Annotated in this window: 42 protein-coding genes and 2 riboswitches (1 of these 44 cut by a window edge); of the genes, 15 read left to right on the plus strand and 27 right to left on the minus strand. The window is 46.9% G+C overall.

Going from position 1 to position 57,671, the window contains the following annotated elements; all coding sequences use genetic code 11:
* Window positions 1–336: 336 nt before the first annotated feature.
* Complete coding sequence (gene speE, locus A8708_RS24830) at window positions 337–1,164, minus strand: polyamine aminopropyltransferase (RefSeq protein ID WP_057311106.1); 828 nt, start codon at window positions 1,162–1,164, stop codon at window positions 337–339.
* A gap of 285 nt (window positions 1,165–1,449) precedes the next feature.
* Between speE and A8708_RS24835 the strand changes: the two genes are divergently transcribed.
* Entirely contained in the window at window positions 1,450–3,570 is a 2,121-nt protein-coding gene (locus A8708_RS24835; protein WP_068668095.1) for a transglycosylase domain-containing protein, read from the plus strand.
* 172 nt (window positions 3,571–3,742) lie between these two features.
* Here the strand turns inward: A8708_RS24835 and A8708_RS24840 are convergent, their stop codons facing one another.
* Window positions 3,743–4,234, minus strand: a complete 492-nt coding sequence (locus A8708_RS24840; RefSeq protein WP_068668006.1) for a YwhD family protein — start codon at window positions 4,232–4,234, stop codon at window positions 3,743–3,745.
* Between the two features lie 194 nt (window positions 4,235–4,428).
* On the opposite strand from A8708_RS24840, the gene A8708_RS24845 reads away from it, so the two are divergent.
* The 5 genes from A8708_RS24845 to sugE all read left to right on the plus strand — a co-directional run bounded on the left by A8708_RS24845 (window position 4,429) and on the right by sugE (window position 9,492).
* A complete protein-coding gene (locus tag A8708_RS24845) occupies window positions 4,429–6,423 on the plus strand; it encodes a M1 family metallopeptidase (protein ID WP_068668096.1) in 1,995 nt (664 codons plus the stop codon).
* A gap of 45 nt (window positions 6,424–6,468) precedes the next feature.
* Window positions 6,469–7,287, plus strand: coding sequence for a hypothetical protein (locus A8708_RS24850; RefSeq protein ID WP_082927780.1), 819 nt, complete (start codon window positions 6,469–6,471; stop codon window positions 7,285–7,287).
* Between the two features lie 167 nt (window positions 7,288–7,454).
* Window positions 7,455–7,593, plus strand: a riboswitch (cyclic di-AMP (ydaO/yuaA leader).
* A 3-nt stretch (window positions 7,594–7,596) separates the two neighbouring features.
* On the plus strand, window positions 7,597–8,067 hold the full coding sequence (locus A8708_RS24855; RefSeq protein ID WP_068668007.1) for a C40 family peptidase: 471 nt from the start codon (window positions 7,597–7,599) through the stop codon (window positions 8,065–8,067).
* Window positions 8,068–8,299: 232 nt separating this feature from the next.
* Window positions 8,300–8,911, plus strand: a complete 612-nt coding sequence (locus A8708_RS24860; protein WP_068668008.1) for an MSMEG_1061 family FMN-dependent PPOX-type flavoprotein — start codon at window positions 8,300–8,302, stop codon at window positions 8,909–8,911.
* Between the two features lie 70 nt (window positions 8,912–8,981).
* Window positions 8,982–9,084: riboswitch (guanidine-I (ykkC/yxkD leader) on the plus strand.
* Between the two features lie 87 nt (window positions 9,085–9,171).
* Window positions 9,172–9,492 carry a quaternary ammonium compound efflux SMR transporter SugE gene (gene sugE / locus A8708_RS24865; protein WP_068668009.1) on the plus strand — a complete coding sequence of 107 codons (321 nt, stop codon included), beginning with the start codon at window positions 9,172–9,174 and terminating at the stop codon, window positions 9,490–9,492.
* Window positions 9,493–9,514: 22 nt separating this feature from the next.
* On the opposite strand, the gene A8708_RS24870 is transcribed toward sugE, so the two are convergent.
* The 5 genes from A8708_RS24870 to A8708_RS24890 form a co-directional block, all read right to left on the minus strand.
* The gene (locus A8708_RS24870; protein WP_068668010.1) at window positions 9,515–9,964 is read right to left on the minus strand and encodes a YdeI/OmpD-associated family protein; all 450 of its coding nucleotides are present in this window, start codon (window positions 9,962–9,964) and stop codon (window positions 9,515–9,517) included.
* Window positions 9,965–10,010: 46 nt separating this feature from the next.
* Window positions 10,011–10,904: a methyltransferase domain-containing protein gene (locus tag A8708_RS24875; RefSeq protein ID WP_167355928.1), complete on the minus strand. Its 894-nt coding sequence runs from the start codon at window positions 10,902–10,904 to the stop codon at window positions 10,011–10,013.
* Window positions 10,905–11,720: 816 nt separating this feature from the next.
* Window positions 11,721–12,677, minus strand: a complete 957-nt coding sequence (locus tag A8708_RS24880) for an ABC transporter permease subunit (protein ID WP_068668011.1) — start codon at window positions 12,675–12,677, stop codon at window positions 11,721–11,723.
* A complete protein-coding gene (locus A8708_RS24885) occupies window positions 12,674–13,750 on the minus strand; it encodes an ABC transporter permease subunit (RefSeq protein WP_068668012.1) in 1,077 nt (358 codons plus the stop codon). Before A8708_RS24885 ends, A8708_RS24880 begins: the two co-directional genes overlap by 4 nt.
* Window positions 13,751–14,379: 629 nt before the next feature.
* A complete protein-coding gene (locus A8708_RS24890; RefSeq protein WP_068668013.1) occupies window positions 14,380–16,095 on the minus strand; it encodes an ABC transporter ATP-binding protein in 1,716 nt (571 codons plus the stop codon).
* A gap of 174 nt (window positions 16,096–16,269) precedes the next feature.
* On the opposite strand from A8708_RS24890, the gene A8708_RS24895 reads away from it, so the two are divergent.
* Entirely contained in the window at window positions 16,270–17,073 is an 804-nt protein-coding gene (locus A8708_RS24895) for a lipase family protein (protein ID WP_068668014.1), read from the plus strand.
* Window positions 17,074–17,472: 399 nt separating this feature from the next.
* Here A8708_RS24895 and cysK read toward each other — a convergent pair whose 3' ends face one another.
* Complete coding sequence (gene cysK / locus A8708_RS24905; protein WP_068668016.1) at window positions 17,473–18,411, minus strand: cysteine synthase A; 939 nt, start codon at window positions 18,409–18,411, stop codon at window positions 17,473–17,475.
* Between the two features lie 438 nt (window positions 18,412–18,849).
* Here cysK and A8708_RS24910 point away from each other — a divergent pair, with 438 nt between their 5' ends.
* The 3 genes from A8708_RS24910 to A8708_RS24920 all read left to right on the plus strand — a co-directional run bounded on the left by A8708_RS24910 (window position 18,850) and on the right by A8708_RS24920 (window position 20,932).
* Window positions 18,850–19,608, plus strand: a complete 759-nt coding sequence (locus A8708_RS24910) for an exodeoxyribonuclease III (protein ID WP_068668017.1) — start codon at window positions 18,850–18,852, stop codon at window positions 19,606–19,608.
* A 138-nt stretch (window positions 19,609–19,746) separates the two neighbouring features.
* Window positions 19,747–20,412, plus strand: a complete 666-nt coding sequence (locus A8708_RS24915; protein ID WP_157265027.1) for a DUF2306 domain-containing protein — start codon at window positions 19,747–19,749, stop codon at window positions 20,410–20,412.
* Window positions 20,413–20,419: 7 nt separating this feature from the next.
* Complete coding sequence (locus tag A8708_RS24920) at window positions 20,420–20,932, plus strand: hypothetical protein (protein WP_068668018.1); 513 nt, start codon at window positions 20,420–20,422, stop codon at window positions 20,930–20,932.
* Here the strand turns inward: A8708_RS24920 and A8708_RS24925 are convergent.
* The 5 genes from A8708_RS24925 to A8708_RS24945 form a co-directional block, all read right to left on the minus strand.
* A complete protein-coding gene (locus A8708_RS24925) occupies window positions 20,924–21,328 on the minus strand; it encodes a VOC family protein (RefSeq protein ID WP_068668020.1) in 405 nt (134 codons plus the stop codon). The two genes, A8708_RS24920 and A8708_RS24925, sit on opposite strands and share 9 nt — an antisense overlap.
* An 85-nt stretch (window positions 21,329–21,413) precedes the next feature.
* Complete coding sequence (locus tag A8708_RS24930; RefSeq protein WP_068668022.1) at window positions 21,414–22,640, minus strand: redoxin domain-containing protein; 1,227 nt, start codon at window positions 22,638–22,640, stop codon at window positions 21,414–21,416.
* Between the two features lie 74 nt (window positions 22,641–22,714).
* Window positions 22,715–25,153 carry an S-layer homology domain-containing protein gene (locus A8708_RS24935; RefSeq protein ID WP_068668024.1) on the minus strand — a complete coding sequence of 813 codons (2,439 nt, stop codon included), beginning with the start codon at window positions 25,151–25,153 and terminating at the stop codon, window positions 22,715–22,717.
* Between the two features lie 80 nt (window positions 25,154–25,233).
* On the minus strand, window positions 25,234–25,803 hold the full coding sequence (locus A8708_RS24940) for a hypothetical protein (RefSeq protein ID WP_068668026.1): 570 nt from the start codon (window positions 25,801–25,803) through the stop codon (window positions 25,234–25,236).
* Between the two features lie 464 nt (window positions 25,804–26,267).
* Window positions 26,268–27,839 carry an ABC-F family ATP-binding cassette domain-containing protein gene (locus A8708_RS24945; protein ID WP_068668028.1) on the minus strand — a complete coding sequence of 524 codons (1,572 nt, stop codon included), beginning with the start codon at window positions 27,837–27,839 and terminating at the stop codon, window positions 26,268–26,270.
* A gap of 177 nt (window positions 27,840–28,016) precedes the next feature.
* Here A8708_RS24945 and A8708_RS24950 point away from each other — a divergent pair, with 177 nt between their 5' ends.
* Genes A8708_RS24950 through A8708_RS24960 form a run of 3 tightly spaced genes read left to right on the plus strand, consistent with a single transcriptional unit; the run spans window position 28,017 to window position 29,691 of the window.
* On the plus strand, window positions 28,017–28,463 hold the full coding sequence (locus A8708_RS24950; RefSeq protein ID WP_068668030.1) for a hypothetical protein: 447 nt from the start codon (window positions 28,017–28,019) through the stop codon (window positions 28,461–28,463).
* Window position 28,464: 1 nt separating this feature from the next.
* On the plus strand, window positions 28,465–28,686 hold the full coding sequence (locus tag A8708_RS24955; protein WP_068668032.1) for a helix-turn-helix transcriptional regulator: 222 nt from the start codon (window positions 28,465–28,467) through the stop codon (window positions 28,684–28,686).
* A gap of 36 nt (window positions 28,687–28,722) precedes the next feature.
* Window positions 28,723–29,691 carry an NAD(P)-dependent alcohol dehydrogenase gene (locus A8708_RS24960; RefSeq protein WP_068668034.1) on the plus strand — a complete coding sequence of 323 codons (969 nt, stop codon included), beginning with the start codon at window positions 28,723–28,725 and terminating at the stop codon, window positions 29,689–29,691.
* A 241-nt stretch (window positions 29,692–29,932) separates the two neighbouring features.
* On the opposite strand, the gene A8708_RS24965 is transcribed toward A8708_RS24960, so the two are convergent.
* Complete coding sequence (locus tag A8708_RS24965; protein WP_068668036.1) at window positions 29,933–30,823, minus strand: LysR family transcriptional regulator; 891 nt, start codon at window positions 30,821–30,823, stop codon at window positions 29,933–29,935.
* Between the two features lie 195 nt (window positions 30,824–31,018).
* On the opposite strand from A8708_RS24965, the gene A8708_RS24970 reads away from it, so the two are divergent.
* Together A8708_RS24970 and A8708_RS24975 are read left to right on the plus strand one after the other, a co-directional pair.
* On the plus strand, window positions 31,019–33,220 hold the full coding sequence (locus A8708_RS24970; RefSeq protein ID WP_082927783.1) for a YhgE/Pip family protein: 2,202 nt from the start codon (window positions 31,019–31,021) through the stop codon (window positions 33,218–33,220).
* A 213-nt stretch (window positions 33,221–33,433) separates the two neighbouring features.
* Entirely contained in the window at window positions 33,434–38,638 is a 5,205-nt protein-coding gene (locus tag A8708_RS24975) for a carboxypeptidase regulatory-like domain-containing protein (protein ID WP_068668038.1), read from the plus strand.
* A 49-nt stretch (window positions 38,639–38,687) separates the two neighbouring features.
* On the opposite strand, the gene A8708_RS24980 is transcribed toward A8708_RS24975, so the two are convergent.
* The 13 genes from A8708_RS24980 to A8708_RS25040 form a co-directional block, all read right to left on the minus strand.
* On the minus strand, window positions 38,688–38,915 hold the full coding sequence (locus A8708_RS24980) for a helix-turn-helix domain-containing protein (RefSeq protein WP_068668040.1): 228 nt from the start codon (window positions 38,913–38,915) through the stop codon (window positions 38,688–38,690).
* Between the two features lie 426 nt (window positions 38,916–39,341).
* Window positions 39,342–41,507, minus strand: coding sequence for a hypothetical protein (locus tag A8708_RS24985; RefSeq protein ID WP_068668042.1), 2,166 nt, complete (start codon window positions 41,505–41,507; stop codon window positions 39,342–39,344).
* A gap of 30 nt (window positions 41,508–41,537) precedes the next feature.
* Window positions 41,538–43,013, minus strand: coding sequence for an ABC transporter substrate-binding protein (locus A8708_RS24990; RefSeq protein ID WP_068668044.1), 1,476 nt, complete (start codon window positions 43,011–43,013; stop codon window positions 41,538–41,540).
* A complete protein-coding gene (locus tag A8708_RS24995; protein WP_068668045.1) occupies window positions 43,010–43,936 on the minus strand; it encodes an ABC transporter ATP-binding protein in 927 nt (308 codons plus the stop codon). Before A8708_RS24995 ends, A8708_RS24990 begins: the two co-directional genes overlap by 4 nt.
* Window position 43,937: 1 nt before the next feature.
* Entirely contained in the window at window positions 43,938–46,844 is a 2,907-nt protein-coding gene (locus A8708_RS25000) for an ABC transporter permease (RefSeq protein WP_068668107.1), read from the minus strand.
* 5 nt (window positions 46,845–46,849) lie between these two features.
* Complete coding sequence (locus tag A8708_RS25005; RefSeq protein ID WP_068668047.1) at window positions 46,850–47,950, minus strand: efflux RND transporter periplasmic adaptor subunit; 1,101 nt, start codon at window positions 47,948–47,950, stop codon at window positions 46,850–46,852.
* On the minus strand, window positions 47,913–48,719 hold the full coding sequence (locus A8708_RS25010) for an ABC transporter ATP-binding protein (protein ID WP_420848607.1): 807 nt from the start codon (window positions 48,717–48,719) through the stop codon (window positions 47,913–47,915). Before A8708_RS25010 ends, A8708_RS25005 begins: the two co-directional genes overlap by 38 nt.
* Window positions 48,720–48,962: 243 nt before the next feature.
* Window positions 48,963–50,237 (minus strand): MFS transporter, encoded by a 1,275-nt coding sequence (locus tag A8708_RS25015; protein ID WP_068668048.1) that lies wholly within the window; start codon window positions 50,235–50,237, stop codon window positions 48,963–48,965.
* Between the two features lie 230 nt (window positions 50,238–50,467).
* On the minus strand, window positions 50,468–50,905 hold the full coding sequence (locus tag A8708_RS25020; protein ID WP_068668050.1) for a rhodanese-like domain-containing protein: 438 nt from the start codon (window positions 50,903–50,905) through the stop codon (window positions 50,468–50,470).
* Between the two features lie 92 nt (window positions 50,906–50,997).
* A complete protein-coding gene (locus A8708_RS25025) occupies window positions 50,998–51,885 on the minus strand; it encodes a LysR family transcriptional regulator (protein WP_068668052.1) in 888 nt (295 codons plus the stop codon).
* A 90-nt stretch (window positions 51,886–51,975) separates the two neighbouring features.
* Window positions 51,976–53,103, minus strand: coding sequence for a hypothetical protein (locus tag A8708_RS25030; RefSeq protein ID WP_068668053.1), 1,128 nt, complete (start codon window positions 53,101–53,103; stop codon window positions 51,976–51,978).
* 2 nt (window positions 53,104–53,105) lie between these two features.
* Complete coding sequence (locus A8708_RS25035) at window positions 53,106–53,660, minus strand: hypothetical protein (protein WP_068668055.1); 555 nt, start codon at window positions 53,658–53,660, stop codon at window positions 53,106–53,108.
* 225 nt (window positions 53,661–53,885) lie between these two features.
* On the minus strand, window positions 53,886–57,671 hold the 3' portion of the coding sequence (locus A8708_RS25040; protein WP_068668057.1) for an S-layer homology domain-containing protein. The gene runs 870 nt beyond the window's last position; 3,786 of the gene's 4,656 nt are visible here — the last part of the coding sequence; its start codon lies off the right edge, out of view — the gene reads right to left on this strand; its stop codon occupies window positions 53,886–53,888.

A 57,671-nucleotide genomic window follows, 5' to 3' on the forward strand; every position in this document is an offset into this window, starting at 1 on the left:
GGGTTGGGTTGGGTTGGGTTGGGTTGGGTTGGGTTGGGTTGGGTTGGGTTGGGTTGGGCTTTTGCGTTCGCCGTTTGAGTTTGCTCTTTTGCGTTTACCTTTTGCGTTCACCTTTGGGGTTACCACTTGTGTTCCTTTGGGGCTTGCTGTTTGCGTTTGCTGTTGGGGTTACCACTCGGGGTTGCCTTTTGCGTTCACCTTTAGGAGTTACCACTTGGGTTTACCTTTTGGGTTTGCCTTTTGGGTTCGGTTTAGATATGAGCAGCTTCGCTTGCCAAAAATAAAAAAGGGAGCCGACAAAGCGACTCCCTCCGTTCAAATACTGCGATAAACAGCTTATTTAATCAAATCTTCGACAAATTTAGGCAATACGAACGCTGCTTTGTGCAAGCGTGGTGTGTAGTATTTCGTTGGGAATTCAGGGATTGCTGATTCTTCTACTTGAAGCGGATCGTGCTTTTTGCTGCCCATGGTGAATGTCCACAGACCGCTTGGGTATGTAGGGATATTCGCACTGTATACACGAACGATCGGGAAAATTTCTTTCACGTCGCGATTTACCGTTTGGATCAAATCGGCTTTGAACCATGGGTTGTCCGTTTGAGCAACGAAGATTCCGTCTTCTTTTAATGCATCGAAGATCCCTTGGTAGAAACCTTTGGAGAACAGCTCAACAGCTGGGCCTACAGGCTCAGTGGAATCAACCATGATGACATCGTACGTATTTTTGTGATCATGAATGTGCATGTAGCCATCGTTAACGATAACTTCAACGCGTGGGTTATCCAATTCGCCAGCGATTGTTGGCAGGTATTTCTTGGAGTACTCGATAACTTTGCCATCGATATCAACAAGAACGGCTTTTTTCACTTTCGGGTGCTTCATGATTTCACGAATAACGCCGCCGTCTCCGCCGCCCACAACAAGTACGTACTCTGGGTTCGGGTGCGTAACAAGCGCTGGATGAGCAACCATTTCGTGATAGACGAACTCGTCTTTCACCGTTGTCATTACCATGCCGTCAAGTGTTAGCATCGTGCCCCACTCTTCGGTTTCGATCATGGAAAGATCTTGGAAATCCGTTTGTTCTCTTACATAAGTTTCAGTCACTTTTGCTGTGATACCGAAGCTATCCGTTTGTTTCTCTGTGTACCATAATTCCATAAGTAACCCTTCTTTCGCTTCTCTATTTGGATGAATAATTCCTGACATTGGTTATCTCTAACAGTGTTCCACCAGCTGGAAAAGTCATACGAGTTAGGGTGCTAATTTCCAGTCCCTTGACACGCCCAAATTGTATTATAGTTCATTACCCCCAAAATGCAATATTTTCCTCGATCTTTTAACCAATTAACAAAAAATATTTACAATTCATTGAATACGGACTGCCATGCTTTTCCATACTGGTTAATAGCGCCTTTGGGCAAGGAGAAGGGAGGCATGGGAAGCATGTCCGAGAATGAGAATGAGAATACGAATGAGAAGACTCGCCAACAAACGCCAGAAACACAATCTGCCAGACGAAAAGATGATATTCCTGCTTCTATGCGGTGGATGAGACGGATCAAGAAGACCTTCTCTTTCTTCTTCACCTGCAGCTTGCTATTGCTCATCGGGACCACCGTCTTTCTCGTTTATTTGCGTGCTCAAACCCTGCCTGTCACCAAAACGATGCAAACCTCTCAGATGTATGATGTACATGGCGAGGTAATTGATACCTTTTATTCAGGGCAAAATCGGCAGGTCGTTTCATTAAAGGACATCTCACCTTACTTAATACATGCAACGCTTGCTGTGGAGGACCAGAATTTCTACGATCATTTCGGTGTGGATGTTAAAGCGGTAGCACGCGCAGCCATTGTGAATGTTCAAGCGATGGCGAAGGTGCAAGGAGCAGGTACCATCACGCAACAGTTAGCACGTAATTTATATTTAACCCATGATCGTACATGGACGCGCAAATTCAAGGAAACCGTGTATGCCATTCAAATGGAAATGCAGCTTAGCAAGGATGATATTCTCGCCGATTACCTAAATCAAATCTATTATGGGCATTCGACCTATGGCATTGAGACTGCGTCTGAACTTTTTTTCGGCAAACATGCCAGTGAATTGACATTGGCCGAAAGCGCTATGATCGCCGGGGTGCCGAAAGGACCGCGTTACTATTCCCCTTATTATGATTTGCAGAATGCGATGGATCGGCAAAAAGTCGTTCTCCAGACGATGGTGAACAGTGGCTTTATTACCCAAAGTGCCGCTGACGCAGCAGGCAAGGAAAAGCTGACGATTCTGCCTTTAACGAAAAAGAAGCCTTCCGCTGCCCCTTATTTCAGGGATTATGTCCGTAATCTAGCGACGGAAAAGCTCGGTATTACGGAAGAACAGTTCGATGAAGGCGGCATACGCATCTATACGACGCTGGATAAGAATGCCCAACATATTGCGGAGAATGTCATTACTAAGCAGCTCGAAGGTAAGCCCGATCTGCAGGCCGCACTTGTTGCGGTAGATCCGCGCACGGGTGAGATTAAAGCCATGGTTGGCGGTCGCGACTATGCGGAAAATCAGTTCAACCGCGTCCTGTCGAATACACGACAGCCAGGGTCATCCTTTAAACCTTTCGTGTACATGGTTGCACTTATGAATGGCTTCACCCCAGTCTCTATGGTGAAGAGTGAACCGACGGTATTTACCTACGATGAAGGTCGTCAGCAATATACGCCAAGAAATTTCAACGATCAGTATACAAATGCGAATATGGATATGCGTCAAGCAATTTCGAAATCAGATAACATTTATGCGGTGCATACGATTCTTGAAGTGGGGCCACAGAAGGTTATAGACTTCGCGCGTAAACTCGGTGTTGCTTCACCAATGAAGCCACTGCCTTCGTTAGCGCTAGGCTCTTTCCCTGTGAGTCCACTGGAGATGGCTTCGGCCTTTGCCTCTATTGCGAATCAGGGGGTGCACCATGAAACGACCGCTATTCTGCGAATCGAGGATGCGAATGGGCGTCTCTTATATGAAGCAACTCCCGTAGAGGAGCAAGTGATACCACCTGCAGTTGCGTATGTGATGACCAATTTAATGGAGAGTGTATTCGAAGAGGGTGGAACAGGTAACCGTGTAGCTGGTACGATTAAACGACCAATTGCTGGCAAAACAGGTACCACTGATACAGATGCGTGGCTCGTCGGATTTACGCCTGAGCTCTCCACTGCAGTCTGGGTCGGCTATGACAAAAGCCGTAATATCACTACGGTAGAATCACATCTCGCTTCACCGATCTTTGCGGATTTTACCGAACAGACCTTGGATGCGATTCCGCCCAAGCTGTTCCCGATCCCTGAAGGGGTATCGACGGTTTATATTGACCCTGTGAGCGGCAAATTGTCGAATGAGGACTGTCCGAATGCTAAAATGGAGGCTTTCCTTGTTGGAACTGAACCTACAACCTATTGTACGGGGAAACCTGCTAATCCAGATACGGCAGGCGGCCAAAAAGCCGGCCCTAAAGGCGATAACGGCTCATGGTGGAACGATCTGAAACGTTGGTGGAACGACTAACTTGCCACTACATGAAAACACAAAAAGGCAGTACTAAGCGCGTCTTAGTCCTGCCTTTTTGCTGTCCTAGTATATGAGGTAACATACACTAGGGTCTAGTATACCCGCTTCGACAATGCGGAACAATGGATGACACATAATGTTCACATTCTAGATAATCCCCGCCTAAAGCTTAGGAGAGTGCATCCTTGAGGCTTCCATCCGAGCGATTCCACCAGTCTTCGTTGTGCGCAATCAAGCAGTTTCGAAGGGCTGACCGCTCACTGTCAGACAAGCCTTCTAGGATGAATTTGCGTTTCATCGCGCCGTCCATTTTATTGACATGCTCCGCAAGAATCTTCCATCCGCGGCGCGCTTCGGTATCGATTAGCATTTCACAAGCAGACATCCCTGCATAGTAAGCGCCCTCTTCTGTACGATCAACCGCTACCCAGACGATCCATGCCTTCCGACCATTCGGAACATCTTCCTTGTTCGTGGAGAATTTGATCCCTTTTTCAATCTTACTCTTAGCATGCAGAGTTCCTTCATCCAGATACGCTTCATCCCCATCAATTATGATACCGGAGACGTTACTAAGATCAATGGCTCCTGCACCGAAGCCTTTGTGATTCACTTTCGAACTTACTATATTTAAGGCCAGCTTCTTCTTATCCGCTTCCATTAGGGCACCTTCCACTCTACATTAGGTTAAAATGACGACATGCTTTCATTGTAGCGAAAGTCACTCAGTAGAACAAGTGGCGGCAGGCTCCCATGAACATTTCATATATTTCTTTCTCCTCGCAGAAATATTCCCTAGGTTGTCTACATATACATGCTGTAGATGCTTGTTTAGGCGGGGTGAATCTCATGGATATGAATGCTCTATTCAATAGCCGCAAGGTACAGTGGTTTGCTGTCATGCTCCTTGCTGCCGGCGCAGTGTTAATAACGAACACCTTGCTCCCCTCCACACCAAGAGGGACTGTTCCTGTCGTCTCTAAAGATGTTCCCTATGTTCAGACACCGGACATGCAGCCTGTAGATAATGGCAAACCGTTAGAAACTTCAACACCACTTAGTTACCGTATTGCCGAATATCACATGAATGTTGCCTACACACCAGAAACGAGACAACTCCAAGGTCAACAAACACTCACATGGGAAAATCCTGGCTCAGTTCCTGTACAAGAAATGTATCTTCACCTCTATCCGAATGCATTCGCCTCGAAGAAAACGACATTCATGCGCGAATCTGGCGGAAAGTTGCGAGAAGACGAAGCGAAAGAAGAGAGTACTGGCAGTATGGAGCTGCTCTCAGTGAAATCAGATGCGGGTGATGATCTCTCCAAACGAATGTCATTCGTTCAGCCAGATGACGGCAATAAAGATGACCACACGCTTCTCAAAATACCGTTAACCAAGCCTGTTGGACCTGGGGAAAGTGTAACGATCAGAACTGAATTTCTCGTTAAGCTGCCTGCAGCTTTTGCCAGAATGGGATATGTCGGTGACTTCGTAATGGCTGGTCAATGGTTCCCGAAGGTTGCCGCCTATGAACGCAAGGGAACTAGGGGACGAGCTGAGCCTGGCTGGAATCTCCACCAATACCACGGAAACTCCGAGTTTTACGCCGATTTCGGCATGTACGATGTGAAAATCCAAGTGCCTGCGAATTATACGGTGGCAGCTACAGGATTTCCTGTTAAACCTGCTGTGACGGACAAGGGCACGAAGACATACCAATTCTATGCCGAGGACGTGCATGACTTTGCTTGGTCCGCTTCTCCTCATTTCGTTTATGTGGAAGAGCCCTTCTCTACGCCACAAATTCCAGGTGTCAAAATCAAATTGTATCTGGATCCCAATCATCAAGACTTGAAGGATCGTTACATGTATGCGGCCAAAAAAGCACTATCCCGCTATAGTCAATGGTACGGAACGTATCCTTATTCTACCCTTTCCATCGTCGTCCCCCCTCCTGGTGGGAATGGCGCTGGCGGCATGGAATATCCAACTTTAGTCACCGCATGGGGTGCCAGCGACAAAGATCCAGACTTAGAACTAGAACGCGTCGTCGTCCATGAGATCGGCCACCAGTTCTTCTATGGACTTGTTGCCAGCAACGAATTCGAAGAAGCATGGCTAGATGAAGGCTTCACGTCATATGCAGAGGATAAAGTCATGGAAGCCGAATACGGGGAAGTACCTAATCTGCCTGTTGAATCCAGTTATATCACTTCACCAAATGGACTTCAGAAAGAAGCATGGGCGTACACAGGCCATGACCAATATGCCGAAAATGTGTACACGCGCGGTAAGCTCGTGCTCAAAGCCATTGAGGCGCAAGTCGGTATCAAGACGATGGATCGCATCATGAAATCTTACTTCCAGAAGTGGCAGTTCAAGCATCCGTCTACAAAGGATTTCCAACAGGTCGTGGAGGAGATTACTAAAACAGACTGGGGCGACTTCTTTAACCAATATGTCTACGGCAATCTGATGATGGATTATTCCGTCGAGAGCGTTCACGTCCAGCCACAGGGCACCAAAGGTTCAGAGACCTACGAAAGCACGATCCGCATCGTGAAAATGGGGGGTAACTCACCAGAAGTGCCGATTCAATTCCACTTCACTGATGGCACAACGCTAGATAAGACATGGGATGGCAAGGAAGGTAGTATCGAATTTAAATTAACCCATGCCTCCCCTGTCGACTGGGTGCGCATTGATCCTAAGTACACACTTATTCTTGAAAATAAGCACATCAACAATTTTTATCAAACACAATTAAATCCGAAGTGGCAAATTCGCTGGAATCTCGGCATTGTTCAATTCCTACAAGCCATATTTGGCTCAGTTGCCTGGTGAGGACTTGGCTTACGTCTTATAACACACACTGAGGAGGGACCCTCGTTGGCCACCTATATCAAATCAGGCTTTAGGGCAGCAATGGCGCAGCCCTTTGCCACGATCATTTTGTTCCTATATCAGATGGGCTGGGGTGTTCTCCTGTATAAACTCGTGCAGGGAATACTCATCCCTCTCATGCATCGGTTCCCTGGCGCTGAGCAGCCCAAGCAAGCATTGCAGATTTTCCTAGCGGAAAGCCAGTTCCAGTTAATCAAAACAGACCTCAGCCATTCCTATTTATGGTGGTTAGCCGCCCTCATGTGTGTTCGTATGGTATTGACGCCTCTCTTCAATGGCGGTGTTTATTATTCACTTACCCATTCTCACCAGAATGCTGGCTATCGTTTCTTTCGCGGGATGAAGGAGCTCATGCTCCCTTTCCTGCTCGTGTATCTGATCCGCATGGCGCTTACGCTGATTCCACTCATTTGGCTTATTCCCAAAGCTGCTTATTTGCTAGGGCATAGCGGCTCCTATGAGCAGATCATAATGAAACTTCTTCCTTGGATACTTGGTTTACTGCTTTACGGTTTTCTCTTGCAACTTCTATTTATGTATGTGCAATTCGCTATTGCAGCCAAGTTAGGGATCCTATCAACCCTCTTCTCTTTCTTTCGATATTCGCTGCCGATTGTCGGACTTGCCATTATCCTGTTACTGTTCACAGGACTTTTGGCAGGGGTCACAGTTACAGCTACATACCTATGGGCAGGATTGGTGGCCCTTATTATTTATCAACTCTACCCACTCTTTCACATATTCGTCCAAATTTGGGGTATATCTTCCCAATATCAGCTACTTTCAGCCAAAATATCCAATTAATTCAGGTAAAAAAAACTAAAAAAACGCGCGTTATCCCCTTCTCATCGAGAATGGGGATTTTTTTGTCTATTTTCCGAACAATTAGACTATTTTTTCGCCTATTATTTACCCGTAAAAGAGGATTTTCAAACATTATGACGAAATAAAAATACTAGCATCAAAAAACCAAATATTTCATGCCGAATTCCTCAGTTTTTGGGGAAACGGGGGAACCACTCCGGGTGAATTGATCTTGCAAGACAGGGATCATAGGGAACCTTCAACCGAACCCTCCAGCTAACCTCGTAGGCACCGGAAGGAGACAAGCAGTTGAAGAAAGTTGTTGGTCTTATTTTTAGTCTTGTTTTGTTTTTGAGCGTAAGTGTAGGAAGCGTTTTCGCTGCATCCGATATGGACAAGGCGGTAAACGATCTTGTTGGGACTCCTTACAAATGGGCAGGAACGACACTCAAAGGATTCGATTGCTCTGGGTTCACATCCTACTTGTTTGACGAGTTCGGCATCGATCTTCCACACAGCTCCAAATCACAAAACAGTGAAGGCTACTGGGTTGACAAAAGTGATCTTCGTAAGGGCGATCTTGTATTTTTCAACACAGATGGCAGCGGTATCTCTCACGTAGGGATGTACCTCGGTAATGGTGAATTCGTTCACTCCGCTACCAATCAAGGTGTTGTTAAGAATAAGTTGAGCGAATCCTATTATGCGAAGCGGTACGTATCAGCCAGACGAGTTCTATGGGATGATATCTACAATCAACTAACTGCTGAATCCAAGTAATATTCTCGGTACAGAATGAAGCCCTGCAAGCTCTGCTCGTAAGAGCGACTTGCAGGGCTTCATTCATTGGAACGAGGCTATCAACGTATACTAGGATATAAGTAGATAACCGGATACGTCCTCTTTCGAAGACGAGAGCTCTCGGAGGAATACAGCCAATTTATGATGTTCCGCATTTAAATTCTGATATTTTGAATAAGGGCCTTCTGGCCTTTAGAAAGGAAAAGAACGCATGGATAACACACAAGACAGTACGTCACCCCCATTTCCTGGCATCGTTCGTTCCATTGATGAAATTAGAGCAATAATTGGAGAGCCTCATCCTGCCGTACAAAATAAAGTAATCAATCAAATTGATGACCACGCCCAAGCGTTCATCGCCAAGTCACCATTATTCTTCTTATCCACTTCGGGTGCGAATGGATTATGTGATGTTTCTCCTCGCGGCGATAGCCCTGGCTTCGTTCGCGTTCTCGATAATCACCGCTTCGTTTATCCGGAAAGACTCGGAAACCGCCGAATCGATTCGATGTATAATCTACTGGCCAATCCACAGGTTGGCCTCATCTTCGTCATCCCTGGGGTTGAGACCGTGCTCCGCGTCAACGGGCGCGCTTGGCTGACGAAAGATGAGGAACTCCTTGCGACTATGCAGCTTAATGGAAAATCACCTGTCGCCGCTGTAGGCGTCGAGGTGCAGGAATGCTTCGTGCACTGCAGTCGCGCTCTTAAGTTGTCCAAAATTTGGGATGCCACCTCGTGGGTACCCGAACAAGAACACCCTGATACGACGGCTATGTTCCGTGCGCATTTGGCATTGAACAACATAGCGCTAGAGGAATAGGGATAAGCTAAGTACGCAGCAGACAAAATGTGTAACTTGACATCGCATGTTAGCGAGCCTATAATAACGGCATGTCGTTTTCTAGGGTTCCGCGGCGTCTCAACGTCGGCTGGTCCAAGGGAAAACACACAGCAAATATGCTGTGGTCACGGAGGGAGAAAAGCCCGGGAGTCTATCGCATTCGTGCGATATTCCCGGGCTTTTCTCTGTTTTTTTGTGACACTGATATCGGTAGATCCCCTCATAAAGGAGTGTTCAGTATGGCATGGTTATTTCTAGCTATTGCAGGTGTATTTGAGGTCGTATGGGCAATCTCATTAAAATTCTCCAATGGATTCACACGACTTGTCCCATCGATTGTTACGATTCTAGGCATGATCGTTAGCTTCTATTTCTTAGCTGTAGCAACGAAAACTCTTCCCATTGGAACGGCCTATGCGGCATGGACCGGCATTGGAGCAGTCGGCGCAATTATCATTGGTACGCTATTTCTCGATGAACCGATCAGTTTGACTCGGATTTTATTTATGGTTTTAATTCTGGTCGGTGTGCTCGGACTGAAATTCACATCAGGGCACTAAGCGTTGAGGAAATAATGTACCGCTAAGTACTGCTCATCTGCGTAACAACATTGGCAATCCGGCGTAGGCGTGTCTCTGGTGTCTTCGCGTCCTCGACTTGGCGGACGAATTCTTTGCGCTTGGAGAAAGCGAGAGCCTCGAATCGTTGTACGGCGCCCTCCACTTCAGATAACGCTGAGTGTAAGTCGGCTGGGACTTCCACTGTTCGAGGAACAAGGTCCAAAGCCAGCGTTACCTCAACAGGGTCATCCGCCTTCAAACCGGAAGCTTGTCTATGGGCTTCACTGAGCGGGATAAGGTATTCACCGCCCATGACCGCGATGGTTGTTCGATATGTGTAACCGTTCAGGGTCACGGATACGCTCGGCTTTTTGCCTCCTGCTAACGTCGTCATAACCTCTTCGGGGATGGAAATCCCCGTGGCATTTTTATTATGGGCTTTCATCACCGTCGTATGGAACGTAACACTCATGGGTATGGCCTCCTTTATTTACGTCAAATAGGGTACCGATAATCGGCTACTTGATTGTATAGCACACATACCAGAAGCTGTCTCCCACAAAGATGCGCAAATGCTGCGACATGGGTCGGAAAATATCACGCAACTCTTCGTAGCTATAATAATTCTTCAGTATTTCATGCTTGGATCCATCGGCTAATTCGCGTCTTTTGTAGGTGTCTTCGCTATCTTCAAGAGTGATAAGCTCACCGCCCCTGCCAGGCACATACACATTATCTGCGATAAACACCTGCGCCCCGCTGCCCAACCGTTCATGGAAACCTTGCAAAAAGCCCTCGATTCGATTCCGCGGGATATGCGAAAACCAGAAGTTCGCCAGTCCGAAGTCGAATACTCCTTGTATCTGGGAGAGCTCATAGGCATCTCCTTCCTTGAAGGACGCATTCCCCCTCGGCCATGTCTTCGACTCCGCGATACGCAGCACCTCTGGGCGAATGTCTACGCCAACCAGATTTGTCGCCGTTTCTGCGGCAATGTGCGTCCAGTAGCCCGTGCCGCAGGCAATTTCCAGCACACGGCGTCCCTCTACCTGCCCCTTCAGAATACCAGACAGAAGCGCCAATTCTTGCTGATACTCCGTATCCTCCCGGTGATACATCCGCTCATACTCCTCTGCCCGTGCGCCGTAGTAGGCTTGCATGTTCAGCTTCTCTTGATCAAGAAGCGCCTGCTTCTCTTTCACTTCGTGTAGAATACGATGTCTCGCTGACAGCAGATCCGCAAAAATCGCGCCACCCTGTGCAGCATAGTTAGCAAGCAGCCCCTGCGTTGCCATGACGATCAGCTGAGTCATCGATAACCCCGTATCATCCGCCATCTGTTCTAACTCAGATTTCACTTTCTCAGGCAAATAAACCGAGAGTCGTTTCGTTTTGTCTTGTTTATCCTCCATGGTTAGTTCGCCTCCTTTAACAGTATTATAACATATAATATATACCATAATAACATTTATTATAATCTAAATATGATGACATCTCGATGATCGCTCTCTATTCCAGCGCTAGATCAGCACTTGAGTAAGGGTGGTTCCTTAGTAGTATTTTGTGGCTTAGGAGGGAGGTTGGTGATGGGCGGGTATTGGCTGGCTGGGAAGGGAGGTTGGTGATGGGCGGGTATTTGTGACTTGGGAGGTATGAAAGATGGAGCTCGGTAATTGTGACTTGGGAGGGAGGAGTGGTGTGTAAAAGTAGCTATATTTGAGGGACTTCCACAATAATAGATGGAAAAACTCCAGTTAAATTGCCCTGATTTGGCCCCTTTTGAAGAATAGCTTGAAAATGTACAGTTAATTATTTCTATTTCAAGCATTTCAGGCAGATGAGTAAGAAATAACAACATAAAATCCATCTATTTGTAAATTCAGTCCATTTTGATCGTAAATAGCTGTAGGTTTTCCAGTTAATCATGAGGAGCCGCCTCTTTGCGCGTTAAATTGAGAAATCTTGTAGCCATCAACGTGAAACAGTACCAGCCTACCGATATGACAGCCACCGTGCGCAGGTGGCGTCCGTGTGGAGCCGTCCTGTACGTGGGTACCCAACAGAAAGCATCGTTAGGGAGGTACCTGCCGCGCAGGCACCTTGCGGGAAGTCCCCTCACGTTAGGTCGTAATCGGAGAGTTACAGTCGCACGAGTTCCTCCACTCCGACTTCCTACAAGGCCAACAAAAAAGCCGAGCTCCACCCTTTTAGATGGACACTCGACTCTCCTACATCAGCTGGCGATCTTCGCCATAGCGGCGCTTGAGCTGATTCAAGAAAAATTGCAGTGAAAGGAATAATAAAGCAAAGCTTGTGCCCGCACTCAGTATGATCCAAGGGTGTAGACGTATATAACGTGCACCGTAGGCGATCAGTGACAGCCACTCCCCCGAGGTGCTGATGGTGATTTGGAAGCCGGCTTCCTCGTCGCCGATCGTCTCTGTTCCACCAAGCACGATATTGAATACGGCTAGCTGCCCCAGTAAGAACAGCACCTGCATGAACTCGCTTAAGAAAGTGAACATCATTTCATTCCGCATCGAAGGGAAGATATGTCGGTGCGTCCGATGCCAGAACGAACCGCCCATGAGACGGGAGGCTTCTATGAACATTTTGCCACTATAAAAGCGTGTCCGATCTGCAATCTGATGAGCCAGCGGGAATATGCCAATCAGAGTGATTAAGACAATGAAGGTGATGCTGAACAGCAGCTTATTGTGCGGATCTGCTTTAGCTCCAAGATCGAGCCTTAGCCCATAATACATCCCCGCAAGCGGCGGATAGAGGAAAATAAAAGCCGGCACCGCGGCAACCGCCCATTGTAAGGAACGGAGAAGGCCACGCCCTCTGCTCGTCATCCCGCTCCATAAACCCCAGGGCAAGGCCACGGCAAAACGAAGCAAGGTCAGACCAAGCGCCGTGCCTAATGTGTATTTTAACCCATTTAATAATAAGCTGAGCATGTCGAATCCACGGTGATCGGTTCCAAGTAAGAAGGTACTATTGGGTGCGTATGGCGGGATGGCATATCTGGTTTTGCCGTCCTCTTGGTACTGAATCATGTTGATTTTATCCTCTGGCGAGATGCCATGCGGCTTCAACCAGGACCCGAACACCATCACCAGCAGGAATAGCGCCAAGATCGCGATGGATATATAAAAAGCGGTAGAAGGACGTTTTCTCATGGCCTCGCCGCCTCCTCCGCACGTACCACGAACCGTTTTCGCAGCAGCGCATACAGGATATGAAAAGCCATGGCTACTACGCCCAGCACCACACAGATAGCGGACATGGAAGTAATCCCCTGATAGATCGGAAGAATGATGAAACCACCTAAGCCACCAATGCCACAAATCGCCTCGGCAACGGCCATACTGGCAAGAGCTAATGTCGTTGCTCTTGGCAAAATAGCCAACACATCCTCGAGCACATTCCGGAGCACATGCGAGACGAGCACTTCGCGTCGCGTCAGTCCTTTGGCTAGTGCAGTAACAACGTAATCTTGCCCCAATTCCCGTGCAATCGCGACGCGAAGCGTTCCATAGATCGTCACCGACGGAATCAATGCAATCGTCAGAAAAGGAATAAGGAATGGTGTTCTTTCACCAACTTGAACGATTAGCAGCACATAGTGTCCGAGGATCTTCGTTGCGTAAATCGCCGCCAATTGAATGAGCACGATCAAGAAAAAGTCGGGTAATCCAACAAGCAGCGCATGAATACCATCCAGCACAGCGCCAACACGTCTTGATATGGAAGCCCACAAGGCAACCAGTATACTGAGTAGGATCGCTAGCAGCAAGCCTGGGATGAAATAGGTGCAGGTTTTGAGCAGCATTGTGGGAATGGCTGTCGTCATCGGCACTTCCTTGCGGGTATAAGGATCCCGGTATTTGCCAAAGTCGCCATGCAAGAACCCTTTCAGTTGATCCTGCACGGTGTAGCCATAATAGCGCCACGAGATAATAGGCTTCTCTAGTGGAACGACCGCGGATCGCAGCACACCTTTGATCGTCATGGCCGTGCCTTGGTACTCCCAGAACTTGCCGTAAGGGACTTCTAATAGTCCACCTTTCTCATTTAAGATCTTGCTGCCGGGCAGCATCTCACTTAGCTTCTGCATGCTAATACTGGCATTGACTGTTACTTTGATCTGATCAGGCTGGACGGATAAGAACATCTGCCGAATATTACTCAGCAAAAAGATACCGATCAACGTAATCGCGCCCAGCAATAGCCATCGTCCTATTGACTTCAAACCGTGCCACCTCTTTTATAATTTACCTTAGGTAAATAATCGTTGTATGGTCCTAGTTTAGCACGAAGGATTTGGGCAGGACTAGTCTATTCTGTTGTAAAAGATTATCTCACCATCCGACCTTTGGGCCAAATCTCTTCCTGGGACGTAGAATCCAGCGATGTGGAAACTTGCAGCCTAAAAGGCACGCAGGAAACAGGGGAAATAGGCTCTCTCAAAAGTTGAATCATAGACTGCCGAATATATATGGAGGCTTATTAGCATACAACTTGGTAAATTTTCACGGAAATGATTGATTTCACTGGTAAGCATCACCCTTTACACAGATAGTCACATGCAATTCCAAAATAGAGGTTTGCCATAACGTTATTTGTCCCACTCTACCGTTCTACTGATAAATAACGTTATGAAATAGTGCTATTCGGACCAAATGAAGCGAAATTCGGCTGTTTGGGATGAATTACGCTATGTTGTAACGCTATTCTTCGAAGTTCTTCATTTTACGAGGGAATAAGGTGTTTCCATAACGTTTTTTTGGGGGAACGAGCCCCTGCGCCATGCCATGGGACGAAACCGTTGCAAACAAAAAAGCCTTCGCCTCCCCAAACAAACAGGGAGGCGAAAGCTTCTTAAGAACTAAACTGCGCCTGATGCAGCCTGCTGTAGACACCTCCGACGGCGATGAGTTCCTCATGCGCGCCTTGCTCGGTGATGCCGTCTTCGGTCACAACGACGATGCGGTCCGCGTTCTTGATCGTCGCGAGTCGATGCGCAATGACGAGCGTCGTGCGGCCCTTCGACAGCTCCGCCAAGGACTGCTGGATCGCCGCTTCGGTCTCGGTATCCAGCGCCGATGTCGCCTCATCTAAGATGAGAATCGGCGGATTCTTCAAGAACATGCGCGCGATCGCGAGGCGCTGCTTCTGACCGCCGGAGAGCTTGACGCCGCGCTCTCCGATCACCGTATCCAGTCCCTTCGGCTGGGACTGGATATAACCCTGCAGCTGCGCGCGCTGCGCAGCGTCCCAGATCTCCGCATCCGTCGCGCCTAGCTTGCCGTACGCAATGTTCTCCCGCATGGTGCCGGAGAACAGGAAAACATCCTGCTGCACGATGCCGATTTGGCGGCGCAGCGACTCTAGCTCGATTTGACGAACATCGAGCCCATCAATCGTAATGCTGCCTTCGCTAACATCGTAGAAGCGCGGCAGCAAGGAGCAGATGGTCGTTTTGCCTGCGCCAGAAGGACCTACAAACGCAACCGTCTCCCCTGCACGAATGGAGAGGGTTATGTTGTTCAATACGCGATCCCCTTCCCCGTACCCGAAGGAGACGTTATCAAACTTGATCTGACCATCCAAGTGGTCTACCTTCCGAGCATTCGGAGTATTATCCACTTCCGGCTCAGTATCAATGACTTCTACATAGCGTTTGAAGCCCGCGATCCCTTTCGGATAGCTCTCAATGACGTTATTGATTTTCTGAATCGGGCCTAAGAATACGTTCGTTAATAGAACAAAAGCAATGAACTCGCCATAAGTAATCTGCTTATCGATAACAAACCACGTTCCACAGATAAGGACGAATACCGTCACGGAGCGCATTAAGATGTAACTTAATGAAATGTTCCACGCCATGATTTTATAGGAAGCCAACTTCGTCAATCGGAATCGGCCATTGTTCACCTCGAACAATTTCTTCTCATGGGCTTCATTCGCGAACGCTTGTACCACACGAATACCACCGATGTTATCTTCGACTCGCGCATTAATATCCGCTAGATCGCCCATCATGCGACGGAAAGTTTTGGTCATTTTCTGATTAAAGAATACCGCAATCCACAACAGGAATGGTACTATAACAAACGTTAGCAGTGCCAGCTTCACATTAATCTGTAGCATCAACAGAAGTGCGCCAATGAGCGTCATGACTGCAATAAATAAATCCTCTGGACCATGATGCGCAACCTCGCCAATTTCAAGCAAATCATTCGACATCCGCGACATGAGCTGCCCGGTCTTGTTATTGTCGTAGAACCGGAAGCTCAGCTTCTGCAGATGGTGGAACATTTTCTTCCGCATATCGGTTTCAATGTTAATCCCCAACATGTGACCCCAATAGGTAACGACAAAGTTCAGCAATGTATTCAGCGCATAGACAGCCAACAATCCTACGCACGCCCAAATGATCCAGCCCCAATTCCCTGCAGGAAGCAATTTATCGACAACCTGATTGACCGCTAGCGGGAACCCTAGTTCCAGTAACCCAGCCACCACCGCACAAGTGAAATCCAAAATAAATAAGTGCTTATAGGGCCGATAGTACGAAAAAAACCTTCTTAACATGCGTCTATTCCACCTTTCCTCTCATTGACAACCAACCTGGCTTCGCTCTTGTACTGGTTGCAACATGCCTATTATACCTGAAATCCTCCACAAATAGGCAGTTGTCGGAGGACATGTATCCAATATTTTCATATCAATAGGTATATCTGATCCTGGCTGTGGAGGCATGTCATCATGTTCAACAACTCTATGGATACGCGAACTGCCCTTCGCCTCGCAGCGATGTGCGGTCAAAGCTATACCCAATTGGCACAAGGAACCGAAAGCGTTATTTTACCCGCTGCCTATCGGATCGTGACCCCATTCACGGCGAATTCCGCTTTTGGAGGGCGTGAGCTATTTGGCTTTATTACAGAATCCGACAGTCAAATTGTGATTGTATTTCGAGGCACATCCACCACATCGGACTGGATTTCGGATGCCATTGCCAGACAGACCGATTACCCTTATGCCAAAGATGGCGGTCTCGTGCACCAGGGGTTTCTGGATATTTACCAATCCGCTCGCAAGCAAATTGTAACGGCCATGAGTAAACTATCCCCACAGAAACAACTCTACCTCACAGGTCACAGCCTTGGCGGCTCACTTGCTACCCTATGTGCGGCAGATTTGGCAACGAACACCAAGTTTAGAGACCCTTCTGTCTACACATTCGGTTCACCCCGAGTCGGCAACACAACATTCGCAGGTCAATTTAATCGCAAAACAGGTCCCCACTATCGCGTGTATAATCGCAATGATATGGTGCCTTCACTGCCGCCTCTTGTCTATAAATCACCTCGTACAGGTGACCTCTATCACTATATTCATGTTAAAAAAGCCGTTGAGCTCGACTTTCCAACCGGTTCATTCGCTGGTAATCATGCCGTTAGCAGCTATTTCACAGAGCTTGCCAAGCTCGATCCGAAGTATGCAAAGCTCCTCTGCGCCAAGACACCGGGCTTCTGCCCCGAAATAAACGGCTACTCCGTCCCATAAGGACGGGAGCGTTTATCCAGAAATATAAGACACTTTAGAAAGTGAAACTTATAAAGTCTTATATTTGAATTGAAAGAGACTACGGGAAGGTCCCCATAGTCTCTTTTTCCATCTATATATACGAATCAATGCTGAGTTGGGGCCTCTGCGGCATTCTCTTTCACAGCTTAATCCCTTCAGGAATTTTCACACTGAAAAACCAGTTTGCAAACATATATTCAACCTCAGCATTATGACGAAGCATATAACCGATGGAAGCTGAACCTAATTCAAGGGTCAAATCAGCTTCAGGGAGCTTTTGGACTGTTTTATGGAATTCCGTTGGATTTCAGCACGCAAAAAACCGTGAAAGGTGCGATTTCACTACCTTTCACGGTCTATTCGGCTGTGTGAGTATGATTATTCGAGCTCTGCAAACAACGCCGATGACAAATATCGCTCCCCTGTATCCGGCAGGATGACGACGATCGTCTTCCCTTTATTCTCAGGTCGCTTCGCCAGTTGAACGGCAGCGAAAGCTGCAGCTCCAGAGGAAATACCAACGAGAAGCCCTTCGCTTTTGGCCAATTGGCGCGCCGTTTCCATTGCCTCTTCATTGCTAACCGTGAGGATTTCATCCACGATGGCCCGGTTGAAGTTCTCCGGCACGAAACCTGCGCCAATGCCTTGAATCTGGTGTACACCTCGCGTGCCACCGGACAACACAGGGGAATCCGCAGGCTCAACAGCCACAATTTGAACATCAGAATGCCGCTGTTTCAGAATCTCTCCTACCCCTGTAATGGTGCCTCCTGAACCTACGCCTGCTACAAAAATATCAACCTTCCCGCCCGTATCTCGCCAAATTTCTTCGGCGGTGGTCGTGCGATGAACCTCCGGGTTGGCTGGATTGCTGAACTGTTGAGGGATATAAGCATTAGGCAGCCCAGCAGCCAATTCCTTCGCCTTGCGAATAGCCCCCTGCATACCTTCTGAAGCAGGTGTGAGGACAAGTTCTGCACCTAGGGCTCTTACAATTTTGCGACGCTCTTCACTGAATGAATCCGGTAAAATAATGATCAATCGATAACCCAAGGCTGCTGCTGCAAAAGCCAGACCGATGCCCGTATTTCCACTTGTCGGCTCGATAATGACAGTATCCTTATTGATTCTCCCCTTCCGTTCTGCTTCCTTCAGCATGGCATAACCGATGCGATCTTTCACGCTACCCGCCGGATTGAAATACTCTAACTTCGCGATAATTCGCGCATCAAGCCCTTGCCGTTTATTGAAATTCCAGAGTTCCAGCAGCGGTGTATTGCCGACGAGTTCTGTTAAATTATTATATATTTTGGTCATGGGGGACCTCGCTTTCATGGGGTAGTATTAAACCGATACGTTTAGTAGGATATATAAAGTATAGCATCTGCTTCAAGAGAAATTAAATCAATAATCCTGATGAAGTCGTATGGGTTTTTCTTATATTGGGGAATTGGGGGATCTGATTGACAGGCCGTTGCGTCTTCCTGCGTACCTGATGATGGAGATGTTACCCGCACTAGCAGGACAAAGGAAAAGTCTAACTGTATAAACTACAGCTAATTTTCGTGATCTCTCGGAAAAAGTGAGTTTAGATGGTTCGACCACCGCCATGCATCGGCGACATCGCGCCCAGGATTCGAGTGCGGCGATATACAGCACCCAATGCGTGAAGATTAGAAGAGAACTCTGGCGCGAAGATATGGTAAACTAATTTCTAGATGTAAACTATCATTAATAGAGCAAGGAGTAGCAACTATGAAACTAGTATCTTGGAATGTGAATGGCTTGAGAGCCTGTGTGAATAAAGGGTTTACGGATTATTTCAAAGAAGTGGATGCAGATCTATTCTGTTTGCAGGAAACGAAGTTGCAGGAGGGGCAAATCGACCTCGATCTGGGTGAAGGTTATAAGCAGTATTGGAACTATGCAGAGAAAAAAGGGTACTCCGGCACAGCCGTTTTCTCCAAAGTGGAACCACTTTCTGTCCGATACGGTATAGAAGAAGATTCCGAGCCTGAAGGTCGCATTCTGACCTTGGAATTCGAGAAATTCTATCTCGTAACTGTATATACGCCGAATGCCAAGCGCGATTTATCCAGACTGCCCTATCGATTAGAGTGGGAAGATCGGTTTCGCGATTATTTAGTCGGGTTGGATGCGATCAAGCCTGTGTTGGTTTGCGGTGATTTGAATGTGGCCCATCATGAAATCGACTTGAAAAACGCCAAAGGCAATCATAACAATTCCGGCTTCACCCTCGAAGAACGTGGCAAAATGACGGATTTATTAGCCGCAGGCTTTCTCGATACGTTCCGACACCTATATCCGGAGAGAACTGACGTGTACTCGTGGTGGTCCAATATGCCTGGCGTTCGTGCTCGGAATGTCGGCTGGCGCATTGACTATTTCCTCGCATCTGTGCGCTTAGCACCTAACATCACGGAGGCATCGATCGCCTGTGATATTCTAGGGAGCGATCACTGTCCGGTAGTTTTGGAGCTAGACTTGGCGTAAACGTGATAGCAGGGTGCCTGAAACCAATCCCCGACTTAAGGAGGAGCTCCCGATCCGACCTCGGTCGCTTCTGGAAATAACCCCCTGAGTGGTAAGATCGAATCAATAAGAATTTCGATAAGCTGTGAGGGATGCGAAGTGAAGAGAAACCGAAGAAGAAGACGGAATTGGTTGTTTGGTATTCTAGCTTTCCTAGCCGTCGGGATCGCGGTATATGCCTTGTTACTCTACGGAAACCCCGACGATATCCAAGATCAAGGCTTTGTTACCGCGAAAGGTACCATGCCTGATCTATGGTATACCGTGCTATGGTTTCACGCTGTTTCAGGTGGGATTGGGCTCGGCATCGGCTGGCTGCAATTCATCAAGAGGATTCGGCTCCGAGCGCCGAATGTCCATCGCGCATTTGGCTATGTATATGCAACGATGATTGGGATAGCAGGTGTGACAGGTCTCTACATGGCCTATTATACGAGCGGTGGCTTGAGTGCTCAGCTTGGCTTTGGGGCACTTTCGCTCATGTGGTTGTACACACTGTATCAAAGTCTCAAGAGCATCATCGCTGATCGCAACCCGCGCGCGCATGGTCAATGGATGTTGCGAAACTACGCATTGTCCTGCGCAGCGATCTCTCTCCGCATCATGATACCGCTAGCTGCCGTGTTCTGGGGGCTTACAGATACCAACGATACGTTCGGCGTCATCGCTTGGATCTGTTGGCTGCCAAATTTACTCCTTGCAGAGATGATCATTCGCACTGGGATTCACAATTATAATAGAAGTAAAGGAGCGATGTTGCATTAAAGTAAACATGAGCCACGATACTCTTCCGCTTATAGAAGACACTGCACTTATAACGGCTTGTTTCCAACCGATTATCCTCGCCTATAAAGAGATTCAAACCCGAGGCGAGGATTTCACCTCCGGTTTATTTCAAGAGCTTACCCCAGGCCAACAAGCCTTGTTCGCCTTCAACGTCTATCACACCCATGTTATTAAATCACAAGCTGACTTCTATTGGTGGAGCGCTTATTTCCTCGCTCAGCCAGCGAGATGGGCAGGTTTGTATCGCGCGCTGCGCTTTTTCGAGGACCGCGCCACGCTTCCGCTCGTCGAGCAGATAGAGTCGCTCCTTCGGCAGCGAAACCACCCGGGAAATATTACTACCTTCGATATATCTACAACAGATCTTGAGCAAGACGCCGAACTGATGTCGGATGTCAGACCGCTCTATGCAGCTTTATTAGAAGCTTCGGAGATCACTCTACGTGGCATTGCTGCCTACATTCGAAACCACACCGAGGCTTTTGTGGACTTACACTGATTCAGGATTAACAGCAAACAAGGAATGGATATTCCCATCCGGATCGGCAAAAAAGGCCGTTACATGTCCCCAAGACTTAACTACTGGCTCCATAATCGCTGTAGCTCCTTTGGCAACGTACTCCTGATAAAGAGCATTCAATTCTTCCGGTGAATCACATTGAAAATTGAACTCGAAAGATTGTCCTTTGCGCTCTTCTAGAAACGAAGGATGATCTTTCGTATTATCCGCCATAAGTGGCGTCGAGCAAATGGCTAGACGAACACCGCTATTATTAAATTCGACATAATCCGCTTCTTCCACCACGATATGAAATCCAAGCACATCCTGATAAAAACGGGCCAACCGTGCAACATCCTTCGATAACATCGTGATACCTTCTAATTGAATTCTCATCGTGCAATCCCACCAGTTCTCGTCTATTTCCTAAAATTGTAACACGCACAACCGGATGGGATCAAGTGTTCTTATCGCAATAATTCTACTCAGCCAACAGCCCCTTAATGACAGTTCTCATCTGATCCTCCGTTAATGTCCCTACTCGATTATAGGCGACTCGACCCTGCTTATCGACAAAGATGGAAACTGGAATCGAGCGGAGTTTGTACGCTTGCGTGACCTTCTTATCAGGATCGAGCACGACTCGGAAGGAATACGGATGTTCTTTCAGATATGCCGTTACCTTATCATGGCTTTCTCCGACATCAACCGCCAGCAAGACGAGATTTTCATCTTTGTAGTCGTGATAAACCTTCTCCATATCCGGCATTTCTTTGATACACCATTTACACCAAGTTGCCCAAAAGTTGATATACACGTTCTTGCCCTTCAGATCGCTTAACGTCACCCGCTCGCCGTGTAAATCCGTTACCGTGAAGTCAATTGCACTCTCTCGTTCCTGCGCGTTAAGCACTAACGCATTGGGTGTTGTAGTCTCCTCTGTACTTTCCGGATTTGGTGACGCCGGCTGCAAGCTGGAGGATTCCACTTCTGCTTGTTCACTAATGCTATATGAGCTCGTTATAAAGGAAAGTGACTGATTCATCATTTCCATTCGATTCGTGAAAACGAGAAGACCCATAAAGATCATAATGACACCGCTGATGATGGAAAAGATGGGCAGATATTTGGCTACCTTTTTCAACAATCGGGATATATGTTCGACTAAAAAGGCCGAAAGCACAAAAGGAACCGCCATACCAAGCGAGTAAGCCGTGAGCAGAAGGACGCCCTTCTGGATGGTTTCCATACTGCCCGCATAGATGAGGATCGTAGATAGCATGGGGCCGATACAAGGTGTCCATCCTATTGCGAAGGCCATGCCGACTAGGAACGGACCTGTTTTTCTCACAGATGGGCCGCTAGTTAGGAGCCTCTTTTCGGAATACAACAGTTTGATCTTAAATATCCCTGTCATATGAAGCCCAAATAGAATGATAATCACGCCGCCAATGTGTCTGAAGATCGATAAGTTGGATGTGAATATTTTACTAATTGAGCTTACGGAAATCCCTAGCCCTATGAACACAAGAGAGAAACCCAATATAAAAAACAAAGATTTATAGACGACATGACTCCTGCCTTTGTTTGTAACCAAATCAGGCAGAGATGAGCCTACGATATAGCTGAAATACACAGGAATGAGCGGAAGAACGCAAGGGGATATGAACGAAAGCAGCCCCGCTGAAAATGCCAAGATGAAATCCAAAACGCCTCTCCTCCCATGATCTTGTTCACCCTAATGGGCAAAATGGGCAGCCTTGCGGCTACCCATTTCAACTCTTATTTAAGTAAGTTGTATAACACTTGAGCAGCTTCAGCTCTCGTGGATAGGTTTTGCGGGTTAAGCTTAGCGTTATCCCCTGTAAGGATTCCACTCTCAACAAAGGACTTGAATGCTTCTTGTGCAAATCCTGCGATTTGGTTAGCATCCGTGAAACTAGACAATGTAGCTGCTGCAGTGCTTTTTGGAAGCTTATTTAGTACACCTAACGAGCGATGTAAAAGAGTGAATAGCTCCTCACGAGAGATGCTTTGATTCGGTGCGAATTGGTTTTCGCCTACTCCACCTGCAATGTTAAGACGTTTGGCCGCTGCCAAATAAGGCGTGTAGTAGGTGTTGCCTGCATCCGCGAAATTATCTTTCGCGTTCTCTTCCGGCGCAATGCCGTATGCTTTTAATAGTAGCGTAATGAACTGCCCTCTCGTCAGCCTGTCATTCGGACTGAAATGATTCTCATCCGTGCCGCCGGCAATTTTATTCGCTGCTAAAAAGTTAATCGCTTTAGCATACCATGCTGAATCGGCTACATCTGCAAAGCCAGAGTTCGTGTACGTAATTACAACATCCGTCGCCGGACTTGGGTTATACCCGTATTTGGCTGCATATCGCACTTGATAAGTACCTGTGGATAAGCCTGTCGTTTCGGTCGCTTTGGCTGCTGTGTATTTGGCAGCTCCAAAAAGTTTGTATTCCAACTGTGCGGTTGTGCCTGTGATTTTGCCATCCGCGCTCAATGAAGTTACTGCTGCTGTCGTGCCAAGTCCCGTAGGTGCTGCAGGTTGTTCCAAATTCAAGTCAATAATCGTAGATGGGCTTGGTTTGAAACCCGTCTTAGCTGCAACTCGCACGTAATACGTACCTTGTGTAAGTCCTGTAAGGGATGTGCCTGTTACGGGTGCATAGGCCTTATCTTCTGCGCGTTTGTATTCAAGAGCTGTGGATGTACCAATAATTTGACCATCTTTGCTCGCATCTGATTGTGGAGCTTTCCCAGTCAGTCCTGTAGGAGCACCTTGGTCAGCCGCACCTTGCAGTTCGGAGAAAGCACGATCAAGTGCTTCAATATAGTTGTTGTAATTTACGCCTTTTTTCCCGTTCAATTCATAATTAGGTTGAATATCCTTCCACGTGTACATTAATTCCACATGATCAAGAATTGGGGCTGGTTTGCCTTGAGCATCCTTATGATCCTTATTGTAAATAAAGAAGTAAGGCACTTGCAGTTTGTTAGCCACATGTTCGGTACCATTCGCGTCTTTGTAGCTGACATTATTGCTTGCTTTGGCATACAGCGTTTCGATATTCGTTAAATAAGTATTGACTAGATCGACGTAACGATCGGCAAATGCTGCTCCAGTGGCTCTAATTTGAAGGAAATTGCTGCTATCCGTTCCTGCTGGCACATCTGGCGTTCCGCCAATTCCCCCGTCTAGCTTCGTATCCCAGTTGTACACTTTGGTTACATTGTATTTCTTCGCATACTCATTGACATACTTCGCAACTGCGCGCGTATTAGGGCACCAGGAGCATCCGAATAGGAACACGTAGTACCCTTCGCTTTGCAAGACGCTGTTCAGTTCGTCGTAGGTTACAGGATCAAGCACGATATCTTTATCCGCTTCGCCAAAGATCGTTTCTCCCGCGAATTCATTATAGGAGGAGGCAATATAGTTGTTATTCGTTTGTTCAGCTTGCAAGCCTGCTTTCAGGTTAGCTGGAACTGCATCGAATGCCGCGCTAACTTTCGCTTTATAGGCATCAGCTTTGGCTGTATCCACCACACCATCTGTTAAAAGGGCATCAATTCCCTCTACAGAAGCAATGATTGGGGCATTGTCAGAGCCATTTTTGTTGTTTTTGTTGTATACGAATAAGTAGGGGGTTTGAATCTTTTGAGCTGTACCCGTCAAAGTTTTGGTAACTACGTTCGGCGCTTTGCCTGACGTTACGTCATTGCTGTATGTAACACTTTCTGAACCTTCGATTTGCGTGCTGAGATTGGTCAAATACTTGTTAACCAGATCAACGTAGCGTCTCGAGATTGGATTATTAGCTGAATCAGCGATATCCGTCGCTGGATCCGCGCCATCTAACCGCGTATCGAAGTTATAGACGGACTTGATTCCTTTCGCTTGCGCGACTTCATTAATGTAACCGACAACGGATTGTGTATCTTTACTCCAAGCACCACCGAACAGGAAAGCATAGGTTCCATCGGAGTCTAGTAAATAATCAAGTTCATGATAGGTTGTTGTTTTAAAAACGTTCTTATCGTCAACGAGATTATCATATTTTTGGTTAAAATAACTTGTATAAGTGCTGTTGAGTGGGGGTGTTGATGTTGCCGCGCTAGTTTGGTTCGTATGTAAAAAAGGGAAAACGAGCGTAGCAGCCAAGAGCAGCGTTGCGGCTTTTTTCGTCGTCGATGATGTAGTCATGGTATTCTCCTCTGTGTTAGTTTCGATTGTTCTCTCTATTTATCTATCTTCTATTTACTGATTTCTGATTGTGACTCCGACTAGCAACCCTCTTCTTCGATATCGCAGTTCTCTTCATCTTGTGCAGCAGGCGCAGGCGTTGCAGCTGCTTTGGCAGGTGCTGGCGTAGCTGCCGGCTTCACTTGCGCAGGTTGTGGAGTCTCTGCGACTGCGGCTTTAGGCTCTTCTTTCTTCACCGGCTCGGCTGTTGGTTTAGGCTCTTCCTTTTTCGGTTCAGCCGTTGTGGTTACGGCTGCTGTCTTTACTTCAGGTGCCTTCGTGTTCACAGCAGTAGTTGCTGTATTGCTAGTTGTAGGTGCAGTTGTCGCTTCTACTGTTGCTGTAGCTGCTTGTGTTTGTGGCGCTTCTGCAACTGGCGTTGCAACTGCTTGCGGCTTCGTTTCAGCAACCGCGGTTACAGCAGTGGCAGTCTGTGTTGAAGATTCCACTTTGGGATTTGCTGAACTGTTTTGCGTAGATGCAATAGAAGCCACGCCATTATCCTCTGTACTCTTCGAAGCAGATACCGTGACCGCATAGATGGCAATAAGTACAGCAATCGCTGCGAGTATTGCCAATAATTTAATTTTTGATCGTCCAATGTTAACCATGTTTGAACATCCCTCTCCATGTAAAATGTATGTACTTCAATTACTAGCCAGTTGACTTCCCTCTTCGCTGTAACCCTCCTTATATGCATCAGAAGATAAAAAAAAGAGACACAACGAAGAGCAATAACATCTGCTCCTGTTGAATCTCTGGCTGTCCAGTAGATCACAATCCATATTCTGTTGAGATGCATACGACATGTGTGAATCTCAATGTAAACATATCTTAAATGGCATTGCGGTTTATGTCAATGATTTTTTAATTAATTCCTATCGGTTTTCTTGGAATTAGTTTTTTGAACTTTCTCGCCCATGTAGGGGCCGGGTTCCAGCAAGATAGTCGAGTTCTTCGACGATCTCGACCACACGGGCGGCGGGTTCCTAGTCGAGTTTTTCGACGATCTCACATGTTCTCCAGCTAGTGACCTCAAACTCAAGAAGCTAATGCGGCGGAGCCAGCACCTCATTTATAAATTCTGCTCAGTGACCCCTGACACTGGATCAAACGTCAGCATTTTCGTGCCGATTTTATCAATAAAGAACCGGTCGTGGCTGACTGTAATTACTGCACCAGGGAAATGAATCAGCGCCTGCTCCATGACCTGAATACTCATAAGATCGAGATGATTCGTCGGCTCATCCAAAATGATGACCGCGGCGCCTGAGAGAAGACACTTTGCTAACGCGACCCGCGCCTTCTGACCACCGGAGAGGTTGCCAATAAACTTGCTAAGGTCCATCTCCGAAAATTGCAGCATGGCGAGGAATTTGTTCACCTTTTTCCGCGGCGCATCCAGCCCGAGGCCGTACGTATTCACCGCATGGCTAACGGTATCCTTCGGATTAAGCTCTTCCCACATCCGGTTAAAATACGCGTAGCTAACGCCTCTCTCCCAGATCACCTCGCCGGACTCCGGCTTCTCCTGTCCCGTAAGCACCTTAATGAGCGTGGATTTCCCGCTTCCGTTCGGGCCAACGATGACTAGGCGGTCTTCCTTTTGAATATCGAAGCTAACGTTCTGAAAGATGGTCCGATCCTCGTACGTCTGACCGATCGCTTTCACTTCGCACAGCTTGTCCGGAAACCGCAGCCGCTCATAAATATCCGTGATCAGCACGTTGACGGGGTGCGGTTCGATCCGTTTCTTGTTATCAGCTAGCTGACGGGAGAGGCGGTCCTTGGACATTTTCTTGCTGGCGCGGCTATCAATGGCCTCCGATTCCATGAGGAGCAGCTCTTCTTCCCACTCGAATTGGCGGTCGAGCTCCTTTTTGCGCATCTTCTTTTTGCGGATATAGTCGGTATAATTCCCCTCATAGTCCTGAAAACGATAGTTCTCGATCTCGATTACTTGCGTGACCACTTTATCGATAAATTCCCGATCATGAGAAATCAGAATCATCGCGCCTTTGAACCGATAGAGCCATTGCTCCAACCACGCGATCCCTTCGATATCCAAGTAATTGGTTGGCTCGTCCAGCAGGACAATATCAGGCTGTTCAATGAGCATTTTGGCAAGCGCCGCACGGTTTCTCCAACCACCGGACAACTCATCGACAGGTTGATACCGCGACCGCTCATTAAACCCAAGCTTCGTTAGAACGGTGTTGATCTCAACAGATACGTTCCATCCGTCCAAATGTTCCATTTGCTCAAACAGCTCAGCTTGCCTCGTCAGCAGCTTATCCATCTCGCTGTCATCCGTGACGGTGCCGAGCCTTTCACCAACCTCTTGCAACTCGCGTTCAATTAGAGCAACCTGCTCAAAACACCCCTCCAATTCTTGCTGAACAGACAAACTACCGGTCATTTCTGAGAATTGTGAGAAGTACCCTATTTTAACCTCAGGATCCACTTCTACTTTGCCCGACGTTGGTTCTTCCTTACCCATAATTAGTTTAAAAACCGTCGATTTCCCCGCACCATTCCGTCCAATCAAACCGATTCGTTCACCTTGACTTACCTTCCAATAAATATCGCGAAAAATCATCGCGTCCTCATATTTCTTCGTAACGTTCTCCAGACGAATCACGCTCATGGCTATCCCCTTTGTCCTGCTTCTACTTCAGTTCTAGGCTGATTATATCATGTTTGGGGTCACGACACTTTTAATAAAATGGTGTACTGTATAGTTGACTTAATGTATAGTATAAGTTACATTATGTATGGATTATTATACTAAATATTAAAATAAACATACAGGAGGCATGAAGTAATGTCCTACCAGGAGAACAAGCATATCGTCTCATTTATAAGCACGGTGCTGATTTTTAGTTTCTATTGTTGGTATGTCTTTCAAAAAGTGCAGGATACGAATATGGATACGATGGAAACTCTCCGCTTTTGGGCAGCTGCCATTCTCATCCTAATTCCCGTGTCTGTTGTAGCCAAAATCATCATCGCGATCATCTTTAATATCATTTATCGCATTACAACCAAAGAAGTGGAGCCTTCTTTCTCCGATGAACTCGACAAATTAATTGATTTGAAAGCTACAAGAAATTCGCATTATGTGTTTACGTTTGGTTTTCTTCTGGCCATGGGATCGTTGGTAATGGATATGACGCCTGCCACAATGTTCATCATCCTTATCATCGCAGGGTTCTTGTCAGAAATGGCCGGTGTGTTCACATCGCTCTACCATTATCGGAGGGGAGTTTAAGATGGGCAAAAGTTTGATCAGCAATCACATACGGAAGTTACGATTTAATCAAGATGAAATGACGCAGCAACAGTTGGCAGATCTAGTTGGGGTAACCAGGCAGACCATCGTCGCCCTCGAACAGGGCAAATACTCCCCTTCTTTGGAATTGGCTTTCCGTATTTCGCGAGCTTTTAAGATACCGCTGGAAGATGTTTTCTTTATCGAGGATGAGCAGGTGTGAGCACGACCAACGATAATCCGTCCAGGAGGGATATGAATGAGAGCGATTGTTTGTACAAAGTACGGAGCACCCGATGTTCTTCTACTGAGAGAGGTGGCTAAGCCAGAACCTAAGGACAATGAAGTGCGGATTAAACTACACGCGGCCGTTGTCACCCCGTCAGATTGCGCTTTTCGCAAGGCTGATCCTTTCATCATCCGATTGATGTATGGGTTGCGCAGACCCAAACACACGATACTCGGCGTGGAATTCGCAGGTGAGATTGATGCTGTGGGTAAAAGCGTGACAGCCTTCCAGATTGGCGACCGTGTTTCAGGTATTAGTCCGACTAGTTTCGGAGCTTATGCGGAGTACGTCTGTCTACCAGAAGCTGGCACCTTGGTTGGTCTTCCAGATAATGCGAGCTACGAAGAGGCTGCAGGTCTCTGTGACGGCGGCTTAACGGCATTGGTATTCCTTAGAGATGCCGCACAAGTACAACGCGGGCAAAAGGTATTGATCAACGGTGCTTCCGGCTCCGTGGGGGCTTATGCAGTTCAACTGGCGAAGTACTTCGGCGCAGAGGTGACGGGTGTGTGCAGTTCAACGAATACAGCCTTAGTGAAGTCGCTGGGGGCTGACCATGTTATTGACTATACCCAAGAGGATTTCACCAAAAGCGGTCGGACTTATGATGTTATTTTCGATGCGATAGGTAAAAAGTCGTTCTCCCAATGTAGAGGCTCTTTATCCCCGCTAGGGGTCTACCTCACCACCGTTCCTTCGCTAGGCATTATACTTCAGATGCTATGGACATCTAAGTTCGGCAGTAAAAAAGCGAAATTCACAGCTGCTGGCTTACAGCAGAAGAAGGCGAATCTCGCGTTGCTCGCGGAGCTTTTTGAGACAGGTCAGATGAAAGCTGTGGTGGATAGGCACTTTCCGCTGGAACAGATGGCCGAGGCTCATAGGTATGTTGAAACAAGGCGTAAGAAGGGGAATGTGGTGATTACGTTTGGGGGATAGATGAGGCTCAAAGGTAAGACCGTATCCATCTTTTGAAATCATCCCTTGTTATCGTCCAGACTCTCTATGGTCCGAAATTACCGAACTAAACTCGCTTGTCGCGTTGGCTAAAACCCCCCTCATATAAGGAGAATGACTATTTAATTGGGATATCACGGACTATTCCAATTCCAGGTTTTGCCTGGAGATTGTGTATTGTGTGAGCTATAGTGAGCTTGGGCACATGGGTAGGCACCACACTTCACTCCAAATTCGCATACAAATGCTGCGTATACTCCTTAATAATCTCAGACACTTCAACATCCTTCTTCGTGATGCGCCAGAGATAGTTCGGGTATTTGCGATATTTGCCAATCGGTATAGCCACGACCCCGTTCTTGAATTTCTCTGGCATCGTAGTCACGATGTAATCTGTCGCAATGGTAATGGCATTCCCGCGGCTAACCATTTGCATGATGGCTTGGGTGTTGTTCGTCGTCAAGGCAATCCGGTTGCCTGAATCCCCAGCAATTAACTCCGCTGCAATCCGCTCAATATAGGCATCTTTATAAATAACCAACACTTCATTATGTAAGTCGGAACCCGTTATCGCAGGTAGAAACCGCAAAGGTGATTGCTTATTCACCACAATGACCGCTTCCCCGCGAATCACGGGCTCCCAGGTGAAAGAATCATCCTGACTCTCGCGCGACAAGGAAACGAACCCCATATCCGCCTCCCCTTTCATAACTTGATTCATAACCGCTGTATTATCCCCCTCCAAAAGTTGAACATTAATATGAGGATAGATTCCCATAAATGTAATCGTGGTGTCCGTTACCAAAGAAACCATGCCGGGTATCGTAGCGATGACGATATTGCCTGTGTTGATGGGTTTGGATTTAGAGAGCTCATTTCGCATATTGCGGATATTAGTCAGAATCGTACGTGTATACTGCATAGCTTTAAACCCATCTTGTGTAAGAACAATCCCTTTCTTGGAACGGGTAAAAAGCGTAGCTTCCAACTCACTCTCTAATTGAGAGATGGATTGACTGACGGCGGGAACGGTTATCCCGTGCTTTTTGGCCGTTTCTGTAAACGAGCCCGATTCTGCCGAATCCACGAAATACTGAAGCTGTATAATATTCAATGGTATCCATCCTTAATTAATTGTTTATATTAATAAATTAAACTTAAATATATTTTATCATCCGTCAGTGGTATTATACAGTAATCCTATTCACCTTGCCGAGTCACCCTAGATGGAATCTTGCATCTTCGAATAAATGATTGGAATAAGGGAACATCATTAACGACGATTGTCATAAGTAAAGGAGCATTGCAATTGAAAAAAAACATATTTAGCGTATTTGCATCTGAATTTCGCCGCTTTATTAGGAACCCCATGATGATCATTACTTTCGTAGCTGTCGCCTTAGTTCCTATTTTATATAGTGGCTTCTTGCTAAAAGGGACATGGGACCCCTACGGCCAACTGGAGAAACTGCCGATCGCTGTCGTCAATTTGGATCAAGGCGCGGACTTCCAAGGCGAGTCACGAAATGTAGGCAAGGAATTTATCGATGAGCTGAAGGAAAACAACAACTTTTCGTGGGGATTTATGAGTGCCGAAGAAGCCGCACAGGGAATGAGAAATAATCATTATTATGCGACGATTACCGTCCCCCCCACATTCTCAACAGATGCAGCGTCCATTACGAGCTCAACACCGAAGCAGGCAGAAATTATTTTCGAATCCAATAGTTATTACAATTTTGTCGCCGGTCAAATCGGAGAGAGCGCAACAAAAGAATTAAAAAACAAGTTATCCAAAACACTGACAGAAGCTTATTCAACGAGTATTCTCTCTGAATTTGAAACGATTTCGGATGGGCTAAGCGAAGCTGGGAAAGGTGCCTCCGATCTTCAGGCTGGCGCACAGACGCTAAGTGACGGGATCCATGAGGTTAAAACCAATTTGGTTATTCTTGCGGATGGCACCAAGCAACTCGATGACAGTGCTGGCTTGTTACAAAAGGGGGCGACTAGCCTAAGCTCAGGCGCATCGGAAGTTAGCAAAGGTGCAGCTGCATTGGCTGGCGGGGTGAGTCAATTGCAAAACGCAGGCGCACAGCTAGAACTAGGTGCTCAGAAGTCAGCAGCAGGCGCTTCTTCCTTAGTTACAGGTTTGCAGGCCTCCCAAACGGGAGCTGATCAATTGGTTACTGGATTAGCCGCATCTTCCAAAGGCACTACACAATTAGTTGAGGGTCTTACATCAGCCCTAAGCGCTAGTGATAAGTTAGAAGACGGCTCTGCACAGCTCGCCTCCGGTCTTGAGGCATTCGTCGCCGCGCATCCTGATCTCGCTTCGAATGGAGCAGTAACCAAGCTCCTTGCAGCCAGCAAGGATGTCGCGGAAGGAAACAAGAAGCTGCACGATGCGGAGAAGAAGCTCCTTACAGGAGGGCAGTCTGTCGCTTCTGGCACGGAAAAGCTAGTCACCGGCGCTGAGAAGCTCCGTGACGGCAACAAGCAGCTCGTTGCTGGAGCAACGCAACTTCAGACAGGTGGGCAGCAGCTTGCGGATGGCTTACACACCTTCAATGCGAACTTGCCACAGCTAGCTGCTGGCGGCACGAAGCTAGAAAGCGGCGCGGCGCAAGTCAGCACCGGAGCTACGAATCTGGCCAGCGGCATGACGCAAATGACCGCAGGTATTCACAAAGTTGCCAGCGGCGCGGCGCAGCTGAATGATGGAGCTACTGCGCTTGACGCAGGTGCACCGAAGTTGGTTGATGGCAGCGGACAACTCGCCACGAAATTGAACGATGCCGCGAAGCAAACCGCTGCCGTCAAAGCGGATGACAATACGATTAAAATGTTAGCAGAGCCTGTGAAGATTACTGCCAATGACGATCGCAAAGTTGCGATTTATGCAAACGGCATTGCTCCTTACTTCATATCCATGGCGCTGTTTGCAGGCTCGCTAGTGTTCACGACGATCTACGCAGCCAGAAGTACTTTCACGCCAGGGGCCCGAGGGTTTCGATTGCTGGTAAGCAAGCTTCTTACTTTTAGTCTCATGAGTATTTTCCAAGCTGGAATTGCAACGACCGTCCTCACCTATGTGTTAGATTTGAAAGTGCAGAGCATTCCGTTGTTCTATATCTTTACCTTCGTCGTCGGCCTAACCTTCATGCTGATTATCCAAATGTGCGTTACATGGTTGGATCAACCAGGTCGATTCGTGGTTCTGCTGCTGATGATCCTGCAATTAGCTTCAAGCGCCGGGACTTATCCACTCGAGCTTCTGCCGAATTGGGCCCAAGCCTTACACCCTTGGCTCCCAATGACGTATGCGATTCAAGGATTCCGATATGTCATCTCTAGCGGTCAGTACACGGACATGTGGCATCAGGTGGGCTACTTGAGTATCTACCTTGTTGGTTCCTTGATTCTAACGAGTGTTTACTTCCTTACACGTAAAAAGACTGAGAATAACAAAGATGATGAGCATGAGCAGTTGATGCCTGTTACGGTGTGAATATAGCAAGGGAAAGGGCTAGGAGTCACCATAAGGTGATTCTTAGCCCTTTTGTTCGTTCAGGCACTCATCTTCGAATGAGGAGTAAATTTTAAACAAGTCCTAATAAAAATCGGCAAAAACCAACAAATAAATTCCAATTTATGATACGATTTGTGTATCTAAAGAACTATTAAAGGATCAGGAACAGATTTCTGTAGGAGAGATGTACATATGAGAAAGTTAAAGATTTTTATAAGTATTTGTTTGCTGTCTAGCACGTTACCGACATCGGTACTTGCCAGCTATAAACTCGATCAAGACAATAATGGCGTTGATATTCAAGATGTGTATAATACCCTTCAAAATGAAGAAGCCATGCGCACCATTACAGGGAAGAATATTTTTGATCAAGCTGATATTCGCAATTTATTACGCCAAATTCAGCCTAGTAATCATCAGGCTATTCTAGGAACCGTTACAGGCTTCATCACGGATGAAACTGGGGCCGCGGTTAGTGGGGCTACGATTAAGATTGATGGAACTAGTTTGGAAATACTGACTGATGCATCTGGTCATTTTCAATTTATTAATGTCCCTACTACTTATCAAACGAAAGTTCATGTCACTAAAACTGATTACGAATCGATTGCCTCAGAGGTTTTTAATATACAGACTGGCGATATCCGCAATTTGCCCAATATGGTTTTGAGGAAAACTCCTGCCTACGGTTCCGTTTCTGGCTATGTGTATGGCCCTGATAATGTGGCACTGGCGTCGGCATTTGTTACAATCGATAACCCCACTACCCATTTGACTGGGTATACCAGTTCTACTGGATTTTTCATCTTTAGCCAAGTACCGACTGGCGAACAAAGCCTCACCGTAACGAAGGACACCTACACGCCATTTACTACATTTCCTTTTAACGTAACAAAAGACAATTTAACTCCTATACCTACCATTCATCTTGCCAAAACAGATAGTCCACAACTGAAAGGCAGCATTCAAGGTGTGGTTACGTCAGACAATAATCAACCTCTTGGGGATGCTTTGGTTAGCGTCACTGGTAGTACTTCTCCCATCCCGACTGATAATAATGGATCATTTACTCTCTCCAACGTACCTGTAGGAATAGTTCAACTACAAATAGTAAAAGATGGTTACCAACCTAGAACCATTTCTGGCATTAACGTTTCAGAACATATGTACGATGCAGGAACTATCAAGCTCTCTCCTGTTAAAGGTATTGTAAAGGGAACGGTTATTGACGAGAACGGAAATTCCGTTAGCGGAGCTCTAGTCTCACTTGATGGCGTGTCGGCAACCACGAACGGAAGTGGGGAGTTTACATTCAACGATGTTACACCCCGCAGCGGCGCGACGCTCATCGTTACGAAAGATACCTATGAGACGGCAACGGTACCTACCTTTGATTTAACTCCGGGTCAAAACAAGGAACTTGGCAATGTGGTCCTGAAGAAGGTCAAAGTTTCTATCTCAGGCAATATAACTTCCACTACGGGAAGCAGCCTATCATCCGTACAACTCCATGTCAAAGGAACCGAAATAACGGTATACACAGATGCTTCTGGCAATTTTACAATTCATAACCTTCCTGTTGGCAGTCATACGCTTCAGATCTCAGCGGAGAATTATGTCGGGCAAGACATATCTGTGAATGTTCTGCAAACTGGGAATTCCCCAGTCTCTGTAAACCTTGCGCGTCAAACAGCTAATGTACAGGGCTACGCTAGATCTACAACCGGTGAGCCCATAACGTATACACAAGCTACAATTCCAGGGACTAGTTACACAGCATATGTAAACGAAAGCGGTCAATTCACATTCTATAATCTGCCTGTGGGATATACCATTCAAGAGATTGCTATTGCAGACTATCAGCCAAAACTTCCGCTAACTGCGATTACAGTGACACCAAATCTTAACAATATTGGTTCAATTGAGTTTCAACCCATGGGATCAATCACAGGCGTAGTACGAGCAAGTGATGCAGCCAATAATAATCCCTTATTATCCAATGTGACCGTCACTCTGCAGGAAGTTGGCGGTAGTTTCGTGCAAACCGTTCATTCTGATGCCGAAGGTGCTTTCTCCTTTACAAATATCCCTGCAAATGCAAATTATACCCTCACTGTTGAGAAAGCAGGCTACATTTTATATCCGTTGGAGCCGTTTGCTGTTAATCGAGGACAAAATTATAAGTATCTTTACTTACAACAAGGTGTAGCCGTAACGAATGAAACCCAGCTGCTAGCGGCATATGCTGATCCAAGCGTTCCCTATATTTTACTGCTTAATGATATCCAACTAACGGAACCTTTCAATTTCAACCGAGCGATATCGCTTAGAGGGGCATCACTTTCCAATTCCAACATCAAGCTAACCTCTCCTAAATTTTCAATTTCATCTGCTGACGTTGGTTGGAGTGGAATTGATATGTATTGCGAAGTTGGCAATGACGAAACGAAACTGCAAGGGGCACTTTACAGCTTCGTAGGGGCAATTAAGTTAAACGGTCTTGGAAATTACGATGGATTCATCCGAATCGTATCGCAAAAGAATTACTTCATCACCGAGGGTACTAGCAATCTCACTGCATTTGTAAACAACGCCGAAGGATTAGGAAATGCACTTGCCAATCCAGATGTATCCACAATCTATGTAGCTGAAAACATCTATTCTTACGGCAATTTAGATTTCCCAAACCGTCCGATCCACTTTATTAGCCAAACGGAGAAGACAATTCAAAAGGATAGCTATTCCAACACTAGCCAAGTCCAACTGACGAATGTCAGATTATTGCCAGAGCACGATACGGTGCCACCTATCCTAACTGCTGTCTCTACGGGTGTCGTTGAACTAGATCTACGTGATGTAACAGCCACATTAAATGAGTCCGCTACGCTTTACTTGGTGCCAGAAGGAACAACACGCGTATTAGAAGAAATTACCTTGCAGGCAGTTTCAAGTGTGTTCGTCGCAACAAGCGGGCAAGCTTCAGTGAAGTTAACATCAGTGCCTCCAGGGGACTATATCCTGTATGCCGTTGACTCTGCTGGCAATATCTCGACAGCATCAGCAACCATTAATGTGCATAAATCTTTATCAAAGGTCATGTCGGATATCCGCAACGCCTTAACTCTTGCGAACATGGCGTGGATAACCAAATATGATTTCATACGGGCAGGCATTCAAAACATAGATGGAGCACAGCTCGAGTTGTATCAAATCGCACTCTCCATGGATAAGGACGAGCTGCTTTCAGCCCCAAGTAATCAAGATTTTGTTGCAATCATACAGAGCTGGGTGGATACTGCGAATACCGCGCCGATCATTCATCGAGCGTTAATGTCGGGCATTAACAATAGCCCTTATGACTGGTCAGTGCTCAATAGTAATGCTGAGGCCATCCTCAGTGCTTATCAGCTAACTGGGATTTCCTCTTCCTCACAGCTTGCTGTAGCTGAGAATCTAATGGAACTGGCCTTCCAGCGCGGCAGTTATAAGCTTCTAACAAAGACTGAAATGCAAGAGGCCATCTATGACACATTGCCTTCGACAGAATTGTCCAACTGGGTAGGAACACCGCTTCAACAAGGGCTCGGGACGAGGCGTGTAGCTCTCAGTTTTAGTATGAAGAACGCTAAAGGGGTCCCACTACAAGGTTATACAGCGGACGATCTTACAATTAAAATTAACGACGAAGAAATCAACCTAAGCAACACCGAAACTTTCCCTTCATTTGCATACGATACGGACAGCAGCTCCTACCAAATCGTATTTGAAGGCAGCGAGAGTTCGACAACGTATACACTTTCGGATCTTTCACTTCGTGGAACAGTCATCCAAGGCGAAGCGTTATCCGTAACGACACCAAGTCCAGGAGTTCCTGTTACATCGATTAGCTTGAGTATTTATACGAACTCTACTCGTATTCCTACCCGTAGTTCAAGTACAGTCACCTTAATTATTGCGCCGTTTACGGCGACGAATAAGGATATCGTCTGGCATATCGAACCAAGCGAAATTGCGACAATTTCCCAACAGGGGAACCTGAGTGTTACAGGCATTGGGCATTTCACACTCACAGCAACAAACCCGTTATCTGGGATCAGTCAGACACTGGAACTGGAAGCTGTAGATACGGATTCTGCACTGAGTGCCGTACAGGCTTACGCAGCAAGCGGAGGAACTTCATCCTTAACCTTGGAAGTTTTTAAGAATACGTGCATCGGGAACATCGTGGATAGTGCATTCGAGAATTACAAAAGAGCAATCGTAGCAAAACGCGGCGAATTCGCGGGCTTACAAAACTATCAAATTTCTAATTTACTACAAGACATTATAAGTGAGTACACCTCTACCGCAGCTCTTAACCAAGCACTCTACGCATATATCGATGATAACACTACAGCTTGGGACGAACTAGATAAAGATGCATTATCCACTATGGGTGTTTATCAAACGGATGAGACCAACTATCCGTATGTAAAGCAGGTAATCTTGGATACATTTATAGAGAATGGCGGGCCATTCAGTCGCACTCAGTTGACTACATTGGTTACTAAGGTACCTAGCTTCTCCATTAGAAGCTATAATCCAACTGTCTATGCCACTCAGATGATCAGTCAACATTTGAATAGTACAGGCTCTAATGTTGTCGTGACATTCAAAGTAGCTAATTTATACAACGAGGGTAATACAGGTCTTACTTCACAGGATGTGAAAGCACGGGTTGGTGGGGAGACAAGAGGTTTATATGACTCTGAATTGTTCACGAACTTTCTAAATCTTGGTGGTGGTGTATACAGTGTTGAAGTCTTGGCGTCTGCTTTGGCGAGTCCTCTCCTGATCGAGGCTTTAACGGTTCGAGTGAGCCGCACAGATATACCAATTGCAACCGACATTTCAGTAAATAGACAAGCTGCGTTGATCGAGCGATCTGTCGCGAATCATACGCTGAGCATTGTAGATGAATTGTTATTCACTGTAGGCAACCTGCCAAGCTTGCTTGGACTTAACTTTTTGGATCTTATAACTAAATTGGAATCGGCCTACGTTGCACATGGTAATGTACTTACGGAAGCGTCGATCCGCCGAATTATTAATGGCATGCATGTTGTAAGGTCGTATCATCAAACCCAATCAGCGACCACAGACACTTACAGCCTTGAATTTCAGCAAAATATTACTGGCAGCTTAATGTATTCGGTATTTGCACGTAATCAGAGCGGGTATCTAGCTACGAACGGGACAGGCTATTCTACCAATGTGTATGACCTCACATTCGGACACACATCATCTTTCCCTGTCGTTATATCATATATTTCCAGTCCAACGGAAAAGCTGAGATACAGCAGTGATAATTCCCTTGTGCCTGATTTTGAAATTATTTTTACAAACTCCTCCTCATAAAAATAACTAAATAAATCCCACTCTCCTATTTCGGAGGGTGGGATTTGTGCTAACTTAGGCCAGAGTCCACCTCAATCAACTCATACAAGTCTCTCACTTGGCAACCGATGGTATCTGCAACGGAAATAGCCACTTGCAACGGCATAATTCTCTTATTTTCTATATAGTCATTGATCCGCTCAGGCTTATACAACAGGGCTCGAGCCAGTTCTTCCCTCCCCATTCCGTGCTCGGCCAAACGTTCTTGTAATAAGCTACGACCCAGTTCAAATTTCATTGGCTCTCTCCTCGTCCTTAAGAAAACTACCAACATCCTTGCCAAGATTAGTCACCTTTATTCGCAGCAATAAAAACCGTCAGGTATATTTTCCTGACGGTTCTTATCACTCGAATTTGTTTGTTTCATGCACAATTGCTAAGGACATTCGTATCAACTGGAAAATGTACAGTTATTTTTCGGTAAATTCCTCGTAAACTCGATTTAACTGTAAAACATGTAGTTAAAACCACCCATTTTATTTTAAATGGTAAAAATGATTAAAATTAGCTGTACATTTTCCATCTATTCTACGTTTAATCGGAAAAAACTAAAAATCTAACTGTAGAAAATACAGTTATTCGCCTGAAGCACAGAAAATTCGAAGAAATCCCCATTGAAGAGCCTAGGCCGCGTTCATTTGTTTGTAGCGTTACTGTTCAACCTTTAATCCGTCGTAATAAACCAATCCGCCTTCTGTGCGGCTAGCAGCTTTCTTTGACCTTGGAATTCGTCATAGATACTGAGTGTGTACTTTTGAAGGAATTTAGTATTGTAAATGAGGCCAGGATCTGGAATGGTTATTTTGAAATTATCACGTTTACCAAGACGAATCTTCGCATCTTCATCCGCTGTTGAATCTCCATTAATAACGTCGAAATCTTTGAAATCGAATCTCTTCTCAAATCGCTTAATCCCGCCGCCATCTTCAAAAACAACTAGCAAGTTATGACCTTCGGTATTAATTTCCGTCATTTTCTCTTTGGTTAGCTCATAGTTGAATTGCAACGTGAATACACCGTCGGAAATGGATGTTCCTATTTTATCGACTGAGATCGTATACGGGAACAAATCTACATTTTTAAGTGTTGTTGCTACATTGGTTTTCTCGTCCGGCAGCCAGTATGCAACTGGATTCACATAGGAATCTGGAACCGCCTTCTCACCTTCTGACAGCTTGCCTTCCGTGACCGCTTCTCCTAGAAGTAAATTCATATTTGTCGTGGGGAACCCTTTAGGAACCGATGCCCAAACATTGAGCAGCGCTTTGCCAGTAGGACTGATCTTATTCTTCACTTCCACAACAGTTGCCGGGAAAATTGTACCGTCTGATGAACGGAAATTCGCAACGAGCTTGGACACATTCGTGAACCGCTTCTCCAAATTCGTGGCTTCTACCATCGCGGAGTACATGATATTCGTTTTATCCTCATAAGTGGATACGTTTCGAATTCCGTACTTCGCCTTTCGCCCAATATCATTCGACGTATAGGTTTGCCCCATACCGATGAAGGGAATGGCTTGAAGTTCAGCTTGTGTGGAGAACTCCAGCACATCCGTTGCTGTCGAACTACCAGTACTACCAGTACTTGTACCTGTTCCCGTTGTTGGTGCTTCTCCCTCATTCTCTTGGAGAACTAATTTAATTTTGGAAAACTCGTACGTATAGGGTACTTTGCCTGCAATTTGTAAATTGACGCTTGCACCCGCTGCCAACCCAATCACTTTAGCTGTCTGGATAAGCTTAGCATCAATTTTCACTGCGTCATCCAATAAGAAATACCCGGATAATTTCGGGATAGGCAGTGATTCATCTCCGTTATTGCTTAGCGTTAGATCGGCTGTAAGTAGGTCTTGATCTTCCCACGGTAATCTGTGCAAACCGTTCAGCTGCGTCGTATACACACCTGATTTATTGGTGAAGGTATATGCTTTACCAACAGAGCCACCCTCACTCTGAGAAACAGTTGGCAGCTGGAAATTGGCAACCGCGACATTCATTTTCAAGTCAGCAATCGTTTCCGCAATCGCTACTTGCCAAGCATCTGCAGCAACAGCAACTGGAATAGAACCAGATAGCTGGATTTCCTTGGTCTCCTTCGGATTGATTTGCAAATCCTTTAATCCTTTGGCTTCCATCGGATACATTAAGCCTTCTGAAGTACGGATTGAGAAGAGGTACGCAGGAATAGTTACGGTATGACTTCCAACGTTCTCCAAGCTTACATACACCGTAGGTACATGATACTTCTCATTCTTGTTGCTGATAAACTTTGTAATCGAAGCCTTCACGTTAGTTCCACCAACCGAAATCACAGATGCATGATCAGCCGGTGTTACATCTGTATAATCATCAGGAACGGCTACCTCGCCTAAAATTCGTTCAAAATTCGTTTGATTGAAATCCCACTTAATAAATTGCACAACAAGATCTTGTAAGTTCGTACTCGTATCTACCGTTGCATAAAACGTTACATCTGTCGTAGAACCGGGAGCTACCCGGTTCTTATCCTTATCTGCTGGAAGTAACCGCACGGAGAATTGCTTGCCGGATTTGCTTTTCAGACGTGCCCAATAATCAATAAATTGCAGTTCACTGCTGCCTTCGTTATGGATAGTAATCGTAAATGTCGCTAACTTCCCACTAGCATTCTGTTGAAGATGAATTTGTTGTAACTCAAAATAACTGCTTCCCGTCATGGTTACCTTGCCCACATTTAATACAGGCGTGGAGGGGCTGCTATCAGCCCAGACGGGGGTAGTGGCTCCTAACACAAGCAGCGTAGACAAGGCTATAGTCACTAGGCGCTTGTGGTGATTTTTGATGATCATGATGGATTCTCGCCTCCTTCTATATCCTTCTTACCCTGCTGGAACTGCAATCGCTGGACTAATGATTGGTTGCCCGGGTGCAGTTGGGTTCTCTTTCATTTGTTTGAGCATGGCATCGCCATCCGTTTGCCATTTCTTAAGCGCTTCTCGTGCCGCCATTTTCCCTTGTAGAACATCGCTAAATAGCTTACGACCAATCTCCTGCACTTGATAAATATTAGGATTATTGCGATAAATTTTTGAATTATCTTCTAGTGGAGCCGGTGTTACATTGTAGAAAGCTTCCATGTGAAAATCCAGTCCATCTGTCGGTTTTAAGTATTTGGAGCGTGCCACCAACATATTTTGACTACGCGATTTTAGTTTAGCCCAATCATCGCCATTAATGAACTTGATGAACTTCCAGGCATCGTCTGGATTTTGCGACTTAGCGTTGATGCCCATAATGCCATTCATATAAATAGAGCCGCCAACACCTTTGGCTTCGGGGTGGGAAGGAATCGTTACAACATCCCAATCAATGGGTGTGTAGCCCTTATAGTTAGCTGCATTTTTATTGGCGTTGGTAAGTTGTTGAATTTGACCATAATTCAGAATCGACATGGCCAAGCGACCCGACATGAAATCATCGTAGGCAAATGGATTATTTTGATCAAACCTTTGATTCATTTGTTTCTGAGGATCAGCTACCGGCGGGAACACATTATCTTTTTGCAGCTGAGCCATTTTGGCCCATACTTTCTCCCATTGGTCCGTATCTACCGTCATTTTCTCGCCAGCATCATCAAACATGCTTAGCTGCAGAGGAGCTGTATACATTTGCATGCCGTAGAACAAATCTCCACCTTGGGCTTGGGTTGTAAAAGAGAACCCATTGATTCGCTGATCTCCTTCCCCTTTCGCCAATCGCTTAGAAAGATCAAATGTCTCATCCCATGTCATGCCGTCTTTCGGATAATCGACTCCTGCATCTTGAAACATTTTCTTATTATAAATAAGTGCAGAGGAGCTGAATGTCGGAGCAAGGGCATACAGCTTGCCGCCGCCCGCATTTTTCATTCCATCTATCACGGCGGGAACAATGCCTGCTGTATCGAATTTATCTTTCGTTATACGAGAATCCAATTGCAGCAGCAGATTACTTTCGATAATCTCTGGCAACTGTTCGTAACCAAGCATGACCACATCCGGTGGGTTATCACTCTGCATCACTTCTTTCAGCTTCTCCATCGGATCTGGCATCTTCTCACCAGGCTGAAGGCCACCGTTCATGAGCTTTTCATCCATCGTCGAGACGATTTCCAGCTTAATATTCGGATTAGCAAATTCAAATATTTCAGTGAATTGCTGTGTGAAATATTCATAATTACCGCCATACCCCATATTCGTTGCGATCCTCAGCACACGCTCTTGGTTATCGTCTGCTTTCTCCCCTTTGGTACAAGCAACAGCAAGTGGAGCCATTAAAGCTAAAGTTAAGGTTGTAACTATCATTTTACGTTTCATTTTGATTTTCCTCCGACCGTTTGTGAATTAAATGGAGCTTTCTCCTCTTCTGCCGGTAGTGCTCTTGGTGCTTTAATCGTGATGGTCTCGCCATCAAACTCCATCGTAGCCTTCCCGTCAATGTTCAGAGCGGTCAAATACGCTTTGGGCACCTGTAGACGGCCTGCACGATCCAACACGACGTATTCTTCATGAGCCTCACTTGTGAGCCCTGTCGAAGTCCCCTCTTCGGCCGAGCTCGAAGGATGGCGAGCGATAAACTCTGAGCTAGTCATTCCATCTCGGATAGCAACGACGCGCCCTACCTTGCCGGCCATGGACATATCGTGAGTCACAATGACAATCGTGACACCTAGTTCCTTATTTAAACGTTGAAAAATAGAAAGAATCATATCCGCTGTCTTCGTATCAACAGACCCCGTTGGTTCATCCGCAAGCAGCAACCGCGGACGATTGGCTAATGAAATCGCAATGGCCACGCGCTGTTGCTCTCCACCCGAAAGCTCTTGTAGTTTATTATTCAAGCGGTGACCCAGACCAACCCATTCCAGCAATTGCTTCGCGTATGCAGGATCATAGTTCCCGCTCAACATCATGGGCATTTCTACATTTTCAAGTGCAGTCAAGTAAGAAACGAGATTCCGTGCATTATTTTGCCAGATGAAGCCGACTGTATGTCGTTTATAATCAACGAGCTGCTTATCAGTAATCTTCAGCAAATCCCAATCCCCGACTTTCACTGCGCCTGCGGAAGGGCGATCAAGACCTCCTAGAATGTTCAGCAAAGTAGATTTACCGCTTCCACTGTTTCCGATAATTGCCATTAATTCACCGTCGTCAATCTGAATATTAAGTCCTTGCAGCGCGACAACTTCGATCTCGTCGGTTTTGTAAATTTTCACTAAGCCTTCGCAAGTTATCATGCTATTTCTCCTCTCCCAGCTTCACTGCCTGGTGAACACGCAGTCTTCTAATATGCAAGAACAGCAACATAGCCCCAGTTAGCATCATGAAAGCAACCACGATATATAACTGATAGGTGTCCTTGGAATCGAACACGACTCGGAATGGCGGCACTTGTGTCTTCACATTCTGGGACGTTTGCAGGAAGGGTAAGAAGAAATAACTCGTTAGCTTGCCAATTGCAATACCCAACACAATGGATAATCCAGCCGTGAACCCTTGTTCGAGCAACAACATACCCGTTAGTTGCTTACGGGAGAGTCCCATCGCACGCAGGACACCGAATTGTACAACCCTGCTAGATAAGTTAAAGAACCAATACAGCATGTAGCCGATTAAAGATACTACGACAGAAACAAGGAAACCTAAGCTAAGAATACCGAACACGCCGCCTCTTGCTGGGAGCTTCTTCTGGACGATGAGCTCATTGCGAACATCCTTGACCGCAGCAATTTCAATCCCTTTAGCTTGCAACGCTGTAACGATCGGCGTCACTTTAGCGTCTGGTTTCATTTTGAGCCATACGTCATAGGGTATCATTGGTGCTTGATCGTAGATATAGTCTAGATTCGCTATGAAGAATGGCGTTTGATCTGGATATTGTGCCGGCCAATATGGTAATATCCCCACAATCACGAATTCCAAAGGCTGTTGGCCAATCGTAATGGATAGCAAATCACCCGCTTTAAGTGCATATTTGCTGGCGTAACTGGAAGGAATGATAACGGCCTGCTCATAGCTGCCCAGTAAATTCAAGTATTCATTGGGATGAGCTGGGAATAAATCAGGACGGAACCATGCTACTTTAGCGAAATCCGTGTTATCGATCCCCATGACCGTTCCCTGCCCTGTAGATTTACCGGATACAACTACATTGCCTTTGGTCTGCATGACTCTAGCAGCTGCCTGAACACCTTCCAAATCGCGGAACACTTGAAATGGCGGCTCTACATATCGGATTTTGGAAGGAGTTTCCTCGCCAGGCTTCTGACCACCTTGACCTTGCCCCTGACCTTGGTTTTGGCCGCCACCCGTACCAGAACCTCCATTTCCGCCTTGGGCTTCGCCACCGTTCCCTCCGGCGTTCGGATTCTGTGGCACATCATCGGAGAAACCCTCCCACACGGTTTGAATCACGACATCAGTACCATATTGGTATAGGATACGCTCCGAAGAGTTCAAATCAATCGTACGTGCTGCCGAAGAATTGTACACGCCAAGACCCAGCGTGAGAATGAGCAGCAGCATTAACGGGTAATACGCTTTAGCTGAACGTGACAGCTGTACAAGGGTTAAATATAACGGCACAGGCAAGAACTTCCGGCCAAACCAACCGAACAATCGCAGCAACCATGGAAAGATGCGTAGAAAGAACAGTCCCAGCGCGAAGATCGAAAGTGCCGGTACAAAAAACAGCAACGGATGCACCTGAAGTTGATCGGTTGTCATGCCTGTTTGCACAGCTAGCACTTGACGCTGGTCAAATAGGTAGAAACCATAACCTACCAACCCCAACAGAACGATATCGAGGAACCACCGCTGCCACAGTGGCGAACGATCTGACCTTGCGAGCTGCTGCTTGTAGTTGACGATTGAAGATCTTGCAAAAAGCACAGCTGGAATGACGCTGGCGAGAATGGCAATAAGAACAGCGAGCCCACCATAGAGCATCGCTTCTGCTGTAAAGCTAATCGGAATTGATTTGCGATCCACGAATGTTAGGAATCCACTGGTGGAACCAATGCTCTTCGCCATAAACCAGCCTATGCATGGTCCAATCAACAGCGCAATCACGCCTAATAACAATCCTTCTAGGAAGTAGATTCCCACAATTTGCTTCGTGCTGCCCCCACGGCTTCGCAAGATGGCAATCACGCCGCGCTGTCGATCTAGCGATTGTCTGGCATTCATCATAATGTAATAGAAAACCATCGCAATCATCGGCGCCGCTAGTGTGAATAAGAGAATCTGCATCTGTAAGCTTTGTGTTTTAAACTCCGATAGAATTGGCTTGAAAGATACATCTACCTTCGTGTTCTTAAGCTTCTGGAACAAGTTGATATCTAGTCGCTCCAAACGGCTCTCAAGCGGCGACAATTGACTAGTTTGAATGTCACGCAGATCAAAAGCATAATACCAATTCGCAAGTTGCAGTGGAATTTTCTTCTCCGTCAACAGCGTCTTGATGAATGCATCATCGCTAATAATAAGTGCATTGACTAAACCCTCTAACCCTTGGAACCAGTACGCGCTTGTTTCATCCTTCGGTTTGAAGGAACCAACGATCTTCACCTTGAGCAATTGACTGCCGCTTGCACTGGCAACGGAATAATTAAAGACATCTCCTACGTGCAAATCGTTGCGGAACAAGGCTTCTTCCATCACTACTGCTTCGAGTTGGCCATTTTTCATTTCTCCAGAAGCCATTTGGCCATTGGACCATTCCACTTCGTCCTTCAACCCACTTAGTGACGTTAAAGTCATTTGACGACGTTTACTGGGATCGGCTTTGGTCCCCTCAGCAGGGGATAATTGCGATCCTTTAATTGCATAGCTACTTGCATATGTATGTATAGGAAAGTCAATATCTGTGGGAACATCCTGTTGAATATACGTCTTGACGCTCTCTAGATCATTCAAATCTGCACGTTCTGTTCCTACTGCTTGATACCGCATGAGCAACGAACCTGCCGGAAGTCCCTCGCTCTTAGCTTCTAAGGATTTGGCTACGACACGCTTCAAGGACCCATTGGCATACATGGGAATGCTGGTAGTGAAAGCCACAGCCAAGACAAGACCAAGCAGGGTGCTGAGCGTTAGCCAGCGGGTATTCCACATTTTCCGAAATAAAAACCGCAGCATCGGCATGGACATTAGCGACCTACTACTTTCTGTCCAGCTGTAAGACCTTTGATGATTTCCACATCCGTTGACGTCTGCTGCCCAATCTCCACGTCCACTTCTTTCTTGTTGCCTTGGGCATCAACCACTTGCACATAATTTCGGCCTGAATAGGAACGAAGTGCCGCAAGAGGAATTGTCGTGGCATTTTCTTTTCTCTGCGTAACAATCGTGACGCTTAGCGGTGTACCGCGGTTCAGCCCTTTGGGAAACTCATTCAACTGCACAACCAAATAATTATCAATCGTATCTTGCTCCCCTTGCTGCCCCTGACCAGGGAATCCACCATTATTCGCGTTGTTTCCAGCTTGAGGGTTCGGAAGCTGCTTCACTTTCCCTTTGTGCGAACCAGCTGAGTTAATATCCACCTGAACTTCCATGCCAATCGCTACTTTCTTCGCATCATCTGCACTAATGCTTGCGGCGACAGTTAGTTCATTCAGATTGGCAATAACGGCTACGGATTCACCTGACTTCACGGTATCCCCTTTCTTAGCCGATACGGTGACAATCGTTCCACTGAAAGGTGCGAGCAGCTTCGACTTGCCGACTTGTGATTCAAGCTTCGTGAGTTCCTCTCGTTTCAGTTCAAAATCAATCTTCGCTTGTTCAATCTGTTCTGGCGACATTTCGTCTGCCTTACGAAGTGTTTCGATCATCGTCAGCTCATCCTTGCGTGTTTGAAGCTTCTTGCGCTTCAAATCGCTTTCGATATCCGATACGTCGAGCTCGGCAATAGGCTGCCCCTGTTCAACAGAATCGCCATTCTTCACAAGTAGGGCACTTATCCGTTTGGCAGACATATCCTCGGAGAAGAATAATTTCTCTTCTTGCAAGGCCATTAGTCGCCCACTCCCTCTTACTTTCGTCTCAAGGGTTTCTGTTTTCACCGTATACTCAGGCTTCTTGGATAGCTTAGGTGGATTAATTGACGGAAGCGCCTCTTCATCCTGTTCCTTAGGTAACAGTGCGCATCCCGAAGCAAGAAGGAGGGTAGAACTTAATACTAATGCAGCTAGTGGTTTCATCGTCCACTTACGTGACGAATCTTCCGTCCACCATTTCATAAACATGATCGGCATCCTCCAAAATTGTAGGGTCGTGTGTCGTCATACAAATCGTAACTTGCTCTGTCGCGATGATGTTGCGAAAAACCGACATAATTTGCGCGCCCATCTGTGAGTCCAGCTCAGCAGTCGGTTCATCTGCTAATATGAGCGATGGCCTATGTGCAATCGCTTTGGCGATCGCGACACGCTGCTGTTCACCACCGGAAAGTTCATAGGGACGATGATGCATCCTTTTCCCAAGACCGACTAGATCGAGACAATGATGCACCCGCTCTTTCCATTGAGAGCGAGGTGTACCTGCCATCCGCAGCGCCAACTCAACATTCTCCCACGCAGATAGCAACGGCATTAACGCATAGGATTGAAAGATAAAACCAATTTCTTTACGACGGACCAACGTCCTCTCATCATCGCTGCTGTGGTGAAAGGCATGCTCTTGAAACACAATCTCCCCGTTCGTTGGCAGATCCAGTCCTCCGATTAAATTGAGCAGTGTTGTCTTACCCGAACCTGATCGCCCTTTGAGCATGACAAGTTGCAGCGGCCTCAACTCCATCTCGATCCCTTTCAGAACATCGATCTGCCCACCACCAACTTGAAAGGAGCGATGTACATCACGTACCGTCAACACAGGTAAATGGGGGTTGATAATGCGGGAGGAGGCGCTGTTGGACAACGATTCTTCGTCGTCAACAGAAAGAGCCTCTAGAGTGCTTTTTTTACGAAACCAGCTTGCCATATAGTCAGTTTCCCTTTCATTCCCAAATTTCACGTATGATAAAGTAGACGGAGTGAGACGCTAAAAAGTTCCACTGAAATTAATTTGTATTTTATTAATTTATTTTGCATAAAAATCCCATTTAATAGAATCTATTGGAATATACTATTAAATGGAAAATACATCCATGCAACTAATTACCTATTTTGTTACATAGCAAAAAAAAGAGGGTGCACCGCCAACTTTCATAGCAGTGAACCATCTTTAAATGGTGAAATATTTATGTTTAATCAACGCCTATTTAACCCCTCTTCGCGACCATATCACAACAGGGACTAACAACAGAGACAAGAAGCCTCCCCCCAAGGAGAGCCACGCAAAGCTTGAATGCGCAACAACCATGCCTGACAAAGCTCCGCCAGATGCACCCGCCAAAGAAACTAAGACATCGACCGTTCCTTGCGTCCTCGCACGTGTCGCAGGTGTTGTCGCATCAATAATTTGCGCCGTCCCGCTGATCAAACCGAAATTCCAGCCAAGTCCGAGCAGAGCGAGCGCGACAATGAGCCCGAACATTGAATCTGCTGGCGCCCAGGCGGCAAGCAGTCCAGCCAACAACAGCGTAACTCCCGAGGCACAGGACATAAAGAGGCGCCCTAATTTGTCCACAAGTATACCTGTTACCAAGGAAGGCAAGAACATCGCCGCGACATGGATACCAATGACCATACCGACGGCATTTAGGCCATGCCCATGATGCTGCATATGGATGGGCGTCATCGTCATGATGGCAACCATAACAATCTGCGTCAACACCATCACCGTGGTTCCGATGAGAATCCCCCGGTTACGCCCGGCTGGCGCTGAAGAATTCGCGGAACCCGCTCCTTGCGCTGGATTGCTCGCCTGCATTTCGGCTATCGCCTTAGCCACAATATAAGGATCAGGACGGAGCCTGATCCACAAGACCAAACCCGCCAATACAAAAGCCGTAGCGGCTAGCATGAATGGCCCAGCGAGCGCTGGTGCACCGACCGACGTCGCGAATCGCCCCATCACGCCGACTAAATTCGGCCCTGCGACTGCACCGAACGTCGTGAAGACCATGGCTAAGCTGATCGCTCTTGCACGCTGCTTAGGCCCGGCTAAGTCCGTTCCTGCATAGCGCGCTTGAAGATTCGTCGACGTTCCTGCACCGTAAATCAGCATCGAGAGAAACAGCAGTGGCAGGCTGTTCGCAATCGCCGCGAATACGACCCCCATCGCCCCTATTCCACCGGCGAGAAAACCAGCTGTTAAGCCCACCCTCCGACCGTAACGCCCCGACAATCGCCCAACGATCCAGGCAGACGAAGCAGCACCTAGCGTCAATAAGGCGGAAGGGAGGCCAGCTAAGCTGTCCGTCCCCAACATATCTTGGGCAAGTAACGCTCCGACCGTCACACCTGCGGCAAGCCCTGCTCCGCCGAAAAGTTGCGCCACGATGACAGTGCGCAAGGTTTTACGATAGAGTTGCTGTTGTTTCTCAGGCGAATATGCATAGGCTTGGATCCCTTCGCTGCTCTCCGTCATTTCCTCATCTTCCTCCCCGCTGCCAAACACCTTTTGTCATTATCATACCTATGTTCGGCGTTATTGACCAATTCAAATTACTTATACTCGTTGCTTTATCCTCTTGGCCAGGATGCCCTATGGTAGGCGCCGATGCGTAGGCTGCATTGAGCATTAAACGCTACGCCAAACTCCGCAACAAAAAGCATCCAAGGATTAACTTGGATGCTTGCTTTCCACCTATAGCTAATTCACCCAATCAGAGGAGCCCCTTGACCAAGCGTTCCTTCTACCTCATTGCCTTCCTTCCGCCAGTACTCCATGCCTCCTAACATTTCTTTCACCTTAAATCCGAGACCTGAGAGACGAGCCGCTCCTTTGGTTCCGCCATTGCAAGCTGGTCCCCAGCAATAGACGACGATCGTTTGACCTTTGGAAAAAGAAACCGTCGTTTCGGCACTGATCTCGTTGGAAGGAAGGTTTATCGCGCCAGGAACATGGCATTCACCATAGGCTTTAGCGCTGCGAACATCGATGAGCAGGAATTCATTGTAACCATGTTGCATATCGTAACGTACATCGGCAACGTCCGTTTCCACCGAAAGCTTATTCATATAATGCTGGTGTGTATGCTCTGGTGATGCGGCTGGCGTTTCTAGTACAAGCGATTTCATTGGTTGAATCGTCATTGGGATTACCTCCAGTGGGGTTGTTGATTTCTTACATTGACTGTAACACAGCCCCAAACACTGGAGTTATCGATAGTTATTGAACCTATACTTCAATCATTTCGATAGTTGATACCGCCGAGCAGCTCTAGAAAACCTAGATAAGCTTTCGATTTCCATTTTTTCTTAGCGATGATGAGTTGTGTGTAGAACTTGCACGCCGGATCAACAAAGGGGATCGCGACGATCTGGCCTTTACGGATTTCCTCAGCAACCGTTATGCGGGGCAACAGCGCAATGCCAAGCCCATAGGTTACGCACTGCTTAATCGCTTCCAGATTACCGAATTCATAAGATAACTTGTAGCTCACTTGTTTTCCTTTCAACACCTTAAGCAGCATCGCTCGGTACGTACAGCCATCCTCCGTTAGGATCAGAGATTCATTCTGCAGATCTTCCACGTGAACTTCGCTATGCCCGGCCAATTTATGATCAGGACTAGCAATGATGACAAGTGGCTCTTCTCTCAGAATCGTGCTATCCAGCTCTGTGTCCGTAAAAGGAGGATCCAGAATGATGCCGATGTCCAGAACGCCTTCTTTTACCGATTCAATAATGAAAGGTTCATTCCCTGGTTGAATGACAATATTAACGTCTGGGAAGTCACGTCGATATGCCTGCAAATACGGTGGTAAATAAAACGCCGCTAACGTCTCAATCGTTCCTATCGTCAGCGTCCCTTTGGATTGCTGGGATACAACTTCCTTGGACTCTTCATGTAACTTATAGATCTCATTGGCGTATTGCAGGAGCGCTTCTCCAGCCATCGTTAATTTCATAGTCCGTCCAAAACGTTCCAAGAGAACAGCGCCGTAGGATTCCTCCAGCTTCTGAATTTGTGCCGTTATGCTTGACTGGGCATATCCTAGCGTTTCCGCAGCCCGCGTGAAGCTTCCACACTTCGCTACTTCGCGAAAGGTTTTCAAATAGGTCATTTCCACAGGCGTTCACTTCCCTCTCCATCAACTCCATTATTCTTAGCATACTAGAAAAAGCGCTCACTCACCATCCAGCGGGAGAACGCTCTCTATTTATGAATATAAGGTCATCTTCCCTCGGCGGCGAAGGAAGCCTCTAATGCTTTTGTATGAGTACAATGCCAGCAAAGCCATCTCAAGTCCCCAGATGATATAGATCGACGTATCACTGACTTCAATTTGCAAATAGTCAAAATCCGCAAACTGCTTTCGCACGAATTGATCTGCCACCATCTGAGCTACATGATCTACGATCGGTACGAAGTCCTTGCCATAGCCCTGCTCCATCATATAATCCTGAACCTCAAGTTTAAGCATATCCACTTCACTCCATGAGAAAGCATAGACCCATTTCATAGAGCCATCGAGCGCTGGGCTAAAGCTTACAATGAAATCATTCTTGTTGCCATTCTCCCATTTATCCTGAAGGGCGAAGCCATATTCTTGGGGCAGATCCGTTCCCATGTTCACAAAAATGAGATTGACCTGCTTCCACGACTTCGTCTCTCCCGGTTGCTCAGGGTCTGGCACCTCTCTGTTCAGCTCGGTATTCCATGCGGCCAACGTTGCCAACGCTTTGGGCTTATTAGGTACATTCCCCACAATGCGATCGACATGCAGCACCTCGGAGACGAATCTTGGATAGGTCGGCAGACCGGAATAATCCTTCAGATCAATGTCGTTATGTTTAAAAAGACTATACGAACTTCTCACCTTATTGACATAGTGGTGAACAGAGGCCGAAGGTGTTCCTAGTGGATAATACTGCGCCAACTCTCTCGTCGAATTCGGAGAGCGACTCGTGAATGTCGTTCTTCCATCCATGGATTCATTGACCTCAAACCACCCGTTGTCCGAGGTTTTGATCTTATTGATCTCCTTATGATGCTCGGTGTGACCTGGCTTCTTGGTACACCGTTTGCGCCCATCGTCGTCTGTGGAACATTCTTCCTTGCCTGGGATCCACTCATCCCACTCTTCGATATGTTCCACGTCGATTACACGCCCAGACCAGACCTCTGAATCCACCGTCCGGAAGTAAAAATCACCAGCTACTACACCCGCAAATAAGATAGCCGCTGCTAGCGATGTCAGCACATACCGCCACCATTTGCGGCCCGTTACAAGTTCAATGGCAAAACCAACAATCAGAACGAGAAATAGTGCTGCCCAATATGCCATGGCTACCTCAGCTTCACTTCGTTATCTTTGCCAGTTTGATACGCATCACTCGTACGTTCTGAAGTAATAATAAATTTCTCCGCATCCATCGTTTCAAAATGGAAAATTGCATTCATCAGCGCGTGTTTCCGAATATGGGTGTTGTACTCCCGCACTTGATCGGCAATTTTCTTCTGATTCCGGTCGAACTCAGTTCGTGCTGAAGAGATTTCGTTTTGCAGCTTCGTATACAACGTACTGCTCATTTGTGGGTTCTGCTCTTGAATGGTTTGAAATAGAGCTTGCGTATTCGTGTATCGACCTGCAATGAGATCGGTATATACCTTTTTAATATCATCTGCTTGCATGTCGGTCACTTGCGCCATTTCTTTGAATCGTTTCCACATGTTATCGTAGTTGGATTTATTCGCAACATGTTGCGACTTGATCTTCTCATCCAACGCAATCGCCGTCCCCCGTTGCCCCCATACAACGACTGCTGTAATAATCCCAATTAACACGAGTATGCCGATAAAACCAAGACAACCCACTACGAGAATCCCACTCTTGTTCCTCATCTAGAAACCCCTCTGCCTAATTATTCCATCTAATTCTCTTATTCTAGCATACTGAGGCGACATCATAGATCAAATTTCTACAAAATTTGTGAGGCACAGCAGAAATGACAATGGGATATGTTTTCATAAAAAAAAGGTTGTCCCATAGGTTTTCTTGACCTTGGGACAACCTTTTTCTGTAAGTCATGCAAATAAGAAGTTTGCCAATCTGCGATTACTTAGTTATTAGCTTTGCGATTGGATATATGCAGCCAAGCGCAGCAGGAGAACGGCAGCTTCCGCTCTAGTCGTCGTAGCTATCGGGTGGAATTGATTTCCACTTTGCCCTTGCACGAGACCAGCCTCTTGTGCTGCGCTAACATAAGGCATGGACCAGTCAGCTATTGCCGCATTATCCGCAAAGGTGGTCTTCTCCCTGCTAGCAATCTTCAGCTTAGCAGCCTTGGCAATTAGAACCGTCACTTCCGCGCGGTTAATGTTCGTGTTCGGGTGGAATGTATTGTCAGGGTATCCACTGACAATACCTGTATGCACAGCTGCCGCCACAGCACCGCTTGCCCAGCTTGGAATGTCACGCTGATCTTCAAAAGATAACCCGTTCCCATCCGGCCAAGCCATGATCCGTTGCAACATAAGTGCAAATTCAGCTCGGGAGACGGGAGTGTCCGGACGGAAGGTGCCGTCGGGATAACCATGAACTAGCCCTTTGACAACACCGTCGCGAATCGCCTGCTCAGCCCAATGACCCGAGATATCCGTGAACCCCGGCTCCGTCTCCTCAGCAAGGGCAATCACCGCGAACTTGGTAAAGTGATCCGTTTTGCCTGCCAGGGTATTTCCATCCGCACGACCTCCTATGCTCACCCATTGCAGGGTTGTTTCATCGTAGTAGGCTAATACAGGCCGCTTCTGCGCACGAACCAATTCCGCATCTGTCCAATCTATGCTGAGTTGCACAGGAAGCTTAAATTTACCTGGCACATCTTTCTTAAATTCATATACGTCGCTGAGAAGTAGCTGCTCCGACTGGAGCAACGCTTTTACGTCATCTGTTATCTTCTGCATCGTGATGGTCATCGGCTGCTCGATAGCGCCAATGGGAATGAACAGTGTTGCTCCAGCGATTTTCAAGGTGTATTCCTTACCCGGAACGACAGCGAAGGAACCCGGCGCCCCAGCTGGTGCACCCACCTGCTCATCTGTTGAAGAAGAAGGACTGACAATATTCGCAATGTTGATCGTCTTGACCTGCTTATTGCCTACGGAATCAGCCGCGAATATCGTATAGGTACCGTTTTGGGTAATACGAATGATTCCCGATAACGGCACATCCGTACCGAATGACGGGGCAGCGAAGTCCCCATCTGTATGCTCACCTTGCGCCCAGCGTAAATCAGTCAGCGCATTACCTGCTGCCGCGTTATAAACGGCTGCCGTTACAGTTAAGTCTACACCCGTACTTACAGGAGTCATTGGTGTATAACTCAGTGTAATTTCGGGCGCATCCGTAATAATGTTTGTAATCTCAATCGTCTTGACCTGCTTATTTCCTGCGGAATCAGCTGCGAATACCGTATAGATACCGCTTTGAGTAATACGAACGATGCCCGATAACGGCACACCCGTACCGAATGATGAGGAAGTGAAGTCCACAGCTGCATATTCACCTTTCGCCCAACGTAAATCAGTCAATGCATTACCCGCTGCCGTGTTATAAACGTCTGCCGTTACAGTTAAGTCTATACCGGTATTAACAATCGTCAGCGGTGTATAGGTCAAAGTAATCTGCGGAGCATCCGTCAAGATATTCGTAATTTCAATGGTCTTCACTTGTCTATTACCTGCAGAATCAGCCGCATATACCGTATATTTGCCGTTCTGAGCAATAGGGACGACACCGGACAACGGCACATCCGCTCCGAATAATGGGGAGGTGAAGTCCCCAGCAATATGCTCTCCTTCCGCCCAGCGCAAGTCAGTCAATGCATTGCCAGCCGCCGCGCCATAGACAGTTGCTGTTACAGTTAAGTCTACCCCCGTACTCACAAGCGTCATCGGCGTGTAGGTCAGTGTAATTGCGGGAGCATCCGTAACAATATTCGTAATCTCAATGGTTTTGACAAATGTATTGCCACCACCATCTCTGGCGAAAACGGTATAGGTTCCATTGGTGCTTACCTGGAAGGCTCCTCCTGTGAGGACTGTTCCCGAAGTCGTGAAGTAGACTGCATCCTGAACACTTTCGGCCCATTTGAGAGGAGCTAGCGTGCTGCCAGTTCCATCCGCATTAACTGTAACTGTGATAGCATTGTTAGTCGGAACAGTGACAGATGGCGTGAGGCTGATTGTCGGCGCTATTCCGTCAACGAGAATATGACTCAGACTCGGGAGTGAAATGGGCAGATCCAACCCAACAGTGTCTCCCAACGCCGTAATAGCTGCTGGAGAAACTGCCCCAATTGCAGTTCCGAGCTCTATGCCATCCGTGTCCTGATCCCCCGATTGGACGGTATAGCTGAATTGCAGTTTTTCCGGGTGCCCTGCGAGTTTTCCTGTATAAAGGGCGGCACGATCAACGCCGTTCAATTGCAAAGGCAACTCTGGTGTACCTGCAACATCGACGGGTTTCGTGAATGTGACCGTAAAGTCAAGTTGCTGTCCGACGCCATAAGTGCCATTAGCTGGAACTTCTACAACAGATGGCTGCGGAGTCGGTACGATAATTTTCAGACGGTACACGCCTTGCCACAGTCCGGCTGCATCCGTGACTCGAATTTCAACGGGATTATCCCCTAATTTTAAGTTGATATCTCCCGTGCTGCCAGCCGTGCCATTCATCGCTACATGCGCGCCCGCTGTATCTGCTGCCGTAACAGCTATATGTGCAGAGGTAACTGGTGTGTTAAGCGTTGCAGCGTAACTGCCTCTGAGACTGTCGAAGGCAGCGTTCAGGGACACGGTTGCCCCCGGAGCTGTGACTGTCATTCCGTTTAGAAGGACTCCGCCTAAACTCGCGTATGGCATGGGATAGGTCGTCCCTTCAATCATCCCCCACTGCTTACCGCTGCCGAATTCCCAGCCTGCAGCAGCAAATGTTGCCTGCTGCATCATTTGCCCCGTCGTCAGACCAGTTCCCCCTGCTAAGTCTGCTTGGCCGCTGTTGGTAATGTCCCAGAAGGAGTCCGACACAGTTCCTCCATTTCGGTATCCGATCAGACCTCCCTTATCAACGCTCCCGCTAACAGTCGCAGCTGAATATGACTTACTGATGGTGAATACTCCGTCAACAACGCCGGCTAAGCCGCCAACCTTGTTAACACCGTAAACAGCTCCTTGTACGGACACCCCACTCACTGTTGTGTTGACGGCCTCCCCGATCAACGCTCCTACCTTGTCCTTGCCGTGGATATTCGTGCCCAACAAGGCTATGTTCTTTATCGATGCACTGGAAGTAGAGCCGAATAACCCGATGCCGTCCGTTCCCGCTCGTTGAATGCCGATGTTTGCTATCGCATGATTCTGCCCATCGAAGCTTCCGCTAAAAGGGGCCGACGTATTGCCCACTGGCATCCAGCCCGCACCCGCACTGAAGGCTGATAAATCAAGATCATTTTCCAGCAAATAGACCTGACCCATCCCGTAACCTTCAGCTGCGTTGCCGATCTTGGAAAGCTGTTCGGCTGTTGTGATCCGATGCGGATAGCCCGCCGTGCCCGCATCACGGATAACGGTGAGTTTGTAGATCGCGTTAAGCCTTGTAGGATCAGTTGCATCGCTTACTTTTATTTGAAAATCATTGGGTCCTGGGTTCAGAGACAGTACCTTTGTGCCAGAGCCGCCATCTACGGAAACATTCGAGGTTCCGCTTAATGCTGTTCCCGCTACGGTCACCTGATCCGTCTTGCTCACGACCCTCACGACGTAAACTCCGTAATCGTCACTAAACGCACGGTCCAGTGCTTGCGGAGCATTATCGGCCGTATCCTCCACAGTCAACGATGCCAATGCTAC

Source organism: Paenibacillus oryzisoli, from assembly GCF_001653565.1.
Taxonomy (GTDB): domain Bacteria; phylum Bacillota; class Bacilli; order Paenibacillales; family NBRC-103111; genus Paenibacillus_E; species Paenibacillus_E oryzisoli.

What these genes read in the sequence shown, in the direction of transcription:
- speE (WP_057311106.1), bottom strand. Translation starts at nt 1,164, where the DNA reads ATGGAATTATGGTACACAGAGAAACAAACGGATAGCTTCGGTATCACA.
- A8708_RS24835 (WP_068668095.1), top strand. Translation starts at nt 1,450, where the DNA reads ATGTCCGAGAATGAGAATGAGAATACGAATGAGAAGACTCGCCAACAA.
- A8708_RS24840 (WP_068668006.1), bottom strand. Translation starts at nt 4,234, where the DNA reads ATGGAAGCGGATAAGAAGAAGCTGGCCTTAAATATAGTAAGTTCGAAA.
- A8708_RS24845 (WP_068668096.1), top strand. Translation starts at nt 4,429, where the DNA reads ATGAATGCTCTATTCAATAGCCGCAAGGTACAGTGGTTTGCTGTCATG.
- A8708_RS24860 (WP_068668008.1), top strand. Translation starts at nt 8,300, where the DNA reads ATGGATAACACACAAGACAGTACGTCACCCCCATTTCCTGGCATCGTT.
- sugE (WP_068668009.1), top strand. Translation starts at nt 9,172, where the DNA reads ATGGCATGGTTATTTCTAGCTATTGCAGGTGTATTTGAGGTCGTATGG.
- A8708_RS24870 (WP_068668010.1), bottom strand. Translation starts at nt 9,964, where the DNA reads ATGAGTGTTACGTTCCATACGACGGTGATGAAAGCCCATAATAAAAAT.
- A8708_RS24875 (WP_167355928.1), bottom strand. Translation starts at nt 10,904, where the DNA reads ATGGAGGATAAACAAGACAAAACGAAACGACTCTCGGTTTATTTGCCT.
- A8708_RS24880 (WP_068668011.1), bottom strand. Translation starts at nt 12,677, where the DNA reads ATGAGAAAACGTCCTTCTACCGCTTTTTATATATCCATCGCGATCTTG.
- A8708_RS24890 (WP_068668013.1), bottom strand. Translation starts at nt 16,095, where the DNA reads ATGTTAAGAAGGTTTTTTTCGTACTATCGGCCCTATAAGCACTTATTT.
- A8708_RS24895 (WP_068668014.1), top strand. Translation starts at nt 16,270, where the DNA reads ATGTTCAACAACTCTATGGATACGCGAACTGCCCTTCGCCTCGCAGCG.
- cysK (WP_068668016.1), bottom strand. Translation starts at nt 18,411, where the DNA reads ATGACCAAAATATATAATAATTTAACAGAACTCGTCGGCAATACACCG.
- A8708_RS24910 (WP_068668017.1), top strand. Translation starts at nt 18,850, where the DNA reads ATGAAACTAGTATCTTGGAATGTGAATGGCTTGAGAGCCTGTGTGAAT.
- A8708_RS24920 (WP_068668018.1), top strand. Translation starts at nt 20,420, where the DNA reads ATGAGCCACGATACTCTTCCGCTTATAGAAGACACTGCACTTATAACG.
- A8708_RS24925 (WP_068668020.1), bottom strand. Translation starts at nt 21,328, where the DNA reads ATGAGAATTCAATTAGAAGGTATCACGATGTTATCGAAGGATGTTGCA.
- A8708_RS24935 (WP_068668024.1), bottom strand. Translation starts at nt 25,153, where the DNA reads ATGACTACATCATCGACGACGAAAAAAGCCGCAACGCTGCTCTTGGCT.
- A8708_RS24940 (WP_068668026.1), bottom strand. Translation starts at nt 25,803, where the DNA reads ATGGTTAACATTGGACGATCAAAAATTAAATTATTGGCAATACTCGCA.
- A8708_RS24945 (WP_068668028.1), bottom strand. Translation starts at nt 27,839, where the DNA reads ATGAGCGTGATTCGTCTGGAGAACGTTACGAAGAAATATGAGGACGCG.
- A8708_RS24950 (WP_068668030.1), top strand. Translation starts at nt 28,017, where the DNA reads ATGTCCTACCAGGAGAACAAGCATATCGTCTCATTTATAAGCACGGTG.
- A8708_RS24955 (WP_068668032.1), top strand. Translation starts at nt 28,465, where the DNA reads ATGGGCAAAAGTTTGATCAGCAATCACATACGGAAGTTACGATTTAAT.
- A8708_RS24960 (WP_068668034.1), top strand. Translation starts at nt 28,723, where the DNA reads ATGAGAGCGATTGTTTGTACAAAGTACGGAGCACCCGATGTTCTTCTA.
- A8708_RS24975 (WP_068668038.1), top strand. Translation starts at nt 33,434, where the DNA reads ATGAGAAAGTTAAAGATTTTTATAAGTATTTGTTTGCTGTCTAGCACG.
- A8708_RS24980 (WP_068668040.1), bottom strand. Translation starts at nt 38,915, where the DNA reads ATGAAATTTGAACTGGGTCGTAGCTTATTACAAGAACGTTTGGCCGAG.
- A8708_RS24985 (WP_068668042.1), bottom strand. Translation starts at nt 41,507, where the DNA reads ATGATCATCAAAAATCACCACAAGCGCCTAGTGACTATAGCCTTGTCT.
- A8708_RS24990 (WP_068668044.1), bottom strand. Translation starts at nt 43,013, where the DNA reads ATGAAACGTAAAATGATAGTTACAACCTTAACTTTAGCTTTAATGGCT.
- A8708_RS24995 (WP_068668045.1), bottom strand. Translation starts at nt 43,936, where the DNA reads ATGATAACTTGCGAAGGCTTAGTGAAAATTTACAAAACCGACGAGATC.
- A8708_RS25000 (WP_068668107.1), bottom strand. Translation starts at nt 46,844, where the DNA reads ATGCCGATGCTGCGGTTTTTATTTCGGAAAATGTGGAATACCCGCTGG.
- A8708_RS25005 (WP_068668047.1), bottom strand. Translation starts at nt 47,950, where the DNA reads ATGTTTATGAAATGGTGGACGGAAGATTCGTCACGTAAGTGGACGATG.
- A8708_RS25015 (WP_068668048.1), bottom strand. Translation starts at nt 50,237, where the DNA reads ATGACGGAGAGCAGCGAAGGGATCCAAGCCTATGCATATTCGCCTGAG.
- A8708_RS25020 (WP_068668050.1), bottom strand. Translation starts at nt 50,905, where the DNA reads ATGACGATTCAACCAATGAAATCGCTTGTACTAGAAACGCCAGCCGCA.
- A8708_RS25030 (WP_068668053.1), bottom strand. Translation starts at nt 53,103, where the DNA reads ATGGCATATTGGGCAGCACTATTTCTCGTTCTGATTGTTGGTTTTGCC.
- A8708_RS25035 (WP_068668055.1), bottom strand. Translation starts at nt 53,660, where the DNA reads ATGAGGAACAAGAGTGGGATTCTCGTAGTGGGTTGTCTTGGTTTTATC.